Origin of the sequence: Bacillus sp. EU52 (assembly GCF_037964975.1) — a bacterium.
Classification (GTDB): domain Bacteria; phylum Bacillota; class Bacilli; order Bacillales; family Bacillaceae; genus Bacillus; species Bacillus subtilis.
In genome coordinates this window covers 2623635-2681305 of record NZ_CP150177.1, presented here as the reverse complement: position 1 = coordinate 2681305, position 57671 = coordinate 2623635, and the positions used below count along the sequence as shown (strand labels likewise).

Genomic DNA, 57671 nt, shown 5'->3' with positions numbered 1-57671 from the left:
TTTTACGCTGGTGGGAGCCACGACGAGGGTGGGGCTTTTGACGGCTCCTTTAAGAGACAGATTCGGCGTAATGTCTCGCCTTGAGTACTATACACAAGAAGAACTGGCGGATATTGTCACAAGAACCGCTGATGTATTCGAGGTTGAGATTGATAAACCGTCGGCTCTTGAAATTGCAAGAAGATCGAGAGGGACGCCCCGCGTGGCGAACCGCCTGCTGAGAAGGGTGCGCGATTTCGCCCAAGTGCTGGGTGACAGCAGGATTACGGAAGACATTTCTCAGAATGCGCTGGAGCGGCTTCAGGTTGACCGCCTCGGTTTGGATCATATTGATCATAAGCTGCTGATGGGCATGATCGAAAAATTCAACGGCGGCCCAGTAGGCCTTGATACGATTTCAGCTACCATCGGCGAGGAATCGCATACGATTGAAGACGTATATGAACCATATCTGCTGCAAATTGGATTTATACAAAGAACGCCGCGTGGAAGGATCGTGACACCGGCCGTTTATCATCATTTCCAAATGGAGGCTCCCCGATATGACTGAATTTCCTAAGATCATTATGATTCTTGGTGCTGTTTTGCTTATTATCGGAGCAGTTTTGCATTTTGTCGGCAAGATGCCGGGAGATATTTTTGTAAAAAAAGGAAATGTCACGTTTTTCTTCCCGGTTGTCACTTGTATTATTATAAGTGTGGTATTATCAATTTTGCTTAATCTTTTTGGCAGAATGAAATAACAAAAGACTAGAATAAAGGTGAAATCATCATGAAAGTCGATTTATTTGATTTTGAACTACCAGAACGTTTAATTGCACAAGTACCGTTGGAGCAGCGTGATGCTTCAAGGCTGATGGTGCTCGATAAACATACAGGAGAGCTTACTGACAGCTCGTTTAAACACATTATCAGCTTCTTTAACGAAGGCGATTGTCTAGTCCTGAACAATACCCGGGTACTGCCTGCGCGGTTATTCGGCACAAAAGAGGATACCGGCGCGAAAGTGGAACTTCTTTTGTTGAAACAGGAAACCGGTGATAAATGGGAAACACTTGCCAAACCGGCGAAACGGGTGAAAAAAGGAACTGTTGTCACATTTGGAGACGGAAGATTGAAGGCAATCTGCACGGAAGAGCTTGAGCACGGCGGCAGAAAGATGGAATTTCAATATGACGGTATTTTCTACGAGGTGCTTGAATCCCTTGGAGAGATGCCGCTCCCTCCATATATCAAAGAACAGCTTGATGACAAAGAGCGCTACCAGACAGTGTATTCAAAAGAAATCGGCTCTGCTGCTGCGCCTACAGCTGGCCTTCACTTCACGGAAGAAATCTTACAGCAGCTGAAAGACAAAGGCGTGCAAATTGAGTTCATCACACTGCACGTAGGCCTTGGAACGTTTCGCCCTGTGAGTGCCGATGAAGTGGAAGAGCATAATATGCATGCAGAGTTTTATCAAATGTCAGAAGAAACGGCTGCAGCCTTAAACAAAGTAAGAGAAAATGGCGGTCGGATCATTTCTGTCGGCACGACCTCGACACGCACGCTTGAGACGATTGCCGGGGAACATGACGGGCAATTTAAAGCATCAAGCGGCTGGACATCTATTTTTATTTATCCGGGCTATGAATTTAAAGCCATTGACGGAATGATTACAAACTTCCATTTGCCGAAATCGTCATTGATTATGCTGGTCAGCGCGCTTGCTGGAAGAGAAAACATTCTGCGTGCCTATAACCATGCAGTGGAAGAGGAATACCGTTTCTTCAGCTTCGGAGACGCGATGCTGATTATATAATTTGAGAACAGGAGGCCTCATCAAAAGTGGCTGAACAACCAATACGCTATGAATTTATAAAAGAATGCAAACAAACAGGAGCGCGGCTGGGCAAAGTGCATACGCCTCACGGCTCCTTCGAAACGCCGGTTTTTATGCCGGTCGGCACACTGGCGACAGTCAAAACAATGTCGCCTGAAGAGCTGAAAGCAATGGATGCAGGCATCATTTTGAGCAACACTTATCATCTATGGCTTCGTCCGGGCCAAGACATTGTCAAAGAAGCGGGCGGGCTCCATAAATTTATGAACTGGGACCGCGCAATTTTAACAGATTCAGGCGGTTTTCAGGTCTTTTCTTTAAGCAAGTTTCGTAATATAGAGGAAGAGGGTGTCCATTTCCGCAATCATCTAAATGGAGACAAGCTGTTTTTATCTCCGGAAAAAGCGATGGAGATCCAAAACGCACTCGGCTCTGATATTATGATGGCGTTTGACGAATGCCCACCATACCCGGCGGAGTACGACTACATGAAGAGGTCAGTTGAACGGACAAGCCGTTGGGCGGAACGCTGCCTGAATGCCCACAATCGTCAGGATGAACAAGGGCTGTTTGGTATTGTACAAGGCGGAGAATATGAAGATCTGCGGACACAAAGTGCGAAGGACTTGATTTCGCTTGATTTTCCGGGATATGCTATAGGCGGATTGTCTGTAGGTGAACCGAAGGATGTCATGAACCGTGTACTCGAATTCACGACACCGCTCTTGCCGAAGGATAAACCGAGATATCTGATGGGAGTAGGTTCTCCGGACGCACTGATCGACGGAGCGATCCGCGGGGTCGATATGTTTGACTGTGTGCTGCCTACACGGATTGCAAGAAACGGCACAGTGTTTACTGCTGAAGGACGACTCAATATGAAAAATGCGAAATTTGAAAGAGACTTCCGTCCGATTGATGAAGAGTGTGATTGCTATACATGTAAAAACTACACTCGCGCGTACATTAGGCACTTGATTCGCTGCAATGAAACATTCGGCCTTCGATTAACAACTTACCATAACCTTCATTTTCTGTTACACTTAATGGAGCAGGTAAGACAGGCTATTCGCGAGGATCGTCTGGGTGATTTCAGAGAAGAGTTCTTTGAGCGTTACGGCTATAACAAGCCAAATGCGAAAAGCTTCTAAATAAACATAACAGGCTTACAGAAAGGGGTGAAAATGATGACTGGCACTTTAGGTACATTGGTTCCTATTATTTTAATGTTTGCGGTCCTTTACTTCTTGCTGATTCGTCCTCAGCAAAAGCAGCAAAAGGCTGTACGCCAAATGCAAGAGGAACTGAAAAAAGGCGATTCAGTAGTGACAATCGGGGGATTGCACGGTACTGTTGACTCTATCGACGAAAGCAAAGTCGTAATTAAGACTGGTGATAACACACGTCTTACGTTCGACCGCCGCGCGATCAGAGAAGTTTCTGCTGCTGAATAACAGCAGGAGCTATACATAGCAAACAAAAAAGAGCGGGCAAGTGAGCCCGCTCTTTTTTATGTGGAAGACCTGTTTCCCCTCATGTTCACGCCGAAAATCCCGCCCAGCATGCACACCCCTAAAAATCCCAGATGGAAGATCAGCTGTTCTGCTGTAAATGTCTTTCCGAATCCTAAATACTGAAACAATAAGATAATCAGAGAAAAACTTATGGCAGTCAATGCTCCAATCATCCAGCCTCTTTCCTTGCCTTTCCCGCCTGAAATGAACCCGCCGATAAATAAAGAGAGAAATGAGATAGCTGTGATCAGCCAGTTAAATGATGATTCTTCCAGCGAGGTTGCGGTCAATAAAAGTGAAACCGCCAAACTTGTCAGGAGCATGGCTGAAAATATGGCGATTAAGCCGTAAAGAATGCCTTTTCCAACTTGTTTCGTTTCCTCCATGATTGTCTCCTCTCTGCCTGTATTAAAAGGCTTCTGTTCTTTTTGTTCAAAACCGTCAGACATGCTGATGGCTCGTCTTTGTAAAAATGTATTCCCTTATCCCATGAATTAGACATAAAAGCTTTGTGAAATGCAATCGGTTTTTCTTACATAAATTGATCATTTTGTTGCAACCTATAATGAGTTGGAGGTGCATGATGGAAGAGCTTCTCACTATTGCGTTTCGCACAGTCGTATTGTATTTTGTGATATTGGTCATTTTTCGTTTCATGGGCAAACGGGAGATCGGAGAGCTTAGTATTTTAGATCTCGTTGTCTTTATCATGATGGCTGAAATTGCCGTTTTAGCCATAGAAAACGTAGACGATCATCTATTTCATACCATTTTGCCAATGCTTGTATTAATGATCATTCAAGTGACTTTGGCATACTTTTCTTTAAAAAACCGAAAAGTCCGCCAGCTTCTTGACGGTAAGCCGACCATAATTATCAAATATGGAAAAATTGACGAAGAAGCCATGAAATCACAGCGATATAATTTTGATGATTTAATGGTTCAACTCAGAGAAAATAGCGTCGACAGAGTAGCTGACGTATCATTTGCCATATTAGAGCCGTCGGGCAAACTGACTATTGTAAAGAAAGAAAATAGCGGAGAGCATCGGCAGCTCGAAATGCCGCTCATTATAGACGGCTTCATTCAAACAGAAAACCTGTCCAGAATCAGTAAAGATAAAAAATGGCTGCTTGAAAGTTTGCAAAAACACGGATACACAAACCCTTCAGATATTTCATTTTGCTCGTTTACAGACGGAGAATTATTTATTGACGAAAAAGATGGGTACCGCACGTGACTATTATCGGATGATCAGACGTCCGATAATGGGAATGCGGCGAAGCTCATCTTTTTTAATTAAACGGAAAACGAGCAGGAGGATCATATAAATGGCGGCGCTCACCGCAATCCATCCGGCTAGATTGACAGCCTCAGATGCTCCAAAGCTTATATAATGTTTGATGGCGGAGCTGATGAATCCGCAAATTACAATAACAGCGAAGCTGAGCGCGTACTCCTTGATTTTGATGCTGATCGGCAGCACTTTGCTTACGGTTGCTGCGTGCAATAGCGTGACGAGCACCATGCCTGTCACAATGGCTAATGCCGCGCCCATAATGCCAAGAGAAGGCCTTGTGGCAAGGACAAAAATAAGGCCTGTTTTGACTAGCGCTCCGATTAAGCTGTTCATCATCGCAGCTCCTGCCAAATTAAGCGCCTGCAGCACAGCTTGAAGCGGGCCTTGAAAATAATAAAGCAGAAAAAACGGGGCCATCACTTTTATAAATACAGCTGCGCCTGAAGAACCGTACATCACTCTCATCAGCTCATCCGCAAATACAAATAAAATAACAACTGAAATGCCTCCGCTGAGCAGACAGAGACGCATCGCCTGTTCCAAGCGGTATTCCACCACCTGCAATTTTTTCTGCTCCATTCCTTCACTGATCGCAGGAACAAGCGCGGTCGACAAAGAATATGTAATAAAGCTGGGCAGAGTCAGCAGCGTCATGGCAAAGCCGGTCAGTTCCCCGTATTGCTTTGTTGCGGCAACTGTTGCCACACCGGCGATGGCAAGGCTTTGAGCGACGACGATTGGCTCGAAAAACCAAGAGAGGTTTCCGATAAAGCGGCTCCCGGTTGTTGGAAGGGACACGCTCATTAATTGGGTAAAGGTTTGTTTTCCGTTTTTAATTGACTGGAAAAAATGCTTTCTGATTTTAATTGTCTTTTTATACTTAAAGCAAACGAATAAATAAAGAAGTGATGCCAGCTCCCCTGCCACTGAGGATAGCATTGCCCCCGCTGCAGCATATTCAATTCCGTAAGGGAGAAAAATCGTTGTGCAGACAGCCACGAGTGAAATGCGGACGACCTGTTCAAGGACTTGTGACATAGCAAGCGGGTTCATATTCTGTTTTCCTTGAAAGTATCCCCTCAGCACACTCGATATAGCAATAATCGGCACAACCGGCGTAATGGCCAAGAGCGGATACAGTGTTCGCTTATCTGTCAGCATCGTTTCAGCCATAACCGGGGCGAAAAACAGAAACAGCGGTGTAAAGATGAGGCTGAGCACTCCCGTAATGGTCAGAGACATGACTAAAATATTTTTCGTTTTTTGATGATCTCCCCGCGCACTGGCTTCAGCGACTAGCTTGCTGATCGCGACCGGCAGACCGAATTGAGTTAATGTAGTGGCCAAGAAGAAGGTAGGCGCCGCCATCATGTAAAGCCCGACTCCTTCTTCACCGATAAAACGGGCGATAACCACCCGGTTGACAAACCCGAGCATTCTTGTAACCATTCCTGCTGCGATAAGGATAAGAGTGCCCTTTAAAAACGTCTGTTTCGCCATTTTTACCCCCTGCCTTCTCAAACTACCTGGAATCATATACAATAAAGATATGCGTATATGTCGTCCAAGCATGACAAGTCTTCTTGAAAAACAATAAAAAAGGAGCGTGGAATTCGTGGAGAAGCATCCAGCCGATCTATATAAAGACCACGTCAGGCCGTTTCTTTACAGCAAACTGGAAGAGTTTAAGATTCTCGGGTATGATGATGTTGAACTCGAAAGTTTGTGGTCATACTTAACAGATAAGAAGTGGAAAAAGAAAACGGAACTGAGCATTTATGAACTGGCGAGTGATATTTTATCAGTGAAAATTGGCGAATTTATGAACTATGCAACCGTTGAGTCATTTAAAACGTCTAATTGGCTGGGCAGTGAAGAGGGCCAGGAAGCATTGGAAGAACTGCTGAGATAGCAGGTTGATTCGCACAGGTTTAAGGGAGGATATACATAATGAAAAAAGGACGCTTGATTGCGTTTTTCCTTTTCGTTCTATTGATCGGCACGGGCTTGGGCTACTTTACGAAGCCTGCCGCTAACAATATTACGTTAGGATTGGATTTGCAAGGCGGATTTGAGGTGCTGTATGATGTACAGCCTGTAAAAAAAGGTGACAAAATCACAAAAGACGTTCTGGTCAGCACAGTAGAGGCACTGAACCGCCGGGCCAATGTTCTCGGTGTCAGCGAACCGAACATCCAAATTGAAGGGAATAACCGGATTCGCGTTCAGCTCGCTGGCGTGACAAACCAAAACAGAGCGCGTGAAATTTTGGCGACTGAAGCGCAGCTTTCTTTCAGAGATGCAAATGATAAGGAACTGTTAAACGGTGCTGATTTAGTCGAAAACGGCGCTAAACAAACTTATGATAGCACAACAAATGAGCCAATTGTCACGATTAAGCTGAAAGACGCTGATAAATTTGGTGAAGTGACCAAGAAGGTCATGAAAATGGCGCCAAACAACCAGCTTGTCATTTGGCTGGATTATGATAAAGGTGATTCCTTTAAGAAAGAAGTTCAAAAAGAGCATCCTAAATTTGTATCCGCTCCAAATGTAAGTCAGGAGCTAAATACAACTGATGTAAAAATTGAAGGTCATTTCACAGCTCAAGAAGCAAAAGATTTAGCCAGCATTTTAAACGCAGGCGCACTTCCTGTGAAACTGACTGAAAAGTATTCGACATCAGTAGGCGCACAATTCGGCCAGCAGGCTCTCCATGATACGGTGTTTGCCGGTATTGTCGGTATTGCAATTATTTTCTTATTTATGCTTTTCTATTACCGTCTGCCGGGATTAATCGCGGTGATTACGCTATCTGTTTATATCTACATTACACTCCAGATCTTTGACTGGATGAATGCCGTACTCACGCTTCCGGGAATTGCCGCTCTCATTTTAGGTGTCGGGATGGCTGTTGACGCCAACATTATTACCTATGAGCGGATTAAAGAAGAGCTCAAGCTAGGAAAGTCAGTCCGCTCTGCCTTCCGTTCAGGAAACAGACGGTCATTTGCGACGATTTTTGATGCGAATATTACAACCATTATTGCAGCGGTTGTGCTCTTTATCTTTGGGACAAGCTCTGTTAAAGGGTTTGCGACAATGCTGATCCTATCGATTTTGACAAGCTTTATCACTGCCGTTTTCTTATCGAGATTTCTCCTCGCTCTCCTTGTGGAAAGCAGATGGCTTGATCGGAAAAAAGGCTGGTTTGGTGTCAATAAGAAACATATCATGGATATTCAGGATACGGATGAAAATACAGAGCCGCATACGCCATTCCAAAAATGGGATTTCACGAGCAAACGCAAATACTTCTTTATTTTCTCCAGTGCGGTCACGGTTGCCGGGATTATTATCCTGCTTGTGTTCAGGCTGAATCTTGGCATTGACTTTGCAAGCGGTGCACGGATTGAAGTGCAAAGCGACCATAAGCTGACGACAGAGCAAGTTGAAAAGGACTTTGAATCTCTTGGTATGGACCCTGATACTGTCGTTCTGTCAGGCGAAAAGAGCAATATCGGTGTTGCCCGTTTTGTCGGGGTGCCAGATAAAGAAACCATAGCAAAAGTAAAAACGTATTTTAAAGACAAATACGGGTCTGAGCCAAATGTCAGCACAGTTTCACCGACAGTCGGTAAGGAGCTGGCAAGAAATGCGCTGTACGCAGTTGCTATAGCTTCTATTGGCATCATTATTTACGTTTCAATCCGATTCGAATACAAAATGGCGATTGCTGCCATCGCCTCATTGCTATATGACGCTTTCTTTATCGTCACGTTCTTCAGTATTACAAGGCTTGAGGTAGATGTTACGTTCATCGCGGCCATCTTGACGATAATCGGGTATTCCATTAACGATACAATCGTTACATTTGACAGGGTCCGCGAGCATATGAAAAAGCGCAAGCCGAAAACATTTGCCGATCTGAACCATATTGTAAACCTGAGCCTGCAGCAAACCTTTACACGTTCAATTAACACTGTATTAACTGTTGTGATTGTTGTTGTGACATTGCTGATCTTTGGAGCCTCTTCTATTACTAACTTCTCAATTGCTTTATTGGTCGGGCTGTTAACAGGCGTTTATTCTTCTCTATACATTGCCGCACAAATTTGGCTTGCATGGAAAGGAAGAGAACTGAAAAAAGAGTCGGCGCAATAAAAAATATCAGGCTGTCCTCTGCAGGGCAGCCTGTTTTTTGAAGTTTCATTGAACTTAAAATAGACATTTGCTATAATGACATACGCTTACATTTAAACATATATATGGTGTTAAAAGTGTTTATGACTGGTTTTCAGATATGTAGGAGGGTTTATATATGAGGGTTCGCGAATCAGAGCTGCCGGGCATAGGACAAAAAGTTGAAATGATTACTAGAAACCGTGATAAAATTTCAATTATCATTCATCATGACGGACGGAGAGAGCTTTACTATTTTGACGAAAACGACCATGAGGAATGTGTTGCCTCCGTGCAGTTTGATGACGCTGAAGCAAGGCAAATGTCTGCAATTCTTGGCGGAATGGCATATAAACCGAAAGCATTAGAACAGGTCGAGTCAGCCCTTGATGATTTGATTATAGAGTGGTGTAAAGCAGAGGCGGGAGCGCCTGCCATTCATCAGACGATTGGTGATTTGAATGTGGGTCAGGAATATCATGTGACTGTCATTGCAATTGTTAAAAAGAATCAGGATAAACAACTGAATCCGAGCTCTGAAACAGTCATTGACGAAGGCGATACACTTGTGATTTCCGGTGAGGGAACCGGACTGAAGAGGCTGATCAGGGAAAAATTAACAGCAAAGGGAGCTTAACCTAGTGTTAAGCCATGTTTAAAACCAGTCTTGATGGGGAAAGTTACCTCAATAAGAAGTTTGGGGGAAAAGAGAATGAATAAACAATGGACCATTATTTTCGCACTTATTTTCACCTTAATTGTCGCTATTTTCGCAGTCATTAATGTTCGATCCGTAGAAGTTGATTACCTGTTTGGAAGATCAGAATGGCCGCTCATTCTTGTTATTTTGGGCTCAGTTTTAATGGGAGCGCTGATCGTATTTTCTGTCGGCATTTTTCAGGTAATGAAATTGAAGCGGGAAATAAAAACCTTGCGGAAAGAAAATAGAACAGCAATACATAAACAAGAGGATACTCATCTTGCTGATCAGACTGACACACAGGATGCATCAGCCATGATTGAGAAAAAAGACTAGTTTTCGAATATTATTTGAAACCCCTCAGCCTGCTCTAGTATAATAGGGTGGTTGAGGGGTGAATTTATGTTAGCGTCAAAAATGCGATGGGAAATCCAGCGACCAGATCAGGATAAGGTCAAATCACTCACAGAACAATTGCATATAACACCTCTTGTTGCGTCCCTGCTTGTAAAAAGAGGCTTTGATACGGCAGAAAGCGCTAGGCTGTTTTTACATACAAAGGATGCCGATTTTTATGATCCTTTTGAAATGAAAGGCATGAAAGAAGCGGCAGATCGAATAAAACAGGCGATTTCACAACAAGAAAAGATTATGATATATGGCGATTATGACGCCGATGGGGTTACAAGTACGTCAGTAATGCTTCACACGCTGCAAAAACTGTCGGCTCAAGTTGATTTTTATATACCTGACCGTTTTAAAGAAGGATATGGACCTAATGAACAGGCGTTTCGTTCGATTAAAGAACGGGGCTTCTCTTTGATCATTACGGTTGATACAGGAATTGCCGCTGTGCATGAAGCGAAGGTGGCAAAGGAACTCGGACTGGATGTCATCATTACTGATCATCATGAACCGGGACCGGAGCTTCCGGATGTCCATGCGATCGTCCACCCGAAGCAGCCTGGCTGCACTTACCCGTTTAAGGAGCTTGCCGGGGTTGGAGTCGCGTTTAAGCTTGCCCACGCTCTATTGGGTGAACTTCCTGATGAACTGCTTGACCTGGCGGCTATCGGCACCATTGCCGATCTAGTCCCGCTGCATGACGAAAACAGATTAATTGCAACACTAGGACTTGAAAGGCTTCGACGGACAAATCGGCTCGGCTTAAAAGAGCTGATTAAGCTGTCAGGCGGAGACATCGGAGAAGCGAACGAAGAAACTATCGGATTTCAGCTCGCACCAAGGCTGAATGCCGTCGGAAGAATCGAACAGGCGGATCCCGCTGTTCATTTGCTTATGTCAGAGGATTCGTTTGAAGCGGAAGAGCTTGCCGCAGAAATTGACCAGCTGAACAAAGAGCGCCAAAAAATGGTCAGCAAAATGACGGATGAAGCGATTGAAATGGTTGAACAGCAAGGGCTCGATCAAACTGCAATTGTCGTGGCCAAAGCCGGATGGAACCCGGGAGTCGTCGGGATTGTGGCTTCAAAGCTTGTGGACCGTTTCTACCGACCGGCCATTGTTCTTGGTATTGATGAAGAAAAGGGAATCGCTAAAGGTTCGGCCCGAAGCATCAGAGGATTTAATTTATTTGAGAGCCTTTCTGAATGCAGAGATATTCTTCCTCATTTCGGCGGCCATCCAATGGCTGCGGGGATGACGCTGAAAGCCGAAGATGTGCCGGATTTGCGAAGCAGGCTGAATGAAATAGCGGACAATACGCTTACGGAAGAGGATTTTATTCCCGTACAGGAAGTCGACCTTGTCTGCGGCGTCGAAGACATTACAGTTGAAAGCATCGCAGAAATGAACATGCTGTCTCCTTTTGGCATGCTGAACCCGAAACCGCACGTTCTCGTAGAAAACGCAGTACTGGAAGATGTCCGCAAGATAGGGGCAAATAAAACTCATGTCAAAATGACGATCAGAAACGAGTCGTCCCAGCTTGATTGCGTCGGTTTTAATAAAGGCGAGCTTCAAGAAGGCATCGTACCGGGTTCAAGAATTTCCATTGTCGGTGAGATGTCAATCAACGAATGGAACAATCGAAAAAAGCCGCAGCTTATGATAAAGGATGCCGCTGTTTCTGAATGGCAGCTGTTTGATTTAAGGGGAAAACGGACGTGGGAAGACACAGTTTCCGCCCTTCCATCTGCTAAACGGGCCATTGTCTCTTTCAAAGAAGACTCAACAACATTACTTCAAACTGAAGACCTTCGCCGAGAAGTGCACGTCATCAGTTCTAAAGATCAAGCAAAGGCGTTTGACCTCGATGGTGCATATATTGTATTACTAGATCCGCCGCCTTCGCTGGACATGCTCGCACGTTTGCTGGAAGGCAAGGCGCCTGAGCGGATATATTTTATTTTTCTCAATCATGAGGACCACTTTTTATCAACTTTTCCCGCAAGAGACCACTTTAAATGGTATTATGCGTTCTTGCTGAAAAGAGGCGCTTTTGACGTGAAAAAACACGGTTCAGAGCTTGCAAAACATAAAGGCTGGTCCGTTGAAACAATCAATTTCATGACAAAGGTGTTTTTTGATCTCGGTTTTGTTAAAATAGAGAATGGTGTGCTGTCTGTTGTGAGCGGAGCAAAGAAACGCGACTTAACAGACTCACAAACATATCAGGCGAAACAGCAGCTGATGGAACTGGATCAAAAGCTGAATTATTCTTCTGCTGAAGAGCTGAAGGAATGGCTGAATAAGCTGATGAAACAAGATTCAGAGGCTTATGAAAGTACGAGGAGGACATAAAACAGATGGATTTAAAACAATACGTAACAATTGTACCGGATTACCCGAAAGAGGGCGTGCAATTTAAAGATATTACGACACTGATGGATAAAGGCGATGTATACCGCTATGCCACAGATCAAATTGTTGAATATGCGAAAGAAAAGCAAATTGATTTGGTCGTTGGCCCTGAAGCGCGCGGCTTTATTATCGGCTGTCCCGTTGCTTACGCGCTTGGCGTAGGTTTTGCGCCGGTCCGCAAAGAAGGCAAGTTGCCTCGTGAAGTAATCAAAGTGGATTATGGCTTGGAATATGGAAAAGACGTATTAACGATCCACAAAGATGCGATTAAGCCTGGTCAGCGTGTGCTTATTACAGATGACCTGCTTGCGACAGGCGGCACAATTGAAGCGACAATCAAACTTGTTGAAGAACTTGGCGGCGTTGTTGCTGGTATCGCTTTCTTAATCGAGCTTTCTTACCTTGACGGCAGAAATAAGCTCGAAGATTACGACATCTTAACATTGATGAAATACTAAGGATAACCGCATAACGAAAAAGCACTCCATGTCAGGGTGCTTTTTTCCTATTGTTTTGCATTTATTTTATATAATATTTGGCTATTTGAACTTCTGCTCTTTACATCTTTCGTTTTTTTCTTGATAATAAACTACAATACAGTTTACATTTTAAAAAAGGTGATTCCATGGCGAACGAACAAGTATTGACTGCCGAGCAAGTTATAGATAAAGCGCGCAGCTATCTATCTGATGAGCATATCGCATTTGTCGAAAAAGCATATCTGTACGCTGAAGATGCTCATCGCGAGCAATACCGCAAATCGGGCGAGCCGTATATTATTCATCCGATTCAGGTTGCGGGGATTCTCGTTGATCTTGAAATGGACCCTTCCACAATCGCGGGCGGATTTTTGCACGATGTCGTGGAAGATACAGATGTGACGCTCGATGACCTGAAAGAAGCATTTTCCGAAGAAGTGGCAATGCTTGTAGACGGCGTAACGAAACTCGGCAAAATTAAATATAAATCTCAAGAAGAACAGCAGGCGGAAAATCATCGCAAAATGTTTGTCGCTATGGCTCAAGATATCAGGGTCATATTGATCAAGCTGGCGGATCGTCTTCACAATATGCGGACACTGAAACATCTGCCTCAGGAAAAACAGCGGAGAATCTCCAATGAAACGCTGGAAATTTTTGCTCCTTTGGCGCATCGTCTCGGGATTTCAAAAATTAAGTGGGAATTGGAAGATACGGCGCTCCGTTATTTGAACCCTCAGCAATATTACAGAATTGTCAACCTCATGAAGAAGAAACGTGCAGAACGTGAGCTTTATGTCGATGAGGTTGTCAATGAAGTGAAGAAACGTGTCGAAGAAGTAAATATCAAGGCTGACTTCTCGGGACGCCCGAAACATATTTACAGCATTTATCGAAAAATGGTGCTGCAAAATAAGCAATTCAATGAAATTTACGATTTGTTGGCTGTCCGTATTCTTGTGAATAGCATAAAGGACTGCTACGCGGTGCTTGGCATCATTCACACATGCTGGAAACCGATGCCCGGCAGATTCAAAGATTATATCGCAATGCCGAAGCCGAATATGTATCAATCACTTCATACAACGGTTATTGGGCCTAAAGGCGATCCGCTTGAAGTGCAGATCCGCACCTTTGAAATGCATGAAATAGCGGAATACGGGGTTGCGGCTCACTGGGCTTATAAAGAAGGGAAAGCAGCCAATGAAGGTGCAACCTTTGAGAAAAAGCTTTCTTGGTTCCGTGAAATTTTAGAATTTCAAAATGAATCGACAGATGCAGAAGAATTTATGGAATCGCTCAAAATTGATTTGTTCTCTGATATGGTGTATGTCTTTACGCCAAAAGGAGATGTAATCGAGCTTCCGTCCGGTTCTGTTCCCATTGACTTTTCTTACCGGATTCACTCTGAAATCGGCAATAAAACAATCGGTGCCAAAGTAAACGGAAAAATGGTTACGCTTGACCATAAGCTTCGGACAGGTGATATCGTTGAAATTCTCACTTCTAAGCATTCCTACGGCCCGAGCCAGGATTGGGTGAAGCTTGCCCAAACATCCCAAGCGAAGCATAAAATCCGTCAATTCTTTAAGAAACAGCGGCGTGAAGAAAATGTCGAAAAAGGCCGTGAGCTGGTCGAAAAAGAAATTAAAAACCTGGATTTTGAATTGAAGGATGTTTTAACGCCGGAGAATATTCAAAAGGTTGCTGACAAATTTAATTTCTCAAATGAAGAGGATATGTACGCGGCGGTCGGTTACAATGGCATCACAGCTCTGCAGGTGGCGAACCGCCTAACAGAAAAAGAGAGAAAGCAGCGCGATCAGGAAGAACAGGAAAAGATCGTTCAGGAAGTTACTGGGGAACCTAAGCCGTACCCGCAAGGAAGAAAACGGGAAGCTGGCGTTCGTGTCAAGGGCATTGACAACCTCCTTGTCCGTTTATCAAAATGCTGCAATCCTGTGCCAGGTGATGATATTGTCGGCTTTATCACAAAAGGCAGAGGGGTTTCGGTCCATCGCGAAGACTGTCCGAATGTCAAAACGAATGAAGCCCAAGAGCGGCTGATCCCGGTAGAGTGGGAGCATGAGTCACAAGTTCAAAAGCGCAAGGAATACAATGTTGAGATAGAGATTCTTGGGTATGACCGCCGCGGATTGCTGAACGAGGTGCTCCAGGCAGTGAATGAAACGAAAACAAATATTTCATCTGTCTCTGGCAAATCGGATCGCAATAAAGTGGCAACCATTCATATGGCGATTTTTATTCAGAATATCAATCACTTGCACAAAGTCGTCGAGCGTATTAAACAGATTAGAGATATCTACTCTGTGCGCCGCGTCATGAACTAAAGGGGTTAGAAAATGAGATTAGTTGTTCAGCGAGTAACAGAAGCAAGCGTTACAGTGGACGAAGAGGTCGTCGGCCAAATTGGACAAGGCCTTATGGTGCTGGTCGGCATCACTCATGATGATACAGAAGATGATGCAGCTTATTTAGCCGATAAAGTTGTCAATCTCCGTATTTTCGATGACAGTGAAGGAAAAATGAATCTGTCTCTTGTAGATATAGGAGGAGAGATTTTATCCGTCTCACAGTTTACGCTTTATGGAGATACGAAAAAAGGGCGCCGGCCGAACTACATGAACGCGGCCAAACCTGATAAAGCTTTAGGTCTTTATGAAAAATGGAATGACCTGCTTCGTGAAAAAGGAATCAAAGTGGAGACCGGAACGTTTGGAGCAATGATGGATGTTCAGCTTACAAACTCCGGACCGGTCACGCTCATTATGGATTCAAAATAAAAAAAGCTGCCAAAAGGCAGCTTTTTTATTGGAAGTATTTCTCTAATCCGCTTTCGATCCCATCTGTTACTTTTTCTTGGTATGAATTGCTATGTACAATGGCTTCTTCCTGCGGATGGCTTACATATCCCAGCTCGTACAGCATAGCGGGCTGTCTGTTTTCCCGGAGCACATAATAATCTCCGAATAATACGCCGCGGTCTGGAATGGAAGAACGCTTCACCACTTCTGAGTGGACATCTGATGCGAGTTCCTGATCTTTGGCAGGACTGTAGTAATATGCTGTACTGCCTCTTGTAGAGGTATCCGCATAGCTGTCATAATGAATGCTGATAAAGGCGTCAGCGTTACGGTAGTGAGAGGTAGAGACCCGTGACTGCAGGCTGACAAAGGTATCATCCTGGCGTGTCACATATACATCCGCTCCAGCCGATCTAAGTTTGCTGGCGAGCAGTTTTGCCGTTTTGATCGTCAGGTTTTTCTCGAATTTCCCCGAATACCCGATCGTTCCGCTGTCTTTTCCTCCATGTCCCGGGTCAACAATAATCGTTTTATTGTTTAGAGAGCCGTTTCCAGACGGGGAATCAGAGACTGGCGGTTCACCTGCTTCTTCTGCGCTTTTAGACGTTTGGACCACCCAATTGGCTACATAAGCAGTTTGCCCGTTATCAAGCTTTATTTCATACCAGCTTCCCTTTGAACCGGTAATGGTGTATGAATCTCCTTTGGCAGCGCGCTCAACGATCGAAGCTGATGTTGACGCATCACTTCTTAGATTCGTTCCTCCGTACATGATATAGGCTTTTTTAGCGGAGGATGAACTGCCGGCATTTGCTGAATCATCAGCTGGAACAGAACTAGTCAAAAGGCAATGGCTTGCAACCCAGCCTTTTAGCCCGTTCACCTCAATGTGAGCCCAGCCATTTTTCTCGTTGAGAACCGTCAGTTTCGTTCCGCGATCAAGTTTTGTTATAATTGCCGCGTCATGTGAGGCGGAGGCTCTTACATTTAGCGAAGAAACACCGACTGTGCCCGTCGTTGACGCACCGGAATCCTCGGTTTGGTCACTCTCATCAGACGCTGAACTGCTGCCTCCTGATGTGACATATTCAGATGATACCCACCCGGTGGCACTGTGATAGGATATCTTGATCCAGCCCGAATCTTTATCAATGACAGATGCTTGGCTGCCTTGCGGGAATTTGCCGATGACTTCGTAGGAAGTGCCCGGGCCGCTTCTCATCCGCAGATCGGGGTCTGTTGATGTCACAGTGTCACTGCTTCCTGAGGAGCTTGTGCTGGCCTGGTCTTCCTTTGTAATAAGCCAGGAGACTACCCAGCCCTTTTCTCCGGAACCAAGCTGTATCTGCACCCAGTCTCCATCTTCCTTTAAAATTGGATAGCGTTCTCCCTTTTTTACTTCCGCTGTAATGCCGTAGCTAAGCCCCGGGCCGCTTCTGACGTTCATTTCATCTGTTGCGATGACCGCTTCTCCTTGAGCAGCTGTAACGGATGAAAAGGTCGGGAATAGCGCTGAGGTGAAAATAATACATACAATAAGGACAAAGTATTTCTTGTTCATTGTGTCCTCCTTTCTGATGATCATTAAAAAAGCATTCTTGTTTAATATCGTAAAGTCCTTTCTGATTTTTAAATAAAAATAAAATGATTTGTTTATACTAAGCGTAAATACAATCAAAAAGGTGTGCAAATCATGAAATATCATCCAAAAATGGGACGTGCATTTCACGACGGTGAAGCGAATCTGCATTACAGCGATCACGCAGATCCCGATACGACTGGTTATCTTACGGAAACAGCATCTGAATTTGGTCTTATGTCCAAAGAAGCAGCGCTGAGGAAAAACAACCGGAATAAAGCTTGACAGAGAACCCCAATCCCATTATTATAATAGAAATTGAGTACATAGCAAATGATGAAAGATTTGAACCAATAATGGAGAAGAGTAGGTCAGATTGCATGATTAGAGAGGAACCCGCCCTAGGCTGAAAGCGGATCCCATTGCGTCTTTCTCGAAACAACACTCCGGAGGTTTCCTGCTGAACGCGTGAATAACGCCATTAGGCAGTGAACGTGAACCTGCGTTAAAGGATCGAGCGGGAATATGAACGTATTCCAACTAGGGTGGCACCACGGGTATAACTCTCGTCCCTACTATCATGTATAGTAGGGGCGGGAGTTTTTTTCATTTTCATCATTAACGATCATTGGATATTTTATAAGGAATACATAAGGAGGTCTACCTATGGGATATAACATTCCGAGAGGAACACAGGATATTCTGCCTGGAGAATCAGATCGCTGGCAGTTTGTTGAACAAATTATGAGAGACACTTGCCGCACTTATCAATATAAAGAAATCCGCACACCGATTTTTGAGCATACAGAACTGTTTGCCAGAGGCGTCGGGGAATCAACGGATATCGTACAAAAAGAAATGTATACCTTCGAGGACCGCAAAGGCAGAAGCCTGACGCTTCGTCCGGAGGGAACAGCTGCTGCGGTTCGCGCTTTTAATGAAAACAAGCTGTTCGCAAATCCTGTACAGCCGACAAAGCTTTATTATGTCGGGCCGATGTTCCGTTATGAACGTCCTCAGACGGGCCGTTACCGCCAGTTTTATCAGTTTGGAATTGAAGCGATTGGTTCGAAAGACCCTGCAATCGACGCTGAAGTAATGGCGCTTGCGATGAGTATTTATGAAAAAGCAGGTTTAGAAAACGTTAAGCTTGTCATAAACAGTCTCGGCGATCAAGATAGCCGCAAAAGCTACAGAGAAGCGCTTGTGAAACACTTCGAGCCTCGCATCGAAGAATTTTGTTCAGACTGCCAGTCCCGGCTGCACACGAACCCGCTTAGAATTTTGGACTGCAAAAAAGACCGAGATCATGAGCTGATGAAATCGGCACCTTCGATTTTGACATATTTAAATGAAGAATCAGCCGCTTATTTTGACAAAGTGAAACAATACTTAAATGATCTTGGCATTTCGTATGAAATCGATCCGAACCTTGTGAGAGGGCTGGATTATTACAACCACACCGCATTTGAAATTATGAGCAATGCGGAGGGCTTTGGTGCGATTACGACACTTGCCGGTGGCGGACGCTACGACGGGCTTGTCGAACAGATCGGCGGACCAGAAGCACCGGGCATCGGATTTGCGATGAGCATCGAACGCTTGCTTGCCGCAATTGATGCTGAAAAAAGAGAGTTGCCTGTTGATAAGGGAATCGACTGCTATATCGTCACACTCGGCGAAAAAGCAAAGGATTATTCTGTTTCATTGGTGTACAAACTGAGAGAAGCAGGCATTTCCAGTGAAATCGATTATGAAAATAAGAAAATGAAAGGCCAGTTTAAAACAGCTGATCGCTTAAATGCCAGATTTATTGCGATTTTGGGTGAAGATGAGCTTGCCCAAAACAAAATCAATGTAAAGGATGCACAGACTGGCGAACAGATTGAAGTGGCACTTGATGAATTTATACATGTGATGAAGGCAAACCAAAAGGGATAAGGAGTGAAACGCATTGTTTGGAAGAACATATTATTGCGGTGATATAACTGAAAAAGCAATTGGCGAATCTGTAACGCTGAAAGGATGGGTCCAAAAAAGACGAGACCTCGGCGGATTGATTTTTATTGACTTGCGTGACCGTACGGGCATTGTTCAAGTCGTTTTTAACCCTGATGTGTCAAAAGAAGCGCTTGCTGTTGCGGAAGGCATCAGAAATGAATACGTGCTTGATATTCAAGGAAAAGTGGTGGCGCGTGAAGAGGGAACAGTTAATCCGAATTTGAAAACAGGCGCGATCGAAATACATGCTGATGGAGTGAACGTATTAAATGCTGCAAAGACACCTCCATTTGCGATTTCTGATCAAGCTGAAGAAGTGTCAGAGGACGTTCGTTTAAAACACCGTTACTTAGATTTGCGCAGACCGGCTATGTTCCAGACGATGCAGCTGCGCCATAACGTGACGAAAGCTGTTCGCAGCTTTTTAGATGAAAATGGGTTTCTTGATATTGAAACGCCGATTTTAACAGGAAGCACGCCTGAAGGCGCACGTGACTACCTGGTGCCGAGCCGTGTGCACGAAGGTGAGTTCTACGCGCTGCCGCAGTCCCCGCAGCTATTTAAACAGCTTCTGATGGTATCAGGCATTGAACGATATTATCAAATTGCCCGCTGTTTCCGCGATGAAGACTTGCGTGCGGACCGTCAGCCTGAGTTTACGCAAATTGATATTGAAATGTCCTTTATGAGCCAGGAAGACATTATGTCATTGGCTGAGGAGATGATGGCAAAGGTTATGCGTGAAACAAAAGGTGAGGAACTTAAGCTTCCTCTTCCTCGAATGACGTATGACGAAGCAATGAACAAGTACGGTTCTGATAAACCGGATACGCGTTTTGACATGCTTTTGACGGATGTGTCTGACATTGTAAAGGATACGGAATTTAAAGTGTTCTCATCAGCTGTAGCAAACGGCGGCGTGGTTAAAGCCATCAACGTAAAAGGCGGTGCCGGCGATTACTCCAGAAAAGACATCGACGCTCTTGGCTCTTTTGCTGCAAACTACGGGGCAAAAGGGCTTGCCTGGGTGAAGGTTGAGGCAGACGGAGTGAAAGGCCCGATCGCTAAATTCTTTGATGAAGAAAAGCAGTCTAAGCTGATTGAAGCACTTGATGCTGCTGAAGGTGATTTGCTGCTGTTCGGAGCGGATCAATTCGAAGTTGTGGCCGCATCACTCGGCGCCCTGCGCTTAAAGCTTGGAAAAGAACGCGGGCTGATTGACGAAAAATTGTTCAATTTCTTATGGGTCATCGACTGGCCGCTATTAGAGCATGATCCGGAAGAAGGCCGTTTTTACGCAGCGCACCATCCGTTCACAATGCCTGTCCGCGAAGACCTTGAGCTGATTGAAACAGCGCCTGAAGACATGAAAGCACAAGCTTATGACCTCGTCTTAAACGGCTATGAGCTTGGCGGCGGTTCAATCCGTATTTTTGAAAAGGATATTCAGGAAAAAATGTTTGCGCTTCTCGGCTTCTCACCAGAAGAAGCGGCTGAACAGTTCGGATTCCTGCTGGAAGCATTTGAATACGGCGCTCCTCCGCACGGCGGAATCGCACTCGGCTTAGACCGTCTCGTTATGCTTCTCGCTGGACGTACGAACCTGAGAGATACGATTGCATTCCCGAAAACGGCAAGTGCAAGCTGCCTGATGACAGAAGCGCCAGGCGAAGTAAGCGACGCCCAGCTTGACGAGCTTCATCTTTCTATCAAGAAAAAAGTTAAGAACTGAATGTGCAGTTCGATTCTTGAAAATCAAAATCGTCTGTGATATGATTTTGACAAGTTAAATAAAGTCCTGATGTGTTAGTTGTACACCTAGTTTTGACCGAACATTTTTTTGATTTGGGAGCCCGCATTTTTAAATGGCGTACATGCCTCTTTTCATTCGGTAAAGAGGACTTACAAGATTTAAAAGAGGGCACCCACCTGCTGAGAGCGGGTTCAAAACAAAGGAAAGCTGCAACGGCACTATTGGGACTTTATTTTTTGTGCGCAGAAAAAACGGCTGCTCATGGATCAGCCATTTTATAGATGAAACCAGAATACGAATGTGGAGTGAGGTTCTTGTTACACCAGTTTTCACGCAATGAATTAGCTATCGGAAAAGAAGGCCTTGAAACGCTGAAAAACAGCACAGTTGCTGTGCTTGGAGTCGGGGGAGTCGGATCGTTCGCGGCGGAAGCTCTCGCGCGGTCAGGCGTCGGCCGCATTCTGCTTGTCGACAAAGATGATGTCGACATTACAAATGTAAACCGTCAGCTTCACGCGCTGCTTTCAACTGTCGGACAGCCGAAAGTTGATTTAATGAAGGCGCGGATCGCAGACATTAATCCGGAGTGTGAAGTGATCGCGTTAAAAATGTTCTATACGGAGGAAACGTATGAGCAGTTTTTTGACTATGATCTTGACTATGTCATTGATGCGTCAGACACCATTTGTTATAAAATTCATTTAATGAAAGAATGTCTGAAACGGGATATTCCGCTCATCTCCAGCATGGGTGCTGCAAATAAAACGGATCCGACACGCTTCCAAATCGCTGATATCTCAAAAACGCACACTGATCCAATTGCGAAGGTCGTTCGTACGAAATTACGCAAGGAGGGTATCAAAAAAGGCGTTCAAGTGATTTTCTCTGATGAAAGCCCGATTGTCATTCGGGAAGATGTCAGAAAAGAAGTGGGGAATGACGAAGCGAAAATCCGTAAAGCAAAAATGCCGCCTTCCTCTAATGCTTTTGTGCCGTCAGTTGCAGGTTTGATTATGGGCGGACATGTTGTCATGGATCTTTTGAAAGACATTGAAATCAAACGTGTGAAGGATAAATAATGCATAAAAACAGCCTTGATGATCAAGGCTGTTTTTGTTTTATTTTCTTTTCATTAATTTATCGTACACCTGCTTTAAGGCGGATTCGAATTTTCCTGTCTGTTTCGGCTTATAGTATTGCTTTTTTTTCAGAGGATCAGGGAGGTATTGTTGTTCGACCCAACCGTTGTCGTAATTGTGCGGGTATTTATAGTCGATTCCTCTTCCTAATTCCTGAGCTCCTTTATAATGCGCGTCTTTTAAATGCTTCGGGACATCCCCAATTTTTCCGGCTCTGATATCTGCCAAGGCCTCATCGATTGCCAGAATGGCAGAGTTTGATTTCGGTGAGAGGCAAAGCTCAATAACTGCGTTGGCCAGCGGGATTCGCGCTTCAGGAAACCCGACTCGCTCAGCGGTCTGAATAGCGTTCAGCACTCTAGGGCCGGCTTGCGGGCTTGCTAAACCGATATCCTCATAGGCGATAACAAGCAATCGTCTTGCGATGCTCTCCAGATCACCGGCTTCAATTAATCTAGCCAAATAGTGAAGAGCAGCGTTGGCATCAGAGCCGCGGATCGATTTTTGAAAAGCGGACAGTACATCATAATGCGCGTCACCATCTTTATCGTGAGAAAAGCTTTTTTTCTGCAAGCATTCTTCCGCGGTTTCTAATGTAATGTGAATTTCACCGTCTGCTGACTCCTTCGTTGACAACACGGCAAGCTCAAGCGCATTTAAAGCGGAGCGGACATCTCCTCCGCATCCGTGGGCAAAATGCTCCATCGCCTGATCATCAATGGATACTGAATAGGTGCCAAGGCCCCGATGTTCATCATGGAGCGCACGTTCCAGTGCCTGTTTAATCAGATCAGGTGTTAACGGTTCAAGCTCAAAAATCTGGGTCCGGCTTCTGATCGCCGGATTAATGGCATGATACGGGTTAGCCGTCGTTGCTCCGATCAAAATGATCATCCCGTTTTCTAAATAGGGTAATAGAAAATCCTGTTTTCCTTTATCCAGCCTGTGGACTTCATCCAGAATCAAAATCACTTGGCCGGACATCTTGGCTTCCTGAGCTACGATTTCCATATCTTTTTTATTGTTAATGACAGCATTCAGCTTTCGAAAAGCAATACTTGTTGAACCGGCGATTGCTGTTGCGATTGATGTTTTTCCAATTCCGGGCGGCCCGTACAAAATCATGGATGACAAATGTTTTGCCTGGACCATTCTGCCAATAATTTTATCTTCAGCCACCAGATGCTGCTGGCCGATAATATCCTCTATTTTTGTCGGACGCATCCGATATGCCAATGGCTTCATCTATCATCTCTCCTTACTTAATTACAGGGTAACGGAAAACCGTACATTAGAAAAGGGGAAAGGCCCCCTTTCCTTCTGCCTCAATGAAAATTCGCTGAAGGTATGTTATAATAACAGTTGGTCTATAAGATAATAAACGGACGAAACATATAGAAATTACCATTATAAGTGTGGAAAATCATGAAATAACAGAGGTGTTCATGTTGAAAATATCAACTAAGGGAAGATACGGGCTCACCATTATGATCGAGCTTGCAAAAAAGTACGGTGAAGGCCCGACTTCATTAAAAAGCATCGCACAGACGAATAATTTGTCCGAGCATTATTTGGAGCAGCTGGTATCGCCGCTCAGAAATGCCGGTTTAGTGAAAAGCATCAGAGGCGCATATGGCGGATATGTATTAGGCAGTGAGCCGGATGCCATTACTGCGGGAGATATTATCCGTGTGCTTGAGGGGCCGATCAGCCCTGTTGAAGTGCTGGAAGATGAGGAGCCTGCCAAGCGTGAGCTCTGGATTCGCATCCGGGATGCTGTAAAAGAGGTTTTAGACAGTACAACATTAGAGGATCTTGCCAGCTATACAGACGGAGAGCAAGAAGCTTATATGTTCTATATTTAGATCAGAGGTGTAAACATAATGGAACGGATTTATTTAGATCATGCCGCAACGTCTCCGATGGATGAGCGCGTGCTGGAAAAAATGATACCGCACTTCTCCGGCAGTTTCGGTAATCCCTCCAGTATTCATTCATTTGGCAGAGAATCTCGAAAATGGGTGGATGAAGCAAGAGCGCAGATCGCAGCAGAAATCGGAGCGGCAGAGCAGGAGATCATTTTTACAAGCGGGGGAACGGAAGCTGATAACTTGGCGATCATGGGAACCGCACTTGCAAGAAAAGATCTTGGCAGACATATCATCACAACAAAAATTGAGCATCACGCCGTGCTTCACACATGTGAAAAACTTGAGGGAGACGGATTTGACATAACGTATCTGGACGTTGACCAAAATGGAAGAGTCAGTGCAAAACAGGTGAAAGAAGCACTGCGTGATGATACAATCCTTGTGACAGTGATGTATGGAAATAATGAAGTTGGAACAGTGCAGCCGATCGAAGAAATCGGTGAGCTGTTAAAGGAACACAAAGCTTATTTTCATACCGATGCTGTTCAGGCATTCGGGTTGCTGCCAATTGATGTGAAAAACAGCCATATTGACCTTCTGTCTGTTTCCGGGCACAAGCTCAACGGGCCAAAAGGGACAGGCTTTTTATATGCTAGTAAAGATGTGAAGCTTTCACCGCTTTTATTCGGAGGAGAGCAAGAAAGAAAACGCCGTGCCGGAACGGAAAATGTTCCAGGTATTGTCGGGCTGAAAGAAGCGATCAAGCTGTCAAGTGAAGAACGTGACGAAAAAAACGAGAAGTATCAATCGTTTAAAGCAATCTTTGCCGACACGCTTAGAGATACAGGTGTGGCATTCGAGATCAACGGGGACAAAGAGCACAGTCTGCCGCATGTTCTGAATCTTTATTTCCCCGGTGTGTCAGTGGAAGCGCTGCTGGTCAATCTTGATATGGCTGGTGTCGCTGTCTCCAGCGGTTCAGCGTGCACGGCCGGTTCAGTCCTGCCGTCACATGTTCTGACTGCTATGTTCGGCGAAGAGAGTGACCGGCTGACGTCCTCTATTCGAATCAGCTTCGGCCTCGGCAATACGGCTGAGCAAGTGAAAACTGCTGCCAGACATGTGGCCGACGTTGTCAAACGGCTGACACAATAAGGCGGCTTAGTAATTGGAGTGAATGAAATGGAAAAACGGCCGGAGGATACAAGAGTCGTCGTCGGCATGTCCGGCGGAGTAGACTCATCTGTGGCGGCCCTGCTGTTAAAAGAACAGGGCTATGATGTAATCGGAATCTTTATGAAAAACTGGGATGATACGGACGAAAACGGTTTTTGCACGGCGACAGAGGATTATGAGGATGTGATCCGCGTCTGCAACCAAATCGGAATTCCGTATTATGCCGTAAACTTTGAAAAGCAATATTATGAGAAGGTATTTCAATACTTCCTTGATGAATATAAAGCAGGCAGAACACCAAACCCGGATGTATTGTGCAACAAAGAAATTAAATTCAAAGCCTTTTTGGAGCATGCATTGTCACTTGGCGCCGACTATTTAGCGACTGGCCACTATGCAAGAGTAGACAGAAGCGGCGGAAAAGTCAGAATGCTGCGCGGCATTGATGAAAACAAGGATCAAACGTACTTCCTGAATCAGCTGACAGAAGATACGCTGAGCAAAGTCATGTTCCCGATCGGCGAACTTCAAAAAAGCCGTGTGCGTGAAATCGCCAAAGAAGCAGAACTTGCAACGGCGACGAAAAAAGACAGTACAGGCATCTGCTTTATCGGCGAACGCAACTTCAAAACGTTTCTCAGCCAATATCTCCCTGCACAGCCGGGCGATATGATGACGATGGACGGCGAAGTAAAAGGCCGCCACGACGGGTTGATGTACTATACGATCGGACAGCGTCACGGCCTTGGCATCGGCGGAAGCGGCGAGCCGTGGTTTGCGGTAGGCAAAGATCTTGAAAAGAACATCCTCTACGTGGATCAAGGGTTCCATAACCCGCTTTTATATTCTGACAAAATCACAGCAACAAATATCAGCTGGGTACGTTCGGATATCATGAAGGGCGAAGAGATTTCCTGCACGGCTAAATTCCGTTACCGCCAAGAGGATCATAAAGTAACGGTGCGCATGACTGGCGAGGGTGAAGCGGAAGTCATCTTTGATGAACAAGTCCGCGCTGTAACGCCAGGACAAGCCGTTGTCTTCTATGACGGCGAAGAATGCCTTGGCGGCGGGACGATTGATGATGTGTACAAAGATGGAACAAAATTGTGGTACGTATAAAAGATGAAAAACCTCAACACTGAGTTGGGGTTTTTTAATGAAAGGAAGATGATCGGTGGATTATAATCAACTCGGTATAGAGGCGATGCAGGAAGGCGATTACGAGAAAGCGGCAGAGGCATTTACAAAAGCGATTGAAGAAAATAAAGAAGACGCGATTCCGTATATCAATTTTGCCAACCTGCTTTCATCCGTAAACGAGCTGGAACGTGCGCTTGCGTTTTATGATAAAGCGCTTGAATTAGACAGTAGCGCAGCCACTGCTTATTATGGAGCAGGAAATGTCTATGTTGTAAAAGAAATGTACAAAGAAGCGAAAGACATGTTTGAAAAAGCGCTACGTGCGGGGATGGAAAACGGTGACCTGTTTTACATGCTCGGAACGGTACTTGTCAAGCTCGAACAGCCTAAGCTTGCACTGCCATATTTACAAAGAGCTGTCGAACTGAATGAAAACGATACGGAAGCGCGCTTTCAATTCGGGATGTGCTTAGCCAACGAGGGCATGCTGGACGAAGCGCTCAGCCAATTCTCAGCTGTGACAGAGCAAGACCCGGGGCATGCAGATGCATTTTATAATGCCGGTGTCGCTTATGCTTATAAAGAAAACCGAGAAAAAGCGCTGGAAATGCTGGACAAGGCAATCGATATCCAGCCAGATCATATGCTTGCGCTTCATGCTAAAAAACTGATTGATCCATCATAACAGGCACAGGAGGAGGGACAGCTCGTGCAGCAGCATCCGGATCAGCTTAAACTGGAGGAAGAGCCCTATTTAAAAGGGACAGTCAACACAGTCATCTATCATAATGACACCAATTTATATACGGTTCTGAAAGTGAAAGTCACAGAGACCTCCGAAGCCATTGAAGATAAAGCCGTATCCGTGACGGGCTACTTCCCTGCGCTTCAAGAAGAAGAGACCTACACGTTTTACGGAAAGATCGTAACCCATCCAAAATTCGGGCTCCAATTTCAGGCGGAGCATTTCAAAAAGGAGATTCCAACGACTAAGGAAGGCATCATTCAATATTTATCGAGTGATTTATTCGAGGGGATCGGCAAAAAAACAGCTGAAGAAATTGTGAAAAAGCTGGGCGACAGCGCCATTAATAAAATATTGGCTGACGCTTCAGTGCTTTATGATGTTCCCAGACTCTCAAAAAAGAAAGCCGACACGCTGGCTGGCGCATTGCAGCGGCATCAGGGACTGGAGCAAATCATGATTTCCTTGAATCAGTTTGGCTTTGGCCCGCAGCTGTCTATGAAAATCTATCAAGCCTATGAATCCGAGACGCTTGAAAAGATTCAGGAAAATCCTTATCAGCTTGTGAAGGATGTAGAAGGCATCGGGTTTGGAAAAGCGGATGAGCTGGGCAGCAGAATGGGTCTTTCGGGTAATCATCCTGAGCGGGTAAAAGCTGCTATTTTGTACACGCTTGAAACGACTTGTCTGTCAGAGGGGCACACGTACATAGAAACGGAACAGCTGATCATTGACACCCAATCTCTGTTAAATCAGTCAGCAAGGGAAGGACAGCGCATCACAGAAATGGATGCCGCTAACGCGATTATTGCCCTTGGAGAAAATAAAGACATTGTCATAGAAGATGGCCGCTGTTATTTTCCTTCGCTGTTTTACGCAGAACAAAACGTTGCAAAGCGTGTGAAACATATCGCTAGCCAAACCGAATATGAGAACCAGTTTCCCGAATCAGAGTTTTTGCTCGCGTTGGGAGAACTGGAAGAACGGATGAACGTTCAGTATGCCCCCAGCCAGAAGGAAGCGATTCAAAAAGCCCTTTCCTCGCCGATGCTTCTTTTAACAGGAGGTCCTGGAACAGGGAAAACGACGGTAATCAGAGGGATTGTCGAGCTCTACGGAGAGCTTCACGGTGTGTCACTAGATCCGTCAGCTTATAAAAAGGATGAAGCTTTTCCGATTGTTTTGGCCGCTCCGACAGGGAGAGCAGCAAAACGGATGAGTGAATCAACGGGACTCCCTGCAGTCACGATACACAGGCTGCTTGGCTGGAACGGTGCTGAAGGCTTTACTCATACAGAGGATCAGCCGATCGAAGGGAAGCTGTTAATTATCGATGAAGCCAGTATGCTTGATATATGGCTGGCGAATCATTTGTTCAAGGCGATCCCTGATCATATACAAATCATCATTGTCGGAGACGAAGACCAGCTGCCTTCTGTCGGTCCGGGACAAGTGCTCAGAGACTTGCTGGCATCCCAGGTGATTCCGACTGTGAGACTGACAGACATCTATCGTCAGGCGGAGGGGTCATCAATCGTCGAGCTTGCCCACCAGATGAAAAATGGATTGCTGCCGAACAATTTGACTGCCCCGACAAAGGACCGTTCCTTTATTCGCTGCGGCGGGTCGCAAATCAAAGAAGTAGTTGAGAAGGTTGTCGCCAATGCATTGAAAAAAGGCTATACAGCAAAGGACATTCAGGTCCTCGCTCCGATGTACAGAGGAAAAGCCGGCATTAATGAATTGAATGTGATGCTGCAGGACATTTTAAATCCTCCTAAAGAAAAACGGAGAGAATTGAAGTTCGGGGATGTTGTCTACAGAACCGGAGATAAAATTTTGCAGCTTGTCAATCAGCCGGAAAACAATGTATTCAACGGAGATATTGGCGAAATCACGTCGATATTTTATGCAAAGGAAAATACAGAAAAAGAAGACATTGCCGTCGTTTCTTTTGACGGCAATGAAATGACATTTACGAAAAAAGATTTTAATCAATTTACCCATGCGTATTGCTGTTCTATTCATAAATCGCAGGGAAGTGAATTTCCGATTGTGGTTTTGCCTGTTGTGAAAGGCTATTATAGAATGCTCAGAAGAAACCTTCTTTATACCGCGATTACAAGAGCGAAGAAATTTCTCATTTTATGCGGTGAGGAGGAGGCGCTGGAGTGGGGCGTGAAAAATAATGATGCAACTGTCAGACAGACCTCCTTAAAAAACAGGCTGTCCGTACAGGTTGAGGAAATGGATGCCGAGCTTGAGGCTCTCCAAAAAGAGCTCCCGTTCAGCGTACACGACGCCAACATTGGCATGGAAGGCATTACACCATTCGATTTTATGAAAGAAGAACAGCAATAAAATGCTCCCGTGCAAGCGGGAGTTTTTTTCATTTGCAGTGGAATTGATTTCATTGTATGAGTCTAAGGCGCAAAGCAAAACCTAAGCCTGTTCAACAAAAGGTGGTTGATCACACTTTGAGAACATGCCATGAAGTAGAAGGATTCCCAGTATACTCAGAACGAACTTCTTGTTATCTCGGGGCAATTTCCGATATTTGTTTTTCTCTGAAAGGAGATTGTCTTGGGTTTATTCTTGCACAAAAACGCTTTTTGCATCATCATCATGCGCTATTACGGGCGTGTGATATCTCTTCCATTCTTGATGACCGCATATTGGCTTCGGTCAGTTCAGAACAGCTTCTGCCTCTTCCGAAAACATGCTTCACATACGAGCAGATGAAGATGAAGCTTGTGAAATCGCAAGAGGGGGATATATTGGGGATGCTGGAAGATGTATACTTTTGTTTGGACAGGGGCATAATCGTAGCATATGAACTCTCGGACGGTTTCTTTTCTGACCTGGCGGGAAGCAAGCGCCAGATCCAAAGAGCGGATTCGCTTGTCGAGGTGCGGAAAGACGAGATCGTTCTGAACGGATAGAGGTGTGAGGTATGCTTATATGCCCGAATTGCAAAAGTAAGGATATCGGCAAAATCGGCGTGAACCAATATTATTGCTGGGGCTGTTTTATTGAACTGACAGTGGCGAAAGGGAAGATTGCAACTCATCAGGTGGAAGAAGACGGAACGTTAAGCAGCTTGGATGATTTGTTTTCTGAGGATGAACGCAGCATCAATTTTTAATCATGAAAGGAGATGCGCAGGATGAATCGGACGATGACTTCTCTTTTGGCAATGGGAGCCGGAGCTCTCGTGTACCGAATGGCGACTCAATCTGACATGCTGAATAATCGAAGCATGAAGCGGATGAGAAGAAGAATTACGAAAATGTTTTAATGCAAAAAGGATACTCTCCAAAGAGTATCCTTTTCTATGTTTGCCGGACCTCGAGGCGTCTTGCTGCGAGTGAAAGGCTGTAGTTGACTGCGAAATACATAAGGGCCGCAAGTAAAAAGATCGGGAAAAAATAACTGCCGTCTGCGCTTTGGCCGTTAATAATTTGCGCGTTGTGAATCAGTTCAGGCAGGGCGATCACAACAGCGAGCGATGTATCTTTTAATAAAGAAATAAACTGGCTTACGATGGGCGGAACCATGCGGCGAAGCGCTTGCGGCATGACGATAAAGAACAGGGTCTGTGTATAGCTCAGCCCGGAGGAGCGCGCCGCTTCAATTTGTCCTTTGTCAATTGATTTCAGTCCGCTTCGGATAATTTCAGATAGCATAGCGGATTCAAAAATCGTTAGTGCTGTAATTGCAGCAGCTGTAATTTCAAGCTTAATCCCAATTTCCGGAAGGGCAAAAAACGTAAAGAAAATAATTAACAGCAAGGGGAGGTTTCTGATCGTTTCAACGAGAACTGCAATCAATTGAGAAAGAACGGGAACTTTCGCATAACGCAGGGTGCCTGCGATTAAACCGAAGAAAAAGCTCAGAATGATGGAGATGAAAGCAACGTACAAGGTGACGAGAAAGCCATCCCATAAAAACGCTAAATGCTCCTGTGAATAAGCACCGATGAAATCCAATGTAACTCACTCCTTATCAATAGCTTTTTTCCAGCCGTTTTTCCAGATAGTTAACACCGATGCTAAGCGGAATCGTCAGCACTAAGTAAAAAAGCGCCACAAAAATATAAACATCAAATACAACGAGTGTGCTCGACGAAACTAAATCGGCTTGGTACATAAGATCCAATCCGGCCACAACCCCAAGAATCGAAGAGTTTTTGACTAAGTTTAAAAATTGATTGCCTAAAGGCGGCATGACGATTTTGATTGCCTGCGGCAAAATGATATGGAGCATGGCTTGGCTGTAGGTAAAGCCTGACGAGCGTGCCGCTTCCATCTGCCCTTTTGAAACAGACTGGATGCCTGCTCTGATGGCTTCAGCGATAAACGCAGAGGTATAAATGGTGAGAGCAACCATTCCCGCTTGAAAACCGTCAAGCCTCAGGCCTGCGTTTGGAAGTCCGAAATAGAAAACAAAGGTAATTAAAAGAAGAGGGATGTTGCGGATGAATTCTACATATGCGGTCCCGAGCCATTGCAGCGGCTTAAAGACTGTTATTCTCATAACCGCTACAGCAACGCCGAGGACAAAACTGCCGGCCAGCGCGATAACACTTGCGAGCAAGGTATGGTAAAAACCGTCCATATACATGCTGAAGTTATCGAAAAGAATTGACACATTCATCTGCCTATTCACTCCTTATCAAATTGGGATGAGCATCGCCTGCTCATCCCGGGATGGTTGTTATTCAGCTGGGTCTTCTTTGATCCATTTTTTATAAATTTCATCGTATCTGCCATCCGACTTCATCTTTTTAAGTGAAGCGTTGATTTCTTTCGCGAGAGCAGATTGCCCTTTTTTCACGGCGATCCCGTAAGGCTCATCTGTAAAAGGCTTTCCTGTTAATTGATAATTTTTATTTTCATCAGCCATTCCATATAAAATCGCATTATCTGTGGTGAGGGCATCGCCTTGCCCCGATTTAAGGGCTGTAAAGGCTTCTGCGTAGTTTTCAAATTCTAAAACAGATGCTTCAGGCGCCTTTTCACGAATGTTTTGAGAGGAGGTGGAGCCTTTTACTGCAAGAACTTTTGAGCCTTTGCCAAGATTCTCGACACTCTTGATTTTGCTGCCTTTTTTCACGAGAAGCGATTGCCCGGCCTCGAAATAGACATCAGAAAAGTCAACTTCCTTTTTTCGTTCTTCAGTGATCGTCATCGTGGCGACAATGGCGTCGATATCCCCGTTTTGCAGCATAGGAATCCTTGTTTTTGAGGTGACCTCTTTAAATTCAGCTTTTTTCTCATCACCTAAAATGTCTTTAGCGATTTGTTTAGCAATATCAATATCAAAACCCTCAATCTCACCTGAGCTTGGATTTTTAAGACCGAACAGTCGAGTGTCCGTTTTTACACCGAAGACAATTTTGTCATTGTCTTTAATGGCGGCTAGCGTATCTTTTTTGTTCTCCTTTGAGGCTTCTCCGTTTGATCCCTTGCTGCCGCAAGCGGCAAGCAAGATGACAGCGAATAAAGAAATCAATGCTAAAGAAAAAATCTTTTTCATACAAGCTCCCCCATTTCTGTTTTAATGATTTAAAATACGGCTTAAGAATAAGCGGGCCCGTTCTTCCTTCGGGTTCGCGTAAAATTCAGCCGGCACTGCTTCTTCTAAAATTTTTCCTTCGTCAATGAAGACAATCCGGTCGGCAACTTCTTTGGCAAACCCCATTTCGTGTGTCACGACAACCATTGTCATGCCTTCTTTGGCGAGTGTTTTCATGACATCTAGCACCTCACCGATCATTTCAGGATCAAGTGCTGATGTCGGCTCGTCAAACAGCATGACCTCCGGCTTCATCGCCAGTCCTCTTGCGATGGCAACACGCTGCTGCTGCCCGCCGGAAAGCTGGGAAGGATAGGCGTCAGCCTTGTCTGGGATGCCGACTTTTTCAAGATAGTACCGCGCCGTTTCCTTTGCTTGTTCAGGTGATTGTCTAAGCACTTTTACCGGAGCCAGCATGATGTTCTGCAGCACTGTTTTATGCGGATATAAATGAAAGTGCTGAAACACCATCCCGATATTTTGCCGCACTTGATTGATATCAGTTTTTCTGTCGTTAATGGCGGTGCCGTTTACTGTGAGCACTCCCTCATTGATCGTCTCAAGTCTGTTGATGCATCTGAGCAATGTGCTTTTACCGGAACCGGATGGGCCGATGATAACAACGACTTCACCTTTTTCGATTTGAAGATTAATTTGTTTTAACACGTGAAAATCTCCGTAATGCTTGTTTACATTTTGAAATGTGATCATCGCAATCCTCCTATCAGAAAATTTGACCAAAAAAGTAAATGATCAAACTTTTCTGAAAATTAAAAGTGAAAAAATGTCCATGACTTCTGACTGACTAAAGAAACATAAAGAATAATTCCGTGTAAACCTCAAAAGATATAGGTGAGGTGAAAGCAGATGCTCCAAAAACCGGTGCAGCTTTTGTTGTGGGTGGCTATTTGTTTGCTGGTTCTGTTAACAGTCTATGTCTTTTTTATGCTTGATATGTTATGGTCACCCTTTTGGCTCGTCATAAAAACGATCTTTATTCCCTTGATCATTTCTATTTTTATATCTTATTTATTGCTTCCGGTCACGGAATGGCTGCATAGCAAAGGATTGCCTAGGACTTTGAGCATCTTGGTTATTTATGTTCTTTTTTTTGGCGGGATTGGCTGGGCGTTGTATAAAGGGGTGCCTGTTTTAATCGTGCAGCTGACGGATTTGTCAGAAAATATACCCATGTTTGCCGAAACGTATAACGGGCTTCTTCTTCATGTGCATAACCATACGGATGACTGGCCTGATGGTATGCATCACCGTATAGATAAAATGATCCGCCAGACGGAGGCGTTTTTTGCGGGAACGATCGAGGGTGCGATCAGCGGGATCCGCAATGTGCTTGATTACTTCTTAATTGCTGCAACAATCCCTTTTCTCGTGTTTTATATGGTGAAGGACATTGAATTAATGAAAAAGACAGTATGGTACTTGACTCCGAAGTCGTGGAGAAAGCGGGGCAGCGCCTTTTTGCGGGATGTGGATGATTCGCTTGGCGATTATATCCGCGGCCAGCTTTTGGTCTGCTTGATTCTTGGCGTGATTGCAGGCATTTCGTTCTGGGTATTTGGGCTTCCATATCCGCTGATACTTGGCCTTATCTCTGGAGTAACAAATGTCATCCCGTATTTTGGCCCTTTCATCGGAGCTGTTCCTGCGTTGTTAATTGCGATGACGATCTCAGTGAAGGCGGTTCTTGTTGTGGTGATTACGGTGTTTATTCTGCAGTTTATGGAAGGAAATATCCTCAGTCCGTTCATTGTCGGCAGAAGCCTTAAAATGCATCCGGTCGTTATCATGCTTGCACTCCTTGCCGGAGGGGAGCTTGCGGGAATCGTCGGGATGATTCTGGCTGTTCCTGCGACGGCTGTTTTAAAAGTAATGGTGATCCATTTTTTGCGGATGAGGACGGAGCATTGACATCGGCGTGCCGCTTGTCTATAATTTCTCGTAGAATACATACGAATCTCGAGTGACGGATCTGAGTACGCCGAAGCCCTGTTAAAGAGAGAAGCTCCATAAGCTGAAAGGAGCTTTATCAGAAGATCGGAGGAAGCTAATCCTGAGTGCAGTTAATCACTGCCGCTTATCCTGCGTTACAGGGTTAAAGGTGACGGGCGCATGAATGCCCGTAATCAGGGTGGTACCGCGAGACAGCTCTCGTCCCTGTGTAAACGTTGGTTTGCATAGGGGGAGGGCTTTTTTGCTGTCACTGAAGAGAATTTCGATTTTTATAGAGGAGGAAATACAATGAAACACTTAACTTCTGCGGAAGTGCGTCAAATGTTTTTGGATTTCTTTAAAGAAAAAGGACATGCGGTAGAGCCAAGCGCGTCATTAGTGCCTCATGAGGATCCTTCACTGCTTTGGATCAACAGCGGTGTTGCGACGCTGAAAAAATATTTTGACGGCCGTGTCGTGCCGGAAAATCCAAGAATCGTAAACGCTCAAAAAGCGATCAGAACAAACGATATAGAAAATGTAGGTAAAACTGCGCGCCATCACACTTTCTTTGAAATGCTCGGAAACTTTTCCATCGGCGATTATTTCAAAGAAGAAGCCATTACATGGGCTTGGGAGTTTTTAACGAGCGACAAGTGGATTGGCTTCGACAAAGAGCTTCTCTCTGTTACGGTTCATCCTGAAGATGAAGAGGCATATGAGTTTTGGGCGAAAAAAATCGGTATTCCTGAAGAAAGAATTATCCGTCTGGAAGGGAACTTCTGGGATATCGGTGAAGGGCCGAGCGGACCGAATACGGAAATCTTTTACGACCGCGGTGAAGCATACGGTAATGATCCAGAAGATCCGGAGCTTTACCCAGGCGGGGAAAACGACCGTTACCTGGAAGTATGGAACCTTGTGTTCTCAGAGTTCAACCATAACCCTGACGGCACGTACACACCGCTTCCAAAGAAAAACATTGATACAGGCATGGGTCTTGAAAGAATGGTATCTGTCATCCAGAATGTTCCAACAAACTTTGACACCGATTTGTTTGTTCCGATCATTAAAGCAACAGAATCGATTTCTGGTGAAACATATGGCAAAGACAATGTGAAAGACACTGCGTTTAAAGTGATTGCTGACCATATCAGAACGGTTGCCTTTGCTGTCAGTGACGGTGCGCTGCCGTCAAATGAAGGCCGCGGCTATGTATTAAGACGCTTATTACGCCGTGCCGTGCGTTATGCCAAAACGATCAACATCCATCGTCCGTTCATGTTTGATTTAGTGCCGGTTGTCGCAGAAATCATGGCTGATTTCTATCCTGAAGTGAAAGAGAAAGCGGATTTCATCGCAAAAGTCATTAAAACCGAGGAAGAACGCTTCCATGAGACCCTTAATGAAGGGCTTGCGATCCTGTCAGAAATGATCAAAAAAGAAAAAGACAAGGGCAGCAGCGTTATCTCAGGTGCTGATGTGTTTAAACTGTATGATACGTATGGATTCCCGGTTGAATTGACTGAAGAATACGCAGAAGACGAGAACATGACGGTTGACCATGAGGGCTTTGAGGAGGAAATGAACCAGCAGCGTGAACGGGCAAGAAACGCCCGCCAGGATGTAGGCAGCATGCAGGTGCAGGGCGGCGCACTGCGCGACGTGACAGATGAAAGCACATTTGTCGGCTATTCTCAAACCAAAGCTGATGCCAATATCATTGTGCTTCTTCGGGACGGCCAATTAATCGAAGAGGCTCATGAAGGAGAAAGCGTTCAAATCATTCTTGATGAAACACCGTTCTATGCAGAAAGCGGCGGCCAAATCGGCGATAAAGGCTATCTCCGAAACGAGCAGGCAGTTGTAAGAATTAAAGATGTTCAAAAAGCGCCGAACGGCCAGCATGTGCATGAAGGTGTTGTGGAGAGCGGTACTGTTCAAAAAGGCCTGCATGTTACGGCTGAAGTTGAAGACCATATGAGAAGCGGCGTCATTAAAAACCACACGGCAACGCATTTATTGCATCAGGCTCTAAAAGATGTTCTTGGAACTCATGTCAATCAGGCGGGCTCTCTTGTAACGGAAAACCGTCTTCGTTTTGACTTCTCGCACTTTGGCCAAGTGACAAAAGAAGAGCTCGAACAAATTGAAAGAATCGTAAACGAAAAGATCTGGGCGAGCATCCCGGTCAGCATTGATTTGAAACCGATCGCTGAAGCAAAAGAAATGGGTGCGATGGCACTGTTCGGCGAAAAATATGGCGATATTGTCCGTGTCGTTCAAGTTGGAAATTACAGCTTAGAGCTGTGCGGCGGCTGCCATGTCAGAAATACAGCAGAAATCGGCTTGTTTAAAATCGTTTCTGAATCCGGAATCGGAGCAGGCACAAGACGGATTGAAGCTGTAACGGGACAAGGCGCTTACGTCGAAATGAACAGCCAGATTTCTGTATTGAAGCAGACCGCTGACGAGCTGAAAACAAATATCAAAGAAGTGCCGAAACGGGTCGCGGCTCTGCAGGCTGAACTGAAGGAAGCACAAAGAGAAAATGAATCTCTTCTTGCAAAACTAGGCAACGTGGAAGCAGGAGCAATCCTGTCGAAAGTAAAAGAAGTTGACGGCGTAAACGTGCTTGCGGCAAAAGTAAATGCAAAAGACATGAATCATCTCCGCACTATGGTCGATGAACTCAAAGCAAAGCTTGGCTCTGCGGTGATCGTGCTTGGTGCGGTACAAAACGATAAAGTTAATATCTCTGCCGGAGTCACAAAGGACCTCATTGAGAAAGGACTTCACGCCGGCAAGCTGGTTAAACAAGCTGCGGAAGTTTGCGGCGGAGGCGGCGGAGGCCGTCCGGACATGGCGCAGGCAGGCGGCAAACAGCCGGAAAAATTAGAAGAAGCTTTGGCTTCTGTAGAAGATTGGGTGAAATCCGTTTTATAATTCGCCCATGTAGTGTAGAATGATGGTAAGATTAGGACCCCAGGCTGAACTTTGCCTGCGAATTTGGGAAAGAGGTGCAAAACGGTGAGCTCGTTTGATAAAACGATGAAATTTAATTTCTCCGATGATTCTGCTGAGACTAACGTAAATGAGGTGCTGATTACAGTGTATGACGCGCTTCAGGAAAAGGGCTACAATCCAATCAACCAGATTGTCGGATACTTGCTGTCAGGTGATCCCGCTTATATTCCTAGGCATCGTGACGCTCGCAATTTAATTCGCAAACTTGAAAGAGACGAATTAATCGAGGAATTGGTAAAGTCTTATTTAGAACAGCATAAAGAGGCGTAAATAAAGAATGAGAATATTAGGACTCGATTTAGGAACCAAAACACTCGGTGTAGCTCTGAGCGATGAAATGGGCTGGACTGCTCAAGGCATTGAGACCATAAAGATAAATGAAGCAGAAGGCGATTATGGTTTATCCCGTTTATCTGAACTGATAAAGGACTATACTATAGATAAAATCGTGCTCGGCTTTCCTAAGAACATGAACGGAACAGTCGGCCCGAGAGGCGAAGCCAGCCAAACATTTGCGAAAGTGCTTGAAACAACGTACAATGTTCCTGTTGTGCTGTGGGACGAGCGTCTTACCACAATGGCGGCTGAAAAAATGCTGATTGCAGCTGACGTCAGCAGGCAAAAACGAAAAAAAGTCATTGATAAAATGGCGGCTGTTATGATTTTACAAGGATATCTTGACAGCTTAAATTAAAGCCAGAGGTGAAGAAAATGGAACACGGCGAAAAAAATATTACAATTGTTGACGATCAAGGAAATGAACAGCTTTGTGAAGTGCTGTTTACATTTGAAAACGAAGAGTTTGGCAAGTCTTATGTCTTGTACTATCCAATCGAATCAAAAGATGACGAAGAAGTAGAAATTCTTGCTTCCAGCTTCACGCCAAACGAAGACGGTGAAAACGGTGAGCTATTCCCGATTGAAACTGACGAAGAATGGGATATGATCGAAGAAACACTAAACACATTCTTAGCGGACGAAGACGAAGAGTAAAACATCGCGCCAAACCAAAGCCGGAGCTATACTGCTCCGGCTTTTTTCTGCTTTATGCAGGCCTCTTTTTGTAATAAATTGCCGAAATACAATGAATCATGTAGTATAAGAGCTGATGGGAGGAGACCTAATGTATATCAATCAGCAAAAAAAATCGTTTTTTAATAAAAAAAGAATCATACTGTCTTCCATTGTTGTGCTGTTTCTCATCATTGGCGGGGCATTTTTATATGGGAAATCATTGCTTGAACCTGTTGAAAAAGACAGTAAAACGACAGTTAATATTAACATTCCGAGCGGTTCGTCTGTTTCAGCCATCGCATCGATATTAAAGAAAAATGATGTCATAAAAAGCGAGAAGGCGTTTCAGTACTATGTGAAATATAAAGGTGCTTCCGGGTTTCAGGCCGGATTCTACCATCTGAATAAAGGTATGGATTTAGATGCCATTATTCAGAAGCTGACAAGCGGGGCTGCAGGTTACGCTTTTCAAATCACAGTGACTGAGGGAGCACAGCTGACCCAAATCGCGGCTGCTATTGCTGATGAAACAAAATACTCTAAAAAACAAGTCATAGCGAAGCTGGACGATGAAACATTTATCAATCAGCTGAAGAAAGAATTCCCGGACACTGTGACAAATGATGTTTTCAATAAAAACATTAAGCACCCGCTTGAAGGGTACCTATTCCCGGCTACATACCCTTTTAACGATCCGGACACATCACTTGAAGACATTATCAAGGCAATGATTAAGCAGACAAATTCTTATGTGGAAACATATAAATCAGAAATGAAGAAAAACAAAGTTTCTGTGCATAAGCTGCTGACAATGGCTTCTTTGATAGAAGAAGAAGCGACTGAAAAAGCCGACCGCCATAAAATTGCGAGCGTCTTTTATAACCGCCTGAAAAAGAAAATGCCGCTCCAAACAGATCCGACCGTCCTGTACGCGGCAGGCAAGCATAAAGATCGGGTTCTTTATAAGGATCTGGAAATCGATTCACCATACAATACGTATAAAAACACAGGGCTGACGCCAGGGCCGATTGCCAATGCCGGCATGTCATCATGGGAAGCGGCGCTGCATCCGGATAAAACGGACTATCTGTATTTCTTGGCCAAATCAAATGGTGAGGTCGTATTTACAAAAACGCTAAAAGAGCATAATAAAGCAAAAGAAAAATACATTTCCTCAAAAAATGAGAAATAAAAGGAGAGCAAAAAGCTCTCCTTTTGTTCGCTTTCCGCAAGGTTTTATGATAAAATATATCGGGTTGTTTACCGATGTATCATGATGTATTCAGAGAGTGTCCTGCGCATAAGACTGGGGCACTCCTTTTTAGAACGGGAGGCTGTTTGTAGTGACTGACCGGTATGAACAAATAAATGACTATATAGAAGCATTATTAAAGCCTCGGCCGGATAACGTGAAGAAGCTTGAAGCATATGCAGAAGAACATCATGTCCCGATTATGGAAAAAGCGGGCATGGAGGTGCTGCTTCAAATTTTGTCTGTGAAACAGCCGAAAAAAATACTAGAAATCGGAACGGCCATTGGTTATTCAGCCATTCGAATGGCGCTGGAGCTGCCGTCTGCTGAAATATATACAATTGAACGCAATGAGAAACGGCATGAAGAAGCGGTAAACAATATCAAGGAATTTCAGCTTGATGACCGGATTCATGTTTTTTACGGAGATGCGCTTGAATTAGCCGACGCCGTTCATGTAACCGCGCCTTACGATGTCATTTTTATTGACGCTGCAAAAGGTCAGTATCAAAACTTTTTTCATTTATATGAACCGATGCTTTCACCGGACGGGGTGGTTATAACAGACAACGTGCTGTTTAAAGGTCTGGTGGCAGAGGATTACAGCAAAATAGAACCGAAGAGAAGGCGCAGGCTTGTAGCAAAAATTGATGAATATAATCATTGGCTGATGAATCATCCGGATTATCAAACTGCGATTATTCCTGTCGGGGACGGACTTGCGATTAGTAAAAAGAAGAGGTGAACGTCATGAAAAAACCAGAGCTCTTAGTGACGCCGACGAGTACAGCGGACATTTTGCCGCTCATACAGGCTGGGGCAACTGCGTTTTTAGTTGGGGAACAGAGATACGGCTTGAGATTAGCCGGAGAATTTTCTCGTGAAGATGTAACAAAAGCCGTAGAGATTGCTCACAAAGAAGGGGCAAAAGTATACGTTGCTGTAAATGCAATTTTCCATAATGATAAAGTGGGTGAGCTTGGCGAATATCTGGCTTTCTTAGCAGAAGTCGGTGTCGATGCAGCGGTATTCGGCGATCCTGCCGTGCTGATGGCTGCCCGTGAATCTGCGCCTGATCTGAAGCTTCATTGGAGCACAGAAACGACAGGTACCAACTATTATACATGCAACTACTGGGGACGCAAGGGTGCGGCGCGTTCTGTGCTTGCCAGAGAATTAAACATGGACAGCATTGTTGAGATTAAAGAAAATGCTGAAGTCGAAATTGAAATCCAGGTGCATGGAATGACGTGCATGTTCCAATCGAAGCGTTCTTTGATTGGAAACTATTTTGAATATCAGGGCAAAGTCATGGACATTGAAAGAAAGAAAAAAGAATCAGGCATGTTTTTACACGATAAAGAACGTGATAATAAATATCCGATTTTCGAAGATGAAAACGGCACTCACATCATGAGCCCGAACGATGTGTGCATCATTGATGAGCTCGAGGAATTGATAGATGCCGGAATTGATTCTTTCAAAATCGATGGTGTTTTGAAAACGCCTGAATACCTAATAGAAGTCACCAAAATGTACAGAGAAGCAATTGATTTGTGCGTGGAAAACCGTGACGAATACGAAGCGAAAAAAGAAGACTGGATCGAACGCATTGAAAGCATCCAGCCAGTAAACAGAAAAATTGATACCGGATTCTTCTTCAAGGAAACGGTTTATTAATCAAAAGGAGGTTAAGCTATGACTGCCGTAAATGATAAAATATCCACAATCGTTAATGGAAAGCGTGTGATTACGAAAAAGCCGGAGCTTCTCGCACCTGCGGGTAATCTTGAAAAGCTGAAAATCGCTGTTCATTACGGAGCGGACGCGGTCTTTATCGGGGGACAGGAATACGGGCTTCGCTCGAATGCCGATAACTTTACGATCGAAGAAATTGCAGAAGGCGTTGAATTCGCAAAGAAATATGGCGCGAAGATCTACGTAACAACGAATATTTTCGCCCATAATGAAAACATGGACGGGCTTGAAGACTATTTAAAAGCGCTTGGAGACGCCAACGTTGCCGGTATTATTGTGGCAGATCCGCTTATTATTGAAACATGCCGCAGAGTGGCGCCGAATGTTGAGGTTCACTTGAGCACACAGCAGTCTCTTTCAAACTGGAAGGCTGTCCAGTTCTGGAAGGAAGAAGGTCTCGACCGCGTCGTGCTGGCACGTGAAACAAGCGCCCTTGAAATCAGAGAAATGAAAGAAAAGGTAGATATCGAAATCGAATCCTTCATTCATGGCGCAATGTGTATTGCATATTCCGGCCGCTGCGTGCTGAGCAATCACATGACAGCGCGGGATTCCAATCGCGGAGGCTGCTGCCAGTCATGCCGCTGGGATTATGATCTCTATCAAACAGACGGTGCCAACGCCGTTGCTTTGTATGGTGAAGAAGATGCACCATTTGCGATGAGCCCGAAAGATTTGAAGCTGATTGAATCCATTCCGAAAATGATTGAAATGGGGATCGACAGCTTAAAGATTGAAGGCCGTATGAAATCCATTCACTATGTAGCAACTGTTGTCAGCGTATACCGCAAAGTAATCGATGCTTATTGCGCTGATCCAGAGAACTTTGTGATTCAAAAAGAATGGCTTGAAGAGCTTGATAAGTGCGCCAACAGGGACACTGCGACAGCTTTCTTTGAAGGAACGCCAGGCTATGAGGAGCAAATGTTCGGCGAACACGCCAAGAAAACGACATATGATTTTGTCGGCTTAGTGCTGAATTATGATGAAGATACACAAATGGTCACGCTTCAGCAGCGCAATTTCTTCAAAAAAGGCGACGAAGTGGAATTTTTCGGTCCAGAAATCGAAAACTTTACACATACGATTGAAACCATTTGGGACGAAGACGGAAATGAGCTAGATGCTGCCCGCCATCCCCTGCAAATTGTCAAATTCAAACTAGACAAAAAGATTTATCCGAGCAACATGATGAGAAAGGGGAAGTAACAGCCCATGGGTAAGAATCCAGTAGTCATTGGAATCGCAGGAGGTTCCGGTTCAGGAAAAACGAGTGTCACACGGTCCATTTATGAACAATTTAAAGGACACTCAATTTTAATGATCCAGCAGGACCTTTATTATAAAGACCAAAGCCATCTTCCGTTTGAAGAAAGGCTGAACACAAACTATGATCATCCGCTTGCGTTTGATAATGACTATTTAATCGAGCATATTCAGGATCTATTGAATTACCGCCCGATTGAAAAGCCGATTTATGACTATAAGCTTCACACACGTTCAGAAGAAACGGTTCACGTAGAGCCAAAGGATGTTATTATCCTTGAAGGCATTCTTGTTCTTGAAGACAAAAGGCTTCGTGATCTGATGGATATCAAGCTTTATGTTGATACGGACGCTGACTTGCGTATCATCAGACGGATTATGAGAGATATTAATGAGCGCGGACGCTCTATTGATTCTGTCATTGAACAATATGTGTCAGTGGTCCGTCCGATGCATAACCAATTCGTCGAGCCGACGAAACGATACGCTGATATTATTATCCCGGAAGGCGGTCAGAATCACGTCGCAATTGATCTGATGGTCACAAAAATTCAAACCATTCTTGAACAAAACGCGATTTTGTAATACCATAGCATAGACATAAATAACTCTGACCATATTATGTATAGGCAGGAAGGGAATGTGCGAATTCCCTTCTTTCCCTGTTTATAAACGCGAAATATTTGCAGAACGACACGATTCAGTTTAAGATAAACAGTACCTATATGGGAGAGAAGAACGAGGACTGCCCTGTGTTCTCATTCTTGTATTTTTTAGTTTATGCTCTCATACATAATCGAAGATGTTGAGGGACAACCAGAAGGAGTGAAGGGACATGGCACAAGAGAAAGTATTTCCTATGACTGCAGAAGGAAAACAAAAACTTGAACAAGAATTAGAATATTTGAAAACGGTTAAACGAAAAGAAGTAGTAGAGCGAATCAAAATTGCGAGAAGCTTCGGAGACCTTTCCGAGAACTCTGAATACGATTCAGCGAAAGAAGAGCAGGCATTTGTAGAGGGCCGCGTGACGACTCTTGAAAATATGATTCGCAATGCGAAAATCATTGAAGATGACGGCGGCTCTAACGTTGTCGGTTTGGGTAAAACCGTCACTTTCGTCGAACTGCCTGACGGTGATGAAGAATCATATACGATCGTCGGAAGCGCGGAAGCTGACCCGTTTGAAGGGAAAATCTCAAACGACTCACCGATCGCAAAAAGCCTCTTGGGCAAAAAAGTAGATGAAGAAGTCACAGTACAAACACCGGGCGGAGAAATGCTCGTGAAAATTGTGAAAATTTCATAATATTTGTTTAGCAGCGAAACACCTCGTCCACAATGTGGGTGAGGTGTTTTTTTATGAAGATATCGAAACGAATGAAGCTGGCAGTCATTGCATTTTTGATTGTATTTTTTCTGCTTCTGCTGAGGCTTGCAGAAATCCAGCTGTTTTTCACAGAATCATTTTCTAAAAAGAAAATTAATTTGATTCAAGAAAGCGTGAAACAGCGGACGGAGGAAGTGCTCATTTCAGATGGAAGAGGCTCTTTTTTAGATCGAAACGGGCGGGCGCTGACAGGACAAAGCGAGCCTGCGGTTGTTTTGTTCCCTTTTCTGCTGACGCAGGATTGGCCGATCAAAAAAGTTGCGGACATCCTCGGCATGTCTGAAGATGATTTGCGCCAGACACTAGGTAAGGCAAAAAAACCGGTCATTTTGCAGCAAAAGAAAATCAAAACACTTTCAAAACAATCTATCACAAAAATCAATTCTTTGAAATATCCCGGCATTTACGGCGTATATATGGAGAATGAAGACAAGCCCAGCCTTGCTTCACATACGATAGGGAGCACGAACCAAGATCCGGCGCTGCTTCGCAAGAAATATCCTGACAAGGAGAGCCTTCCGATTACAACAGAAATCGGAACAACCGGTTTAGAACGGACATTTGACGAGTTTTTGCTTCCGGAACAAGACACAAAGCTTTTATATCATGTGGACGGAAAAGGAAACCCTTTGTTTGGCATGGACGTCAAATATACAGCTGAAGCCAATACATTTTATCCGCTCCAGGTCAAAACAACGATCGATCAAAGCATTCAAAAAGCGATGGAGGAGGTATTGGATGAACAGGGGCTGAAAAAGGGAGGAGCTGTGCTGCTGGACATCGAAAATAGCAGTGTTCTGGGAATTGTAAGCAAACCAGATGCGGACGTGTCCCGGCAAAACACACTTCAAAATTATATGCTGACGCCAATCTATCCCGGATCAGTTTTTAAAACAGTCATTGCCGCAGCTGCAATCGAAAATAATATGGTGAAGCCTAGTCAAACCTTTAATTGCAATTTAAACCTGTACGGGGAACCGGGGGACGACAAAGGAACCTTGTCTTTTGATGAAAGTTTTGCCCAAAGTTGTAATTACACATTTACGAGTCTTGCAGAACAATTAATGAAAAAAGACAGCTCGGTTATTGAAGATATGTCCGAGAAGCTGGCTCTCACTGATCGGGCAGGCTGGGAGGGAAAACTGTACCACGAAACCGATTTCCGCCAGCTGTATAACGAAAAAAGCGGCGTGATTTGGGGGGATGAAAAAGACAAATCAGTCAAAAAAGCCATTGCGCAAACAGCAATCGGGCAGAAAAATGTAAAGGTAACGCCGCTGGAGGTAGCCAATATGATGGCGACAATCGCCCGCGGCGGAGAAAAACGGCAGGTGAAAATTGCCGAACAAATTGAGTATAAGAACGGCACAACGCTCGTTACGTTTAAAGATCAGAAGCTCAAAGGGGAAACGATAGACAAATATACGTCACAGCAGCTTCAAAAAATACTGCGGCGGGTAGTAGAATCTCCTTCCGGAACGGGCAGAAGGTTTCAAGATCTTCCGTATACTGTAGCAGGGAAGTCGGGCACAGCCCAGACAGGCAAGCTTTCAAAAGAGAAGGAAACGCTCTATGAAAAATGGTTTGCCGGATATTTTCCCGCGGATAAGCCGAAATACGCTCTGGTTGTTTTACACATGGATATACCGGGAGATAAGGCTCTGACAAATTCGGTGTTTTATGATATTGTTAAAAAAGTACACGAAATTGAAATCAATCAGAAATAGAACAACTTCTCAGCACATGTTAAAATATATGCTGAGCCAAGAGGGATAAAGGAGTGCAGAATTATTGAGCAATAATCAATCTCGTTATGAAAATCGTGATAAACGCAGAAAAGCCAATTTAGTGCTTAACATTTTAATCGCAATCGTATCCATACTAATTGTCGTAGTAGCAGCGAATCTCTTCATTAACAGTCCTTCTAGCAAAGATGTCAGCAAGGATTCTGAAACGACGCAAAAACAGGAATCTCCGGCTTCAGGAAAGACGGAAAAGAAATCGGATGAGGATATAAAAGACAGCAAGAAAGATACATCTGACAGTGAAAAGGATTCTGAGAAGTCTTCTGACTCTGATTCCAAAAAAGATGATTCTCCTTCTAAAAAAGATGACTCTGATTCAGATTCAAGCTCAGATTCAGCCGGTGACGGGCTTAAAGATGCAAAAGTAACAGAAGGCGGCTCATCGAGCGATGTGGAAAAAACGTATGAAAATCCTGACTGGAAAGCAGTCGGAACTGAGCAGACTGGCGAGCATGCCGCTACTTATGATTCAAGCTCACAAGACTGGGCTGAGATGCTGAAAGCCATTTCGTACGCAACTGGTGTCTCAACAGATAACATGACGGTGCTCTGGCTCGGAAATAACGGCAGCCCTCAGGATGCCAAAGGCAAAATTTTGGACAAGGCGACTGGGAATAAATATCAAGTCACGATTACATGGGTCGATGAAAAAGGCTGGAAGCCGACAAAAGTAGAAAAGCTAAAATAAACAAAAGCAGCCGGGTTAAAACCGGCTGCTTTTGTTTTAGGCTTCAGCTGCGAAATGAACTACCGCGCTGTACAATATTCTTCCTTCTGCCACAGCAGTTTGGTGTGAAACAGATTTCACCCGGAGCATGATGGCTTTATTGTTTTCAATTTGTGTATTGATTTTCTTTTCAAGCTCCTGCAATGAAGCCGCTTCAAAAAATTCCACTTTGTCTTTAATCAGATCTAATTGAAAATTCATGTCTTGACCCTCCAGCTTTCACAAGTCATATGAAGTATAAGCTTTTTTGCGGTCAATGCGCAATATGAGATGGCATAAAATACACAAAGTGTTTTAGTACCTGCTTTTCAGAAGATGTGGTATTATAGGAACTGTTCCATCATTAATTCATAGTATGCTTATAGGAATTATTAAATATGGAGTGTGACAAATATGGGACGTGAATTTATCCCTCTCTTTGAAGATTGGGCAGCAACTTATGATCAAACAGTAAAAGGTTTAGATATTCAGTATAAAGAAGCGTTCAGAGGCTACGATCATATCCTTGATGCCATCGTCAGCAAATCTGGAACGCATGTGTTAGAATTTGGCCCGGGGACAGGGAATTTGACAGCTAAGCTGCTCGATGCAGGCAAAACTGTATTTGGAATCGAACCTTCTCCAGCAATGCGTAAACTGGCTTCTGACAAGCTCTCAGGCAGGACGGAAATCGTTGATGGAGACTTCCTGACATTCCCTGAGCCGCCATTTCAGGCTGATACGATTGTCAGTTCATATGCTTTTCATCATTTGACTGACGAAGAAAAGCGGGCTGCCATAAAGCAATATGGCAAATACCTTCACTTGCATGATAAAATAGTGTTTGCCGATACCGTCTTTGAAAATGCGCAAGCGTATCAACAGGCTATCGATAAAGCCCGTTCTCAAGGCTTTTATCAGCTTGCAAATGATTTAGAGACAGAGCATTATCCTACATTGGATGCGTTGAAAGAAATGTTTACAGCTGAAGGTTTTGCAGTCCGATTCACTCAGCAAAACGACTTCGTGTGGATAATGGAGGCGATCAAACGGTAAAGTGAAGGGAATGTGAATAGATGAGACTAGCAGTCATCGGAGCAATGGAAGAGGAAGTTACCATCTTAAGAAACAAACTTGAAAATGCAAAAACAGAAACGATCGCACACTGTGAATTTACAACAGGCAAATATGAAGGAACTGAAGTGATTCTTTTAAAATCAGGAATTGGAAAAGTAAATGCTGCGATCAGCACGACGCTTCTGCTTGACCGTTACAAGCCTGATTATGTCATTAACACAGGCTCAGCCGGCGGATTTCATCATACATTGAATGTAGGGGATGTCGTTATTTCCACTGACGTTCGCCACCATGATGTAGACGTAACGGCTTTTGACTATGAATACGGCCAAGTGCCGGGTCTTCCGGCTGCTTATGCGGCGGATGAAAAGCTGATCAGCATCACTGAAGAAGCGGTATCTGAACTCGACGGCATTCAGGTTGCAAAAGGAACGATTGCAACAGGCGATTCTTTCATGAACGATCCGAAGCGGGTTGAAGAGGTGCGTGCGAGATTTTCTGATCTGTACGCGGTTGAAATGGAGGCTGCGGCAGTGGCTCAAGTATGCCATCAATTTAAAACGCCGTTTGTCGTCATCAGAGCGTTATCAGATATCGCAGGAAAAGAATCACATGTTTCATTTGACCAATTTTTAGAGCAGGCGGCTGTTCATTCAACAGAGCTTGTGTTAAAGGTGATCAAACGAATTCATTAAAACGGGGAGAACGTTCTCCTCCGTTTTTCTCTAAAAACAACCTCTATTAAGGAGGAGGACATATATGACAGTGATTACGGACATTACCGAGCTGATTGGGAATACACCGCTTCTCCGCTTGAAGAACTTTGATGTTCCAGAAGGAGTCGCGGTGTATGCCAAGCTTGAAATGATGAATCCAGGGGGAAGCATCAAAGACAGACTGGGAGATATGCTGATTCGTGACGCGCTCGATTCAGGCAAAGTGAAACCCGGCGGAGTGATTATAGAAGCTACGGCAGGCAATACAGGGATCGGCCTTGCGTTAAGTGCCAGAAAATATGGGCTGAAAGCGATTTTCTGTGTCCCTGAACATTTCAGCAGAGAGAAACAGCAAATTATGCAAGCGCTTGGCGCATCAATCATTCATACACCGCGTCAAGACGGAATGCAGGGAGCCATACAAAAAGCCATTCAGCTGGAGACTGAAATTGAAAATTCTTATTGCGTTTTGCAATTTAAAAACCGAGTAAATCCATCGACTTACTATAAGACGCTTGGACCTGAAATGTGGGAAGCGCTTGACGGGAATATTCATACATTTGTCGCAGGGGCAGGATCAGGGGGCACATTCGCAGGGACAGCTTCCTTCTTAAAAGAAAAAAATCCAGCAGTCAAAACGGTGATTGTTGAACCGGAGGGCTCGATTTTAAACGGAGGAGAGCCCCACGCTCATAAAACAGAGGGCATCGGCATGGAGTTTATCCCCGATTATATGGATAAGAGCCATTTTGACGAGATCTACACCGTAACAGATGAGAATGCGTTTAGACTTGTGAAAGAAGCGGCAGAAAAAGAAGGCCTGCTGATCGGAAGCTCTTCAGGTGCAGCGCTTTATGCGGCATTGGAGGAAGCAAAAAAAGCATCCGCTGGAACTAATATTGTCACAGTATTTCCTGACAGCAGCGATCGATATATCAGCAAACAAATATACGAAGGAGGCATCTGATATGAAGAAAAAAACATTGATGATACATGGCGGAATCACAGGTGATGAGAAAACAGGCGCAGTTTCCGTGCCGATTTATCAAGTAAGCACGTACAAGCAGCCGAAAGCAGGGCAGCATACAGGCTACGAGTATTCAAGAACGGCCAATCCGACTCGAACCGCTCTCGAAGCACTTGTGACAGAACTGGAAAGCGGGGAAGCAGGCTATGCGTTCAGCTCAGGAATGGCTGCCATTACAGCAGTTATGATGCTGTTTAACAGCGGAGATCATGTCGTGTTGACTGATGATGTGTACGGCGGAACATATCGCGTGATGACAAAGGTGCTTAACCGTCTTGGCATTGAATCAACATTTGTTGATACGAGCAGCAGGGAAGAAGTTGAAAAAGCGATTCGCCCTAATACAAAAGCCATTTATATTGAAACTCCGACAAACCCGTTGCTCAAAATCACCGACCTGACGCTCATGGCTGATATCGCAAAAAAAGCGGGTGTTCTGCTTATCGTAGACAATACCTTTAATACTCCTTATTTTCAACAGCCGCTTACTTTAGGCGCTGATATCGTACTGCACAGTGCGACAAAATATCTTGGCGGACACAGTGATGTCGTCGGAGGTTTAGTTGTGACAGCTTCGAAAGAGCTTGGAGAAGAGCTGCATTTTGTGCAAAACTCCACAGGCGGCGTGCTCGGCCCTCAAGATTCCTGGCTGTTAATGAGAGGAATCAAAACGTTGGGACTCAGAATGGAAGCGATCGATCAAAATGCGCGGAAAATCGCAAGCTTTCTTGAGAATCACCCTGCTGTCCAAACGTTATATTACCCTGGTTCTTCAAATCATCCCGGACATGAGCTTGCAAAAACGCAAGGATCGGGCTTCGGCGGCATGATCTCCTTTGATATTGGCAGTGAAGAACGGGTTGATGCGTTTTTAGGAAATCTGAAACTGTTTACCATTGCTGAAAGCCTAGGGGCGGTTGAAAGCTTAATTTCTGTTCCTGCAAGAATGACACATGCCTCTATTCCGAGAGAACGCCGGCTTGAGCTCGGCATTACGGACGGCTTGATCAGAATTTCTGTAGGAATTGAAGATGCGGAAGACTTGTTGGAAGATATCGGCCAAGCGCTTGAAAATATATAACAAATGGATAGAATTACTTTCTCTGTAAGCCGCCGGATTATATTATAATAGTCGTATACTATGAATCTGGCAGGTGATTCTTTTGAACAAAAATAGAATGAAATCTTTAAAAGAAGACTACAAGCATTTTGCTTTTACATTGCTTGCAGTCAGCACTTTTTTATATATAGGCGCAGTTCTCCCTGATCAAGGTTTAACATTAGGCCAGAAATCGACGATGTTTTTAGCGGATTGCGTATTTTTAGCCGGTGCCTTCTTTTGCGCTGACCGTTCACTTATTTACAAGAAGCGTTTGGAAGAAGCCGACGAATAAAAAAACAGCCATCATCAGCGATGGCTGTTTTTCTGTTATTGTTCTCGAAGTTCTTTTCCCATGCCTTTTAAAAACTGAAGGCCGAAGCCGACGGCTCTGTTGATATCAGGATCGTTCATTGCTTTTAACAGGTCGAGAATCCCGACTTTCTTGTCTTCTTTTAAAAAGCTTTGTGCCTGTTCAGTCCCAGCCATTACGCTTTCTAAAAGCTTTGCTGTAAACTCAGGATCGGCTTTTGTCAATGCGCCTCCGGCGGCCATCATCGTGTTGATGAGGTTGGTGACAGGCTCGCGGGAAACTTGGCCAAGCGCAATCTTGGCAATGTCTTCCTTCGCTCTGAGCATGCTTGTTGCCGCATCAAAAATTCCAAGATCATTGAGTTCATTCATTAACGTCATCGTTTTAGAGACGGCGTCCTCATTTTCCGCCAGCAGCTCTTTCAGTTCTTCTATTTTTTCAAGCTTCATTTGCTCAGCTGTTTTTGTTTCTTTTTTGATCGTCGTAATCGGAGTGGCCATTCGTTTTCCTCCTATCGTTTAATCAGTCAGATGTACATAGCCAGGGCGGTTCCATTTTCTTTCTGCTTCGACTCCGTTTTGCGGATGCCGTTTTTTGTTGCGCGGATTTGTTTTTGGAAGCGGCGCTGTTTCACAGCCGCCAAGCACTTCCATGCGGACCTTTGTCTGTTTATAAGCAGGCGTGTTCGTCCGTTTATCAGCTGCAGGGCCCGTCAAGAAGTTAATCGCTGACTCCTTGTCTGTCGAGTTCATTGGCAGATAGAGTTCATTTTTCCGTACCCGGTCTGTGATCAGCGCGTTCAATTTGACTGCTCCGAACGGAGAAACGAGCCGTACAAGCGAACCGTCACAAACACCTCGCTCTTGTGCAAGCTCAGGTGAGATCTCAACGAATACATTCGGCACTTTCGCTTGGATGCCTTTCGATTTATTTGTCATGTTTCCTTCGTGGAAATGCTCCAGCATACGGCCGTTATTGATATGAAGGTCATATTCCTCCGGAAATGCCGCTGGCTCGGTCCAATCAGAAAGGGCAAAGCGGGCTTTTTTGTCAGGGAAATTAAATCCGTCTTCATACAGAAGCGGTGTGCTTTCACCTGTGAAGCTGCCCCATAGGAAGCTGTTCCAGCCTTCTAGCACCTCATAGCTTGCTTTGGCAAACAGAGGAGAAAGGCTCGCCATTTCAGAGAAAATGTCACTTGGATGGCTGTAATTCCAATTCGCTCCTAAACGGTTTGCCACCTCTTGAATAATCCACCAGTCCGGTTTTGCGTCACCAAGCGTCGGAAGCGCCTGATACAATCGCTGGACACGGCGTTCTGTGTTGGTAAATGTTCCGTCTTTTTCAAGTGAAGGAGTGGCTGGCAAGACGACATCAGCATATTGAGCTGTTCTTGACAGGAAGATGTCCTGTACCACGAAGAAATCAAGGCTTGATAAAATATCATGCACATGGTTCGCGTTTGAATCGACCAGTGCCATATCCTCACCGACAAGATACATAGCTTTCATTTTTCCTTCTTCAATGGCATGAAGCATTTGAATATTATCTAAACCAGGCTTTCCATCAATCTCGACACCATATGCCTCTTCAAATTTAGCGCGGGCCTTGTCATCTGTAATATGCTGATATCCCGGCAGCCAGCCAGGCAATGTTCCCATATCACATGCGCCTTGCACGTTATTGTGTCCGCGCAGAGGATAAGCGCCGGCACCTGGACGGCGATAGTTGCCCGTAGCGAGAAGCAGGTTTGAAATGGCTGCTGATGTATCAGAACCGCCTGTATTTTGTGTGACACCCATTCCCCAAAGGACACAAGTGCCGTCAGCATCACGAATCATTTCAGCAATTTGAATGATGTTTTCTTTTGAAAGGCCAGTGATGCGTTCTGCATAATCAAGCGTATACGTTTTAAGGGTTTCTTTATAATCTTCAAAGTAATTGACGTTCTCATCAATAAACGCCTGATCGTGCCAGCCTTGGTCGATCATATATTTCGTAACAGCCATCAGCCAAACTTGGTCTGTGCCTTGTTTAGGGCTGATGAACAGATCAGATCGCTCAGCCATCTCATTTTTACGCAGGTCGGCAACAATCAGTTTTTGACCGTGGAGCTTGTGTGCCCGTTTGACGCGTGTTGCGAGCACTGGGTGTCCTTCCGCCGGATTGGCACCGACAATGATGACGAGACCTGCTTTGGCAATATCTTTAATCGTGCCGGCGTCACCGCCCATGCCGACAGTGCGGAACAATCCGTCTGTAGCAGGAGACTGGCAGTAGCGTGAGCAGTTATCGACGTTGTTTGTTTCAAATACCTGACGCGCTAGTTTTTGAATGACGTAGTTTTCTTCATTCGTAATTTTAGAAGAAGAAATAAATCCTACAGAGCCTTTACCGTACTGCTCTTTAATTGATCCTAATCTGCTTGCGACAAGATCGAGGGCTTCTTCCCAAGAAGATTCCACAAAGGCTCCGTTTTTACGGATTAAAGGCTTTGTGATCCGCTCTTTTGAATTGACAAAATCCCAGCCGAATTTCCCTTTGACACATGTGGAAATCGCGTTAACCGGAGCATCAGAAACAGGCTGGATCTTTAAAATATCCCGTCCTTTTGTCCATACTTCAAATGAACACCCGACACCGCAGAACGTACATACAGTTTTCGTTTTTTTCGTTCTCGTTTCACGCATTGCCGCTTCGACTTCAGAAATGGCAAAAATGCTGCCATACCCCGGTTCAACATTTTTCACGAGATCAATCATCGGTTCCATGACGTCCTCTTTAATGCCTGTCATAAAACCAGCCTGCCCGAGCATTGATTTTTCCATCAGTGCATTACATGGACATACTGTGACACACTGACCGCAGCTGACACAGGAAGATTCATTGATCGGAACTCCCTCATCCCAAATGACGCGAGGGCGTTCGCGTTCCCAGTCGATTGAGAGTGTTTCATTTACCTGAAGGTTTTGACAGACCTCAACACACTGGCCGCAGGCAATACATTGGTTTGGATCATAGCGGTAAAAAGGATGAGACATATCAACCGCGCAAGAAGGATCTTCTTTTGGCGTGTATGGGTATTTTTGATGCTCGATCCCCATCATTTCCGCTGTATTATGCAGCGTACAGTTTCCATTGTTGTTATCGCAAACTGTACAATACAGCAAATGATTTTCAAGAAGGCGGTCCATCGCTTCGGTTTGCGCTTCTTTCACTCGATTTCCTGAAAGATCAATAGACATCCCGTTCTCTGCAACCGTCGCGCATGAACGAACCAGCTTGCCGTTTGCCTCTACTATGCAAGTATCACAAGTTTGAATCGGGTCAACCTCTGGTACGTGGCAAATCTGCGGGTACTCAATTCCGTTTTCATTTAAAATATCTAAAATTGTGGCCCCTGCTCGTGCTTGAATTTCTGTTCCGTCTACACGGACACTGATCGACTTAACGTCCATCATATTCATATTCCCCTCCATCTTTCTTTCAAGAAGTCAAAAAAAGCCATGTATAGATACACCTGCCCTTAATTCTAAGAAGGTGTAAACACACATGGCGGAATAGTTCACTAGCAAGTCTTACTAACAGACCAATCCTTGATTTTTATAAAACGATAGACTCATAACAAGATCCTATTACAAATCCATCAACACTGCTTTTATTATAATGTGATATTTATTATAATACAATATGGCAGGAAAATTTTAACCAAGTGAAATGTCCTGAGGGGAACCGGGAAAAGCCTTTATAAGGCAATATCGGAAGGGGTAATCAGCATGTCTAAAAAAATTCATGAATTCAATGATATCATTCGAAAACTTCGCAAAGAATTGTTCGGAAAAGGGCCTGAGAGAATTCATACTGTATTTGTAGAAAACATGGCAGTTTCAACACTATACGGAAATCTGAGTGCAAGCGAGCAGTTTATCGCCCGCACGCCTGAAGGAAGAGAGATGGTACATGCGGCCCGGACAAGCCTAATTCAAGACCTTTATTCCAAACAAACACCGGAAGGAATGGAGGAACTCATGGGAGCTAAGCTAGTCCATTTGTTTTCTGATATTAAAATTGAGGAAAACATCGCTGTATCTGTATTTGTTTTTGACCGAAAAATAGATGAGCAAAAAGAAGTTCTGCAAAGCTAGTATATTTGTCATTGACACAAATTTGTCACATTTGATATGATGTTGCTACAGTTATAGAAGGCTAAAGCAATGGAATGTATGCACGAACTGTATATATTCTCTTTCAATATCTTCATACTGCTTGATATTGTTGTATGGGTATGCATACAAGTTAGGCAGCATTCAAACGCCTGGTTTGACACAGGTTATTTGAGTGCTGCCTTTTTTATTGCCTTTCTTGCATAACTGTGAGAAAAGAAGAAGTAATGGAGGCGTTTTATTATGGCTTTTCGAAAACCGGATGAAATAGCGGAAGCAGCAATTGAAGCAGGGATGAAAAAAATAAAGCTCCCGCTGCCGTCACTGCTCGTGCTGGGGTTTTTAGGCGGTGCATTTATCGCGCTTGGGTATTTGCTTGATATCAGGGTAATCGGCGATCTTCCGAAAGAATGGGGGAGCCTGTCCAGTTTGATTGGTGCAGCAGTATTTCCAGTCGGCCTGATCCTTGTCGTACTCGCTGGCGCTGAACTGATCACAGGCAATATGATGTCAGTTGCAATGGCGTTATTTTCGAGAAAAATATCAGTAAAAGAGTTAGCGATTAACTGGGGAATCGTCACAATTATGAACTTAATCGGCGCATTGTTTGTTGCGTACTTTTTCGGGCATTTGGTTGGATTGACTGAAACAGGTCCTTATTTAGAAAAAACGATTGCCGTTGCCCAAGGAAAGCTTGATATGAGCTTTGGCAAGGTTCTCATTTCCGCCATCGGCTGTAACTGGCTTGTATGTCTTGCAGTGTGGCTTTCTTTCGGCGCCCAAGACGCAGCAGGAAAAATCCTTGGCATCTGGTTCCCAATCATGGCTTTTGTGGCTATCGGATTTCAGCACGTTGTCGCCAACATGTTTGTGATTCCTGCTGCCATTTTTGCAGGCTCATTCACGTGGGGGCAGTTCATCGGAAACATCATTCCGGCTTTTATCGGTAATGTCATCGGCGGAGCTGTATTTGTCGGTCTCATTTATTTTATTGCATATCATAAGAAAGACCGCTCCAGAAAAGAAATGAAGCAGGTGTCATGACCAACGGGCAAATCCATTCGATGATTTGCACAATTTCCGTCCATTTTTAGAAAAAGATGTTTACAAAATGGAATTTGGTGGATATACTTACAAAGTAAGAAAAAAAGCAAAGGAGGCTGAACCAAAATGACAATGAGACAACGACGTCAACCTGTACGTGATACACATGTAAAAGTTCATGGTTTATTCAGCCTGTGGAAGAGTTCGTGTCCTTCCTTAACCGATGCTTATCGCACGCATTAAATTCGGAATAGTCGGACATACGCAACTCCCCGCAGGCAGTAGAGGCATTGGTGTCTTCTTTTGTCTGCGGTTTTTATTTGCCCGCGGCAGAAGGGGTGTGCCGCGGGTTATTTCGCTTGATGCGGACTTTGAAAGGGGGTGAGCGATATGACGATTAACCTATTCTTTTTAACGTTAACGATAAAAAAACGGTTTAAAAGCCTGGAAGAATTCGAACGAGAACAGCAGATTGAGCAGATTTATGATGAAATGAAAGAGTCTCAGTTAAAGCATCTTTATTTAACAAACTGGCGCTAAAAGCAACGAAAAAAACTGAAGGGGGAATGGCATATGCTTAGAATGGAATTATTGATGCATTATACAATGGAGAAGGACCAAGTTTAGCGATATGACTGTCAAGAAAATGCCTGCCTGCATACAATAAATCAACGTTACTGTGAGGCAGGTGATGGCATGATGAACGATTATCAAAAAAGGCTGCCGTCGATTGGCCATGGTTATGCGTCCATGCCGCATTCCTTCAAACATGGTTATGGAAATCCATTCCGACAGCAGAGGCTGATGGCAATGCAGCAGCAAAGGCTGTATGTATTCCCTTATCATTGGCATTAGAAAGAGGGCAGAAAACATTTTGTTTTCTGCTTTTTTTGCGGAAAAAAATGAAAAAGTTTAGTTCTATTGAAACATTTTTCAATACATTGCCGTCTAGTTGGTACCTTCCTTCACTTTTAGAATGAAGATGATGTTTATTTTTTGAATATAATAAATAAACATAGGAAACCAAAAGCAGGTGTTTAAAATGCTAGAAAATAGACTCTATAAACGATCGGATTTTTGGAAATTATTTTCTCGGAAATATAAGCTAACCAAAACAATTGAGCATATGATGATTGACTCTATAGATATACAAGAAAATGACAGAATTTTAGAAATTGGAATTGGAAACGGCACTGTCTTTAAAAGCATAACCAAGAAACTAAAAAAGGGTAGCCTAAAAAGCATTGATCCTTCAAAACGAAAGGTAAGACAGATATCACGTGCGAATCGAAAGAACATGGGGAACGGGGAGGTTTTTCATGGCTATCCAGAGGACATTCCCTTTGATGACCGTACCTTTAATAAAGTCTTTTCTTTACATACGGTTCAAAGCTGCACCGATATTAGGCTTGCATTAAGAGAAATTTACAGGGTG

Annotated in this window: 60 protein-coding genes, 1 other RNA gene and 1 other annotated feature (2 of these 62 cut by a window edge); of the genes, 50 read left to right on the top strand and 11 right to left on the bottom strand. The window is 44.4% G+C overall.

The genetic code is table 11. The features are described from left to right. The 5 genes in view from ruvB to yajC are tightly spaced (at most 36 nt apart) and all read left to right on the top strand, a layout consistent with a single transcriptional unit that may run on beyond the window. Nucleotides 1–550, top strand: the 3' portion of a protein-coding gene (gene ruvB / locus NSU05_RS13815) for a Holliday junction branch migration DNA helicase RuvB (RefSeq protein ID WP_003229718.1). 455 nt of this gene lie to the left of the window's left edge; only the last 550 of its 1005 coding nucleotides appear in the window; its start codon lies beyond the left edge, outside the window; the stop codon is at nt 548–550. Then, nucleotides 543–743 (top strand): DUF2905 domain-containing protein, encoded by a 201-nt coding sequence (locus NSU05_RS13810; RefSeq protein ID WP_003222669.1) that lies wholly within the window; start codon nt 543–545, stop codon nt 741–743. Before ruvB ends, NSU05_RS13810 begins: the two co-directional genes overlap by 8 nt. Nucleotides 744–772: 29 nt before the next feature. Continuing rightward, nucleotides 773–1801: a tRNA preQ1(34) S-adenosylmethionine ribosyltransferase-isomerase QueA gene (gene queA, locus NSU05_RS13805; protein WP_003229723.1), complete on the top strand. Its 1029-nt coding sequence runs from the start codon at nt 773–775 to the stop codon at nt 1799–1801. A 26-nt stretch (nt 1802–1827) separates the two neighbouring features. Continuing rightward, the gene (gene tgt / locus NSU05_RS13800) at nt 1828–2973 is read left to right on the top strand and encodes a tRNA guanosine(34) transglycosylase Tgt (protein ID WP_003229725.1); all 1146 of its coding nucleotides are present in this window, start codon (nt 1828–1830) and stop codon (nt 2971–2973) included. Between the two features lie 36 nt (nt 2974–3009). Next, complete coding sequence (gene yajC, locus NSU05_RS13795; protein ID WP_004398708.1) at nt 3010–3276, top strand: preprotein translocase subunit YajC; 267 nt, start codon at nt 3010–3012, stop codon at nt 3274–3276. Nucleotides 3277–3332: 56 nt separating this feature from the next. Here yajC and NSU05_RS13790 read toward each other — a convergent pair whose 3' ends face one another. Next, entirely contained in the window at nt 3333–3722 is a 390-nt protein-coding gene (locus NSU05_RS13790) for a TIGR04086 family membrane protein (protein WP_014477528.1), read from the bottom strand. A gap of 197 nt (nt 3723–3919) precedes the next feature. On the opposite strand from NSU05_RS13790, the gene NSU05_RS13785 reads away from it, so the two are divergent. After that, the gene (locus tag NSU05_RS13785; protein WP_014480436.1) at nt 3920–4576 is read left to right on the top strand and encodes a DUF421 domain-containing protein; all 657 of its coding nucleotides are present in this window, start codon (nt 3920–3922) and stop codon (nt 4574–4576) included. Between the two features lie 3 nt (nt 4577–4579). Here the strand turns inward: NSU05_RS13785 and spoVB are convergent, their stop codons facing one another. Then, complete coding sequence (spoVB, locus tag NSU05_RS13780) at nt 4580–6136, bottom strand: stage V sporulation protein B (protein ID WP_014480435.1); 1557 nt, start codon at nt 6134–6136, stop codon at nt 4580–4582. Between the two features lie 115 nt (nt 6137–6251). Here spoVB and comN point away from each other — a divergent pair, with 115 nt between their 5' ends. The 8 genes from comN to dtd all read left to right on the top strand — a co-directional run bounded on the left by comN (nt 6252) and on the right by dtd (nt 15624). Beyond that, a complete protein-coding gene (gene comN / locus NSU05_RS13775; protein WP_004398498.1) occupies nt 6252–6548 on the top strand; it encodes a post-transcriptional regulator ComN in 297 nt (98 codons plus the stop codon). Between the two features lie 38 nt (nt 6549–6586). After that, a complete protein-coding gene (secDF, locus tag NSU05_RS13770) occupies nt 6587–8800 on the top strand; it encodes a protein translocase subunit SecDF (RefSeq protein ID WP_038429399.1) in 2214 nt (737 codons plus the stop codon). Nucleotides 8801–8957: 157 nt separating this feature from the next. Further along, complete coding sequence (locus tag NSU05_RS13765; RefSeq protein WP_003229739.1) at nt 8958–9455, top strand: cation:proton antiporter regulatory subunit; 498 nt, start codon at nt 8958–8960, stop codon at nt 9453–9455. 75 nt (nt 9456–9530) lie between these two features. Continuing rightward, nucleotides 9531–9854, top strand: coding sequence for a lipopolysaccharide assembly LapA domain-containing protein (locus tag NSU05_RS13760; protein ID WP_003229740.1), 324 nt, complete (start codon nt 9531–9533; stop codon nt 9852–9854). Between the two features lie 66 nt (nt 9855–9920). Continuing rightward, entirely contained in the window at nt 9921–12281 is a 2361-nt protein-coding gene (recJ, locus tag NSU05_RS13755) for a single-stranded-DNA-specific exonuclease RecJ (RefSeq protein ID WP_021480222.1), read from the top strand. Between the two features lie 5 nt (nt 12282–12286). After that, nucleotides 12287–12799, top strand: a complete 513-nt coding sequence (locus NSU05_RS13750; protein ID WP_003229745.1) for an adenine phosphoribosyltransferase — start codon at nt 12287–12289, stop codon at nt 12797–12799. Between the two features lie 167 nt (nt 12800–12966). Further along, nucleotides 12967–15171, top strand: a complete 2205-nt coding sequence (gene relA, locus NSU05_RS13745; RefSeq protein WP_003229747.1) for a GTP diphosphokinase — start codon at nt 12967–12969, stop codon at nt 15169–15171. A gap of 12 nt (nt 15172–15183) precedes the next feature. Next, on the top strand, nt 15184–15624 hold the full coding sequence (gene dtd, locus NSU05_RS13740; RefSeq protein ID WP_004398689.1) for a D-aminoacyl-tRNA deacylase: 441 nt from the start codon (nt 15184–15186) through the stop codon (nt 15622–15624). A gap of 25 nt (nt 15625–15649) precedes the next feature. Here the strand turns inward: dtd and NSU05_RS13735 are convergent, their stop codons facing one another. Next, nucleotides 15650–17206, bottom strand: coding sequence for an SH3 domain-containing protein (locus NSU05_RS13735; protein WP_038429398.1), 1557 nt, complete (start codon nt 17204–17206; stop codon nt 15650–15652). A 132-nt stretch (nt 17207–17338) separates the two neighbouring features. Between NSU05_RS13735 and NSU05_RS13730 the strand changes: the two genes are divergently transcribed. The 5 genes from NSU05_RS13730 to NSU05_RS13710 all read left to right on the top strand — a co-directional run bounded on the left by NSU05_RS13730 (nt 17339) and on the right by NSU05_RS13710 (nt 22057). Further along, entirely contained in the window at nt 17339–17509 is a 171-nt protein-coding gene (locus NSU05_RS13730) for a YrzK family protein (RefSeq protein ID WP_004399157.1), read from the top strand. Between the two features lie 59 nt (nt 17510–17568). Continuing rightward, nucleotides 17569–17801, top strand: a binding site (T-box leader). 89 nt (nt 17802–17890) lie between these two features. After that, a complete protein-coding gene (gene hisS / locus NSU05_RS13725; RefSeq protein ID WP_032722254.1) occupies nt 17891–19165 on the top strand; it encodes a histidine--tRNA ligase in 1275 nt (424 codons plus the stop codon). A 13-nt stretch (nt 19166–19178) separates the two neighbouring features. Beyond that, the gene (gene aspS, locus NSU05_RS13720; protein WP_032722253.1) at nt 19179–20957 is read left to right on the top strand and encodes an aspartate--tRNA ligase; all 1779 of its coding nucleotides are present in this window, start codon (nt 19179–19181) and stop codon (nt 20955–20957) included. A 60-nt stretch (nt 20958–21017) separates the two neighbouring features. After that, nucleotides 21018–21210, top strand: a non-coding RNA gene (gene ssrS, locus NSU05_RS13715) — 6S RNA. An 82-nt stretch (nt 21211–21292) separates the two neighbouring features. Then, nucleotides 21293–22057 carry a tRNA threonylcarbamoyladenosine dehydratase gene (locus NSU05_RS13710; protein WP_003229763.1) on the top strand — a complete coding sequence of 255 codons (765 nt, stop codon included), beginning with the start codon at nt 21293–21295 and terminating at the stop codon, nt 22055–22057. A 39-nt stretch (nt 22058–22096) separates the two neighbouring features. Here the strand turns inward: NSU05_RS13710 and NSU05_RS13705 are convergent, their stop codons facing one another. Beyond that, nucleotides 22097–23362: a replication-associated recombination protein A gene (locus tag NSU05_RS13705; protein ID WP_038429397.1), complete on the bottom strand. Its 1266-nt coding sequence runs from the start codon at nt 23360–23362 to the stop codon at nt 22097–22099. Nucleotides 23363–23565: 203 nt separating this feature from the next. On the opposite strand from NSU05_RS13705, the gene cymR reads away from it, so the two are divergent. From cymR to NSU05_RS13665, 8 genes are all read left to right on the top strand, one after another. Next, on the top strand, nt 23566–23982 hold the full coding sequence (cymR, locus tag NSU05_RS13700) for a cysteine metabolism transcriptional regulator CymR (RefSeq protein ID WP_038430036.1): 417 nt from the start codon (nt 23566–23568) through the stop codon (nt 23980–23982). Between the two features lie 18 nt (nt 23983–24000). After that, nucleotides 24001–25143, top strand: a complete 1143-nt coding sequence (locus tag NSU05_RS13695) for a cysteine desulfurase family protein (RefSeq protein WP_038429396.1) — start codon at nt 24001–24003, stop codon at nt 25141–25143. A 27-nt stretch (nt 25144–25170) separates the two neighbouring features. After that, entirely contained in the window at nt 25171–26286 is a 1116-nt protein-coding gene (gene mnmA / locus NSU05_RS13690; protein ID WP_004398509.1) for a tRNA 2-thiouridine(34) synthase MnmA, read from the top strand. An 85-nt stretch (nt 26287–26371) separates the two neighbouring features. Continuing rightward, entirely contained in the window at nt 26372–26992 is a 621-nt protein-coding gene (locus tag NSU05_RS13685; RefSeq protein WP_211197310.1) for a tetratricopeptide repeat protein, read from the top strand. A gap of 24 nt (nt 26993–27016) precedes the next feature. Next, on the top strand, nt 27017–29413 hold the full coding sequence (locus tag NSU05_RS13680) for an ATP-dependent RecD-like DNA helicase (RefSeq protein ID WP_038429395.1): 2397 nt from the start codon (nt 27017–27019) through the stop codon (nt 29411–29413). Nucleotides 29414–29469: 56 nt separating this feature from the next. Further along, entirely contained in the window at nt 29470–29994 is a 525-nt protein-coding gene (locus tag NSU05_RS13675) for a PRC-barrel domain-containing protein (RefSeq protein ID WP_080478416.1), read from the top strand. Between the two features lie 11 nt (nt 29995–30005). Further along, nucleotides 30006–30197: a hypothetical protein gene (locus tag NSU05_RS13670; protein ID WP_003225893.1), complete on the top strand. Its 192-nt coding sequence runs from the start codon at nt 30006–30008 to the stop codon at nt 30195–30197. 21 nt (nt 30198–30218) lie between these two features. Then, the gene (locus NSU05_RS13665; protein ID WP_003229780.1) at nt 30219–30350 is read left to right on the top strand and encodes a YrzQ family protein; all 132 of its coding nucleotides are present in this window, start codon (nt 30219–30221) and stop codon (nt 30348–30350) included. Between the two features lie 34 nt (nt 30351–30384). Here NSU05_RS13665 and NSU05_RS13660 read toward each other — a convergent pair whose 3' ends face one another. The 4 genes from NSU05_RS13660 to NSU05_RS13645 are packed head-to-tail and all read right to left on the bottom strand — an operon-like array spanning nt 30385 to nt 33340. Beyond that, nucleotides 30385–31041: an amino acid ABC transporter permease gene (locus NSU05_RS13660; RefSeq protein ID WP_003229784.1), complete on the bottom strand. Its 657-nt coding sequence runs from the start codon at nt 31039–31041 to the stop codon at nt 30385–30387. A gap of 16 nt (nt 31042–31057) precedes the next feature. Then, nucleotides 31058–31708, bottom strand: a complete 651-nt coding sequence (locus NSU05_RS13655) for an amino acid ABC transporter permease (protein WP_038429394.1) — start codon at nt 31706–31708, stop codon at nt 31058–31060. A 60-nt stretch (nt 31709–31768) separates the two neighbouring features. Beyond that, entirely contained in the window at nt 31769–32590 is an 822-nt protein-coding gene (gene glnH / locus NSU05_RS13650) for a glutamine ABC transporter substrate-binding protein GlnH (RefSeq protein WP_038429393.1), read from the bottom strand. 21 nt (nt 32591–32611) lie between these two features. Next, nucleotides 32612–33340, bottom strand: a complete 729-nt coding sequence (locus tag NSU05_RS13645; protein WP_017696070.1) for an amino acid ABC transporter ATP-binding protein — start codon at nt 33338–33340, stop codon at nt 32612–32614. A 156-nt stretch (nt 33341–33496) separates the two neighbouring features. Here NSU05_RS13645 and NSU05_RS13640 point away from each other — a divergent pair, with 156 nt between their 5' ends. The 13 genes from NSU05_RS13640 (at nt 33497) to NSU05_RS13580 (ending at nt 46779) form a co-directional block, all read left to right on the top strand. Beyond that, nucleotides 33497–34558 (top strand): AI-2E family transporter, encoded by a 1062-nt coding sequence (locus NSU05_RS13640; protein ID WP_038429392.1) that lies wholly within the window; start codon nt 33497–33499, stop codon nt 34556–34558. 330 nt (nt 34559–34888) lie between these two features. Further along, complete coding sequence (gene alaS / locus NSU05_RS13635; RefSeq protein WP_038429391.1) at nt 34889–37525, top strand: alanine--tRNA ligase; 2637 nt, start codon at nt 34889–34891, stop codon at nt 37523–37525. A gap of 84 nt (nt 37526–37609) precedes the next feature. Then, on the top strand, nt 37610–37876 hold the full coding sequence (locus tag NSU05_RS13630) for an IreB family regulatory phosphoprotein (RefSeq protein WP_003225903.1): 267 nt from the start codon (nt 37610–37612) through the stop codon (nt 37874–37876). Nucleotides 37877–37883: 7 nt separating this feature from the next. Continuing rightward, the gene (gene ruvX / locus NSU05_RS13625) at nt 37884–38300 is read left to right on the top strand and encodes a Holliday junction resolvase RuvX (RefSeq protein ID WP_003229795.1); all 417 of its coding nucleotides are present in this window, start codon (nt 37884–37886) and stop codon (nt 38298–38300) included. 17 nt (nt 38301–38317) lie between these two features. After that, the gene (locus tag NSU05_RS13620) at nt 38318–38599 is read left to right on the top strand and encodes a DUF1292 domain-containing protein (RefSeq protein ID WP_003246199.1); all 282 of its coding nucleotides are present in this window, start codon (nt 38318–38320) and stop codon (nt 38597–38599) included. A 130-nt stretch (nt 38600–38729) separates the two neighbouring features. Beyond that, nucleotides 38730–39812: an endolytic transglycosylase MltG gene (gene mltG / locus NSU05_RS13615; protein WP_029318172.1), complete on the top strand. Its 1083-nt coding sequence runs from the start codon at nt 38730–38732 to the stop codon at nt 39810–39812. A 151-nt stretch (nt 39813–39963) separates the two neighbouring features. After that, the gene (locus NSU05_RS13610; protein ID WP_015251578.1) at nt 39964–40617 is read left to right on the top strand and encodes an O-methyltransferase; all 654 of its coding nucleotides are present in this window, start codon (nt 39964–39966) and stop codon (nt 40615–40617) included. 5 nt (nt 40618–40622) lie between these two features. Further along, nucleotides 40623–41552 carry a peptidase U32 family protein gene (locus NSU05_RS13605; protein WP_038429389.1) on the top strand — a complete coding sequence of 310 codons (930 nt, stop codon included), beginning with the start codon at nt 40623–40625 and terminating at the stop codon, nt 41550–41552. An 18-nt stretch (nt 41553–41570) separates the two neighbouring features. After that, nucleotides 41571–42839 carry a U32 family peptidase gene (locus NSU05_RS13600; RefSeq protein ID WP_003229802.1) on the top strand — a complete coding sequence of 423 codons (1269 nt, stop codon included), beginning with the start codon at nt 41571–41573 and terminating at the stop codon, nt 42837–42839. Nucleotides 42840–42845: 6 nt separating this feature from the next. Beyond that, nucleotides 42846–43481: a uridine kinase gene (gene udk / locus NSU05_RS13595; protein WP_003225916.1), complete on the top strand. Its 636-nt coding sequence runs from the start codon at nt 42846–42848 to the stop codon at nt 43479–43481. 250 nt (nt 43482–43731) lie between these two features. Next, a complete protein-coding gene (greA, locus tag NSU05_RS13590) occupies nt 43732–44205 on the top strand; it encodes a transcription elongation factor GreA (protein ID WP_004399078.1) in 474 nt (157 codons plus the stop codon). A 53-nt stretch (nt 44206–44258) separates the two neighbouring features. Then, nucleotides 44259–46013, top strand: coding sequence for a penicillin-binding protein 2 (locus NSU05_RS13585; protein ID WP_038429388.1), 1755 nt, complete (start codon nt 44259–44261; stop codon nt 46011–46013). Nucleotides 46014–46077: 64 nt separating this feature from the next. Beyond that, nucleotides 46078–46779: a YrrS family protein gene (locus NSU05_RS13580; protein WP_038429387.1), complete on the top strand. Its 702-nt coding sequence runs from the start codon at nt 46078–46080 to the stop codon at nt 46777–46779. 36 nt (nt 46780–46815) lie between these two features. On the opposite strand, the gene NSU05_RS13575 is transcribed toward NSU05_RS13580, so the two are convergent. Continuing rightward, nucleotides 46816–47019 (bottom strand): YrzA family protein, encoded by a 204-nt coding sequence (locus tag NSU05_RS13575; RefSeq protein WP_014477495.1) that lies wholly within the window; start codon nt 47017–47019, stop codon nt 46816–46818. A gap of 192 nt (nt 47020–47211) precedes the next feature. Between NSU05_RS13575 and NSU05_RS13570 the strand changes: the two genes are divergently transcribed. The 5 genes from NSU05_RS13570 (at nt 47212) to NSU05_RS13550 (ending at nt 51011) form a co-directional block, all read left to right on the top strand. After that, entirely contained in the window at nt 47212–47853 is a 642-nt protein-coding gene (locus tag NSU05_RS13570; protein WP_015251582.1) for a class I SAM-dependent methyltransferase, read from the top strand. Between the two features lie 20 nt (nt 47854–47873). Continuing rightward, complete coding sequence (gene mtnN / locus NSU05_RS13565) at nt 47874–48569, top strand: 5'-methylthioadenosine/S-adenosylhomocysteine nucleosidase (RefSeq protein ID WP_038429386.1); 696 nt, start codon at nt 47874–47876, stop codon at nt 48567–48569. Between the two features lie 64 nt (nt 48570–48633). Then, nucleotides 48634–49557: an O-acetylserine dependent cystathionine beta-synthase gene (locus NSU05_RS13560; protein WP_014477492.1), complete on the top strand. Its 924-nt coding sequence runs from the start codon at nt 48634–48636 to the stop codon at nt 49555–49557. 1 nt (nt 49558) lies between these two features. Further along, the gene (locus NSU05_RS13555) at nt 49559–50698 is read left to right on the top strand and encodes a bifunctional cystathionine gamma-lyase/homocysteine desulfhydrase (RefSeq protein ID WP_017696065.1); all 1140 of its coding nucleotides are present in this window, start codon (nt 49559–49561) and stop codon (nt 50696–50698) included. Between the two features lie 82 nt (nt 50699–50780). Then, complete coding sequence (locus NSU05_RS13550; RefSeq protein WP_003237358.1) at nt 50781–51011, top strand: YrhC family protein; 231 nt, start codon at nt 50781–50783, stop codon at nt 51009–51011. A gap of 35 nt (nt 51012–51046) precedes the next feature. Here the strand turns inward: NSU05_RS13550 and NSU05_RS13545 are convergent, their stop codons facing one another. Together NSU05_RS13545 and fdhF are read right to left on the bottom strand one after the other, a co-directional pair. Beyond that, complete coding sequence (locus NSU05_RS13545) at nt 51047–51529, bottom strand: DUF1641 domain-containing protein (protein WP_029727145.1); 483 nt, start codon at nt 51527–51529, stop codon at nt 51047–51049. Nucleotides 51530–51547: 18 nt separating this feature from the next. Further along, nucleotides 51548–54490 carry a formate dehydrogenase subunit alpha gene (gene fdhF / locus NSU05_RS13540; protein WP_010886582.1) on the bottom strand — a complete coding sequence of 981 codons (2943 nt, stop codon included), beginning with the start codon at nt 54488–54490 and terminating at the stop codon, nt 51548–51550. A 315-nt stretch (nt 54491–54805) separates the two neighbouring features. On the opposite strand from fdhF, the gene NSU05_RS13535 reads away from it, so the two are divergent. The 5 genes from NSU05_RS13535 to NSU05_RS13515 all read left to right on the top strand — a co-directional run. Further along, the gene (locus NSU05_RS13535) at nt 54806–55174 is read left to right on the top strand and encodes a DUF2294 domain-containing protein (protein WP_003229814.1); all 369 of its coding nucleotides are present in this window, start codon (nt 54806–54808) and stop codon (nt 55172–55174) included. 261 nt (nt 55175–55435) lie between these two features. Further along, nucleotides 55436–56236, top strand: a complete 801-nt coding sequence (locus NSU05_RS13530) for a formate/nitrite transporter family protein (RefSeq protein WP_003229815.1) — start codon at nt 55436–55438, stop codon at nt 56234–56236. A 390-nt stretch (nt 56237–56626) separates the two neighbouring features. Further along, nucleotides 56627–56776, top strand: a complete 150-nt coding sequence (locus NSU05_RS13525; RefSeq protein WP_004399102.1) for a YrzI family small protein — start codon at nt 56627–56629, stop codon at nt 56774–56776. 156 nt (nt 56777–56932) lie between these two features. Then, nucleotides 56933–57091 (top strand): hypothetical protein, encoded by a 159-nt coding sequence (locus NSU05_RS13520; RefSeq protein WP_003229817.1) that lies wholly within the window; start codon nt 56933–56935, stop codon nt 57089–57091. A gap of 187 nt (nt 57092–57278) precedes the next feature. Next, on the top strand, nt 57279–57671 hold the 5' portion of the coding sequence (locus NSU05_RS13515; RefSeq protein ID WP_004398716.1) for a class I SAM-dependent methyltransferase. Its footprint extends 150 nt past the window's final position; only the first 393 of its 543 coding nucleotides appear in the window; it begins with the start codon at nt 57279–57281; its stop codon lies beyond the right edge, outside the window.

Bases quoted from the DNA above. Each gene is read 5' to 3' on its own strand.
- NSU05_RS13810 (WP_003222669.1), top strand. From the start codon at position 543: ATGACTGAATTTCCTAAGATCATTATGATTCTTGGTGCTGTTTTGCTT.
- fdhF (WP_010886582.1), bottom strand. From the start codon at position 54,490: ATGATGGACGTTAAGTCGATCAGTGTCCGTGTAGACGGAACAGAAATT.
- NSU05_RS13685 (WP_211197310.1), top strand. From the start codon at position 26,372: ATGCAGGAAGGCGATTACGAGAAAGCGGCAGAGGCATTTACAAAAGCG.
- mnmA (WP_004398509.1), top strand. From the start codon at position 25,171: ATGGAAAAACGGCCGGAGGATACAAGAGTCGTCGTCGGCATGTCCGGC.
- NSU05_RS13600 (WP_003229802.1), top strand. From the start codon at position 41,571: ATGACTGCCGTAAATGATAAAATATCCACAATCGTTAATGGAAAGCGT.
- NSU05_RS13530 (WP_003229815.1), top strand. From the start codon at position 55,436: ATGGCTTTTCGAAAACCGGATGAAATAGCGGAAGCAGCAATTGAAGCA.
- NSU05_RS13790 (WP_014477528.1), bottom strand. From the start codon at position 3,722: ATGGAGGAAACGAAACAAGTTGGAAAAGGCATTCTTTACGGCTTAATC.
- yajC (WP_004398708.1), top strand. From the start codon at position 3,010: ATGACTGGCACTTTAGGTACATTGGTTCCTATTATTTTAATGTTTGCG.
- hisS (WP_032722254.1), top strand. From the start codon at position 17,891: ATGGGATATAACATTCCGAGAGGAACACAGGATATTCTGCCTGGAGAA.
- NSU05_RS13520 (WP_003229817.1), top strand. From the start codon at position 56,933: ATGATGAACGATTATCAAAAAAGGCTGCCGTCGATTGGCCATGGTTAT.
- NSU05_RS13705 (WP_038429397.1), bottom strand. From the start codon at position 23,362: ATGAAGCCATTGGCATATCGGATGCGTCCGACAAAAATAGAGGATATT.
- greA (WP_004399078.1), top strand. From the start codon at position 43,732: ATGGCACAAGAGAAAGTATTTCCTATGACTGCAGAAGGAAAACAAAAA.
- spoVB (WP_014480435.1), bottom strand. From the start codon at position 6,136: ATGGCGAAACAGACGTTTTTAAAGGGCACTCTTATCCTTATCGCAGCA.
- secDF (WP_038429399.1), top strand. From the start codon at position 6,587: ATGAAAAAAGGACGCTTGATTGCGTTTTTCCTTTTCGTTCTATTGATC.
- NSU05_RS13675 (WP_080478416.1), top strand. From the start codon at position 29,470: ATGAGTCTAAGGCGCAAAGCAAAACCTAAGCCTGTTCAACAAAAGGTG.
- mltG (WP_029318172.1), top strand. From the start codon at position 38,730: ATGTATATCAATCAGCAAAAAAAATCGTTTTTTAATAAAAAAAGAATC.
- NSU05_RS13640 (WP_038429392.1), top strand. From the start codon at position 33,497: ATGCTCCAAAAACCGGTGCAGCTTTTGTTGTGGGTGGCTATTTGTTTG.
- NSU05_RS13585 (WP_038429388.1), top strand. From the start codon at position 44,259: ATGAAGATATCGAAACGAATGAAGCTGGCAGTCATTGCATTTTTGATT.
- relA (WP_003229747.1), top strand. From the start codon at position 12,967: ATGGCGAACGAACAAGTATTGACTGCCGAGCAAGTTATAGATAAAGCG.
- NSU05_RS13750 (WP_003229745.1), top strand. From the start codon at position 12,287: ATGGATTTAAAACAATACGTAACAATTGTACCGGATTACCCGAAAGAG.
- NSU05_RS13545 (WP_029727145.1), bottom strand. From the start codon at position 51,529: ATGGCCACTCCGATTACGACGATCAAAAAAGAAACAAAAACAGCTGAG.
- udk (WP_003225916.1), top strand. From the start codon at position 42,846: ATGGGTAAGAATCCAGTAGTCATTGGAATCGCAGGAGGTTCCGGTTCA.
- NSU05_RS13760 (WP_003229740.1), top strand. From the start codon at position 9,531: ATGAATAAACAATGGACCATTATTTTCGCACTTATTTTCACCTTAATT.
- NSU05_RS13575 (WP_014477495.1), bottom strand. From the start codon at position 47,019: ATGAATTTTCAATTAGATCTGATTAAAGACAAAGTGGAATTTTTTGAA.
- ruvX (WP_003229795.1), top strand. From the start codon at position 37,884: ATGAGAATATTAGGACTCGATTTAGGAACCAAAACACTCGGTGTAGCT.
- NSU05_RS13560 (WP_014477492.1), top strand. From the start codon at position 48,634: ATGACAGTGATTACGGACATTACCGAGCTGATTGGGAATACACCGCTT.
- NSU05_RS13665 (WP_003229780.1), top strand. From the start codon at position 30,219: ATGAATCGGACGATGACTTCTCTTTTGGCAATGGGAGCCGGAGCTCTC.
- NSU05_RS13735 (WP_038429398.1), bottom strand. From the start codon at position 17,206: ATGAACAAGAAATACTTTGTCCTTATTGTATGTATTATTTTCACCTCA.
- NSU05_RS13655 (WP_038429394.1), bottom strand. From the start codon at position 31,708: ATGAATGTGTCAATTCTTTTCGATAACTTCAGCATGTATATGGACGGT.
- NSU05_RS13645 (WP_017696070.1), bottom strand. From the start codon at position 33,340: ATGATCACATTTCAAAATGTAAACAAGCATTACGGAGATTTTCACGTG.
- NSU05_RS13670 (WP_003225893.1), top strand. From the start codon at position 30,006: ATGCTTATATGCCCGAATTGCAAAAGTAAGGATATCGGCAAAATCGGC.
- NSU05_RS13555 (WP_017696065.1), top strand. From the start codon at position 49,559: ATGAAGAAAAAAACATTGATGATACATGGCGGAATCACAGGTGATGAG.
- recJ (WP_021480222.1), top strand. From the start codon at position 9,921: ATGTTAGCGTCAAAAATGCGATGGGAAATCCAGCGACCAGATCAGGAT.
- NSU05_RS13570 (WP_015251582.1), top strand. From the start codon at position 47,212: ATGGGACGTGAATTTATCCCTCTCTTTGAAGATTGGGCAGCAACTTAT.
- NSU05_RS13785 (WP_014480436.1), top strand. From the start codon at position 3,920: ATGGAAGAGCTTCTCACTATTGCGTTTCGCACAGTCGTATTGTATTTT.
- NSU05_RS13620 (WP_003246199.1), top strand. From the start codon at position 38,318: ATGGAACACGGCGAAAAAAATATTACAATTGTTGACGATCAAGGAAAT.
- NSU05_RS13695 (WP_038429396.1), top strand. From the start codon at position 24,001: ATGGAACGGATTTATTTAGATCATGCCGCAACGTCTCCGATGGATGAG.
- NSU05_RS13730 (WP_004399157.1), top strand. From the start codon at position 17,339: ATGAAATATCATCCAAAAATGGGACGTGCATTTCACGACGGTGAAGCG.
- NSU05_RS13525 (WP_004399102.1), top strand. From the start codon at position 56,627: ATGACGATTAACCTATTCTTTTTAACGTTAACGATAAAAAAACGGTTT.
- NSU05_RS13605 (WP_038429389.1), top strand. From the start codon at position 40,623: ATGAAAAAACCAGAGCTCTTAGTGACGCCGACGAGTACAGCGGACATT.
- mtnN (WP_038429386.1), top strand. From the start codon at position 47,874: ATGAGACTAGCAGTCATCGGAGCAATGGAAGAGGAAGTTACCATCTTA.
- NSU05_RS13535 (WP_003229814.1), top strand. From the start codon at position 54,806: ATGTCTAAAAAAATTCATGAATTCAATGATATCATTCGAAAACTTCGC.
- alaS (WP_038429391.1), top strand. From the start codon at position 34,889: ATGAAACACTTAACTTCTGCGGAAGTGCGTCAAATGTTTTTGGATTTC.
- glnH (WP_038429393.1), bottom strand. From the start codon at position 32,590: ATGAAAAAGATTTTTTCTTTAGCATTGATTTCTTTATTCGCTGTCATC.
- queA (WP_003229723.1), top strand. From the start codon at position 773: ATGAAAGTCGATTTATTTGATTTTGAACTACCAGAACGTTTAATTGCA.
- dtd (WP_004398689.1), top strand. From the start codon at position 15,184: ATGAGATTAGTTGTTCAGCGAGTAACAGAAGCAAGCGTTACAGTGGAC.
- NSU05_RS13765 (WP_003229739.1), top strand. From the start codon at position 8,958: ATGAGGGTTCGCGAATCAGAGCTGCCGGGCATAGGACAAAAAGTTGAA.